The following is a 57,336-nucleotide window of genomic DNA, read 5'->3' on the forward strand; positions in this document are numbered from 1 at the left end:
GGGATATCTGCTGCGCACTGCACTGTAACCGGGGCAGGACTGCTTGCCGTTGGAAGTTGTGTATCGTCTATCGTAATAGTTTGCGTAACATTGATGCTGTTATTGGCATCATCCGTTACACTATAGGTTCTTGTGATGACCTCTGGATTGCTATTTCCATCACTGGTATCCTCTACAAAAGCGACGCTTGGATTTGTGATACAATTATCAGCCTCGTCGTTCACTACCGTAATGTCAGGGGCAGGGATATCAGCAGTACACTGCACGGTAACCGGGGAAGGATTACTTGCCGTTGGAAGCTGTGTATCGTCTATCGTAATAGTTTGCGTAACATTGATGCTGTTATTGGCATCATCCGTTACGCTATAGGTTCTTGTGATGACCTCTGGATTGCTATTTCCATCACTGGTATCCTCTACAAAAGCGACGTTTGGATTTGTGGTACAATTATCAGCTTCATCGGTCACTACCGTAATGTCAGGGGCAGGGATATCAGCAGTACACTGCACGGTAACCGGGGAAGGATTACTTGCCGTTGGAAGCTGCGTATCGTCTACCGTAATAGTTTGCGTAACATTGATGCTGTTATTGGCATCATCCGTTACGCTATAGATTCTTGTGATGACCTCTGGATTGCTATTTCCATCACTGGTATCCTCTACAAAAGCGACGTTTGGATTAGTGGTACAATTATCAGCCTCATCGTTCACTACCGTAATGTCAGGGGCAGGGATATCTGCTGCGCACTGTACTGTAACCGGGGCAGGATTACTTGCCGTAGGGTTCGTAATGTCTTCTGTACAATCGGCGTCAATGGTAGATGCGATTATCTCTGAAGCTTCCTTAGTCGAGGAATAAATGTAAAAACCTATAAAATAAGATTGCTGTTTATCAACTGTTATCGCTCTATTTGGGCCATAGCTAGTATTAGGAATTACGGCCTTCGCGGAGAGTAAAAACAATCCGCAAATTATGACCGCAAATAAAAACCGGGGAGTAATTTTACCCATAGGCAACCTGACAACTAATTAGTATAAGACTGTAAAATTACGTATAAAAAATATACTTTAACAAGAATTTAAACAGAAATTAATGTTTTAAGTATCTAAAAACCAGATAAAAGGCATTTTTTATAGTTGGGTTTTATATGAGTGTAGGAAAAAGCTTTCATTTAAATATATTTTTTGTTAAAATAGGTTTTCTAAAGAAGTCCTTAAGATTTCTGAGTTTCAATGACCAAGGGATGAGGGTATTGTGTTTTTATAGATGACCAAAGGTCATCTCTTTAAAATGAGTAACCACTGATCAGTTTTGAAACCGGACCCTACCAGGGTGGCACTGTTTTATTAAATGCTTAGGCCAAGCGCAGATTAAAATATTCCTTGTTTTCCTAAATTTGGTTCAACTTCTTTGAAACAGTATCCTCAATTCTTTCTAATGATCACCTTTTTCGCATAATCTCCTGCACTGGTGAATACCTTAACAATATATACCGCCGAACTCAAAGATTTTTTCTGGGGAATATGAATTTCCTTAATGTCCGGAATGCCATAATGTTGATCTACCAGCTGGCCCGCAATATTGTAAATATTGATATGGTCAATTATATGCAGTTCGGGATTGCTGATGATAAATTCCCTGTTTTCAAGGGAGTAAATATAATCGATCGGGCCTTCTCCTGGTTCTTTGTCTTCTCTGGCGGTAGTAACGTCATCAAAAACAATTTCATATAAATCCTGGTATTCTCCCACGGGCAGGCTTGCTTTAAATGCTTCTTTTCGCAGGTTATGATAAGTGCTATCGCTTTTATTAAGAAGGAAGATATCGGTATGGTCAGGAAGATTTTCTAATTCTGCAATCTCTATAATAAACTCTTTTTCCTCGGCGATGCTTATGCCTAAAGGAATTCGTTGATCCAGGTTAAAATTAGGTACTCCCTGGATCACGTATGTTCCTTTGTCGATTACCCAATACATATCTTCGGGAGCCTTGTCTAATAAAGGCGCATCGAAGCCCAAATCAAAGCCTTTGCTTGTTCTTGCGTCTACGCCTACCAAAATTTCCCGGTGGTAACCCGTGGGAGAGTGAAAGTTCAGTCGTATTTTGTACCGGGAATCTTTCTTTTCTTTGTACTGCTTTGCAGCTTTTATATTATCCCTGGCCTCCAGGAAGAAGGAAAAACTTTGACCTTTTTCCATCACAAATTCACGCTGGCTATTTTTAAAAACAATGTTTCCAGTATCGAAATCAGTCATATTTCCGGGAAGAGAATTATCCTGGGTGGTATTTACGAAAAATCCCTGCCCTACTGGGATATAAGCTCCGGCACGCTTGGTACTTTTGGCTCCTGTGGCGTTGATCCTGGAATCATTGGAAATAGCGGCCACCCCGGCCAATAGATTTCTTACGGCATAGCCCCCAACATATTCCGCCAGATAATGGGTTTTGCCCCCAAAATGATCCCAGAAATAAACCGCCCCGTTTAAAAGGTTCTTATCGTTACGGCCTTCTCCCTGACTGATATTATCCAAAATAAATTCTTCGATACTAATAGCGGAAGGGTAAGGATTGCCCAGAAGATAATTCTGACCGGGTTTAATCTGACTCACTTCTATGGTGCCATTATTTGGAAACCCGGAAAAGGTGTAATTTTGAAGATCTTTTATTTTGGCTTCTCCTGAGGTGCCTTTCATAGTATAACCTTCCCCCGGCTTTAACGGAGTATAGCTTCCAATTTGCTCCCAATGGCTATAAGCATTGGCTTTTCTGGCGCGGAAAGCATTAATCCAGTAATCACTTATTTTAATTGGATCTGCTTTTGCACCATCGGCATGGGTGTGGGGCCATTTAAAATTGATGGGCTTAAATACATTGGTGCCAGCGATGGAACCATCGTGCAGAACCTGGTTGACTTTGTAGGTCGAACTCGATGCAGTAGGCAAGACTGGAGAGCTCCAGTAATTATAATTATAACTGCTCGCAGTTCCCTGTTGATCACGTTCTATATTTCCGTTACCGGTGATCTGGCTTCCCTGGGTCTGAATTAGTTGTGACTCGCCGTTAAGGTCGATTGTCCCATCCAGATGGAGGTAATGGGTAATGATAAGGGCATTTCCTGTTCCGAAACCTACCTGGCTTTCCCCCATATGATTTTCACCCTTCATATTCAGGACCCCCTTTTCAGAAATTAATCCCAGTAACTTTATGCTGTTGGTGTTATTTGGGCTGCCGGGATTTTCAAGGTTCTTCGAGAGCTTTACGATATTCCAGTCTATTTTACTGTTATCGATTCCCAGGCTGTTTGGTGGATTCCAAACATCCCGGTAGTTTATGTTGCTGCCTTCGATTTGTGCGGGCAGTTCCCAGGTTGTTTTATCGAACCATTCTTTGCCATCGGTGTAGAGTATATAGGGCAGAGGAGCTGTGTTTTCCTGCATTTCCTGGATATTTTTAAGCAAGCCATTGGCTGGTGCCCCCAGACTACCCAGGTTATCGGTATAACCATCACTAATTAGGTTATTTTTGGCAAGAAGCTGGTAATAGCCTGCTAAATTGTTCCAAAGGCTGGTTTCCGGGGCATTGGGCAGGTTTAAGTTGTTTCCTAAAATAGTACCGCTTACCGCTCCGGCATCTTCCACCAGACGTTGATTCATAAAAAATCTGATGTGATCTGTTGAAATTGCAGTGTTCCAAATGCGCAATTCTTCAATAAAGCCCTGAAAGTGATCTTTGCTTGCAACGGGATTGGAAGGGGCATACACGGCTCCAATTAGTGCGGGGGTATTGGTTTCACCTACAGAGCCAGGAACCTTATTAGTATTGGTTTGAATTTCAATGCCATCTACATAGATTTTAAGGGCCGAGCCTGAAATATAAACTGCGGCAATATGGTACCAGCGGTCTGTACCGAGTTTTCTCCTGGCTATAACACTTACATCATTGACACGGAAGGTAGGTGCTCCTTTGTTCAAAAATAAATCAAAACCAGCATTAAGATGATCTGTAGGCCTTTTTGAGATTATAGTTTGAGTCCCGGAATCTGAATGTGGTTTTATCCAGGCTTCAATGGAAAAGCTGGAGCTCATATCATAATGATCCCCTAAGTCTACATAGTCATCCTGGCCATCAAAGTTTAACTGGCTGCAGGAGGGCGGAAATGTTACTTCTATAGTTTTAGAAACCACGCATTTTGGGTTGGCCACAGAGGCAACACTCCAGGTCAGGGTGTAGGTTTCTCCTGGCTCTCCGGTAAAACTGGTGCCAGGTAGGTTTGGATCGGCAAGCAAAGCAGTTTCCCCATTATTGTAGGACCAGGATCCACTGCCAATTTCCGGATCTATCGGGCTGGCCGAGAGCCAAATTGTTTTTACCCCACATTCTGAGATTTCCGGGACTTCTCCCGCATTTATTTCAGGGGGGCTAAGGGTAGTGAATGTCTTTACCTGCGCAGCACAGTTATCACTGGAACTTACCAAAAAGGTATACCCCGTTCCACCTTGCAATCCTGAAACTATAAAACCCTGTGTGGCAATTTCATAATTTACCTGGTCTGCTCCTAAACTAACTGGGTCTCCCTGGGAATCAAGTATTTCCAGGGAATAAGGAATATTTGCTGAATCAACAGTTTCCTGGGCATAAAGGCCGCCGTTTACGGGAATACCCACTACGGTACCAAAATCCCCAAAACAGGAGGCTTTCTGTATTTCAAAAGGGTTCCCCACTATTAATTCTTCGGGTTGCCTTATACTTATAGTATCAGAAACCACCGTACAGGATTTTGCGTCGGTAACCTTCACGAAATAATCCCCCTGTCTAAGGTTTTCTGCTATTCTCCCTGTTTGTCCATCACTCCACTGGTAGGTAAAGGGACTGCTGCCTGTGTTTTCAGCAATATTAATTTCTATTTGGCCATTACTCCCCTGGTGGCAGGTTACATCCTGGGCTATAAGGGCTAATTCAGGACTTATATTAAAGACGACGTTTATGGTATCGCTAACTGGTTCACAAACTGCGCTGCTATCCTGGTCTGCAGTGAGGATCAGATCTATTTCTCCCGCAGAAATCTCAGCCTGGCTGGGATTGTAAGTGGTATTAATACTACCGGGATCGGTGAACCTGGAATCATCTCCACCAGAGGTGGTCCAGAATCCTGAATTTATAGTGTTGTGGGTTATTGAAGCTGAGGAAAGATTTATTACCGGGTCATTGGAACATATTTGGAGATCGTCTCCCGCAAAGACAACGGCCTTTTCAATTACGGTTACGCTAGTTGTTTTTGATTCCAGGTTGCAACCATAGAAATCCGTTATTTTAAGGGAATATTCACCAGCCATTTCCGCTGTGGCATTGGATATGCTAAGTGTGTCTGCCGCGACCAACTCTTGTTGGTTTTTAGCCGTGGTGGAATAGCTGAATCCATCAGGGCCACTCCATTCGAAGCTTATTGGTAAACGTCCCCCTACCAGGTTTGCGCTTAACTTAATTGTTTCCCCTTCACAGACAGGACCATCATTCTCAGGGCTGAACTCAAAATCAAAGGACCTAAATGCGGCAAAAGATATGTCATCAATACCAAAATCATTTCCACCCGGGTCAGGGTTTTCGTTTATAATCCTTACTGTGGCCTGGGTAGTATTCCCTGAATTCCATAATTCAGGATTATAAAAGTTAATCCAACTTCCCACCGGTTCACCGGTAAGGTCTCCCAGGGTACTTTCAACTACCACACTATTATTGACAAGCACCTGGATTCTTAAACGGGCGGGACTTGCAGGGTTCACATTAGAGGTCCAGGCACTAAAGTAATAATCGGTATCCGGGATTATTTCAAGCGGATCTGATTCCCATACGATATTCCCTGTGGACCGGTCTCCGTTTACGATCATAAAATTACCTCGCCCCCCGTGTCCGAGTCCACTAAAATTATTATGATAGTTATAGGCATTCTCCCCGACAGCATACAGGCCTTCCGGGTACATTTCCAAACGGGAGCCCGGATCATTTTGAACATAATTGTAAACCGTGTTAAACCCAGTATTGCCATCTTCAAAATCCCCATTGGGAATTAAGTTTTCATTGGGGGTTATGGAAGTGGAGGCTTCACATCCGTCTTGGGTTACATACAGGGTGTAGGTCTGGGCCAGGCTTACCTCTAAGGATTCTTCCTGTGAAATAGTTTGTCCCGAGGCTACCCAGCGATAGGAATCGTAGGGACCATCTGCAGATAAAAGTACCTGGTTTGTTTGACCCAGGGAACAGTAATTGGCAATTATTTCAGGCTGTAAAGGTTCTTTCACGCTGACTTCAACTGTTCCTACCCCTGGACATTCTATATTTGGATCAGTATAGGTAGCGGTGAAGATGGTTGTTCTGGAAACTGAAATATTTGTTGGGTTAGGTTCATTTGAAGTCCAGTCAGGATTGGTAGAAGAGGTCCAGGTAACATCAGGAATACTGGATCCTTCTCCAGTTATCTTAACATTATCTATTGCCCACCAGTATCCCCAGTTGGCTCTGTATCTAAACCGAACATATAGGGTTTCCTGGCCTATATAACCGGATAAATCCACACTGACATTTTCATCACGATATCCTCCGCCATCTATCGTTTCAAGCGTCCTCCAGTTGGATTTATCGGTAGAAACCTCAACCAGGCCGTAATCCTCATTATTCCAGTTAGAAAAATCCTGCCAGAAAGTAAGCTCCAGGGAAGAATAACCAATGGTATTTAAAGCCTGGTTATATAATAAAATCGTTCTGGTTTTCCCATTTCGGCCCTGAGCGTCACTATCAGAAATGTAAAAGGTGCTGCCATCAGACCTTGTACTTCCATAGTTCATATTATAACTTCCATCTCTCTTGGTCCATGAAGCATCTTGCTGGTTTCCGCCTGTAGAGTTATTAATTGATTGCCAGTTGGGGGTAGCTCCATTGAAATTTTCATCCAGTAAGACCGGATTTACAGATTGCGCTCCTTCGAAAGTAGAATTCAGGTCAATGGTTTCCCCTGCACAAATATTATTCTTTGAAGCACTGGCTGTGACCTTTGGTCCGGATAATAAAGAAAAGCTTATACTTTCTTCTACCTTACAGCCTTTTGGGGAAGTTATAGTAATAAAGTAACTCACACCGATTTCGCGACCGGTGTCGTTATAAAGGATTTCACCAATAGTCCCAGAGCCTGATGCTGCAGGATTCCCTTCAAATGCATTTCTTTTCCAGGTTATGGTGGAGTTGGCAAGGGAGCTTTTAGGGGTATAGCTAATACTACTCCCATTACAAATCTCACTTATTGGTTCCTGGATCAACTGGGGTGCTGGAGAAATTTCAACTTCAACGATAAATTCATTGGAACAGGCGTTTTTTTCCAAGGTAAATATGTAGGTGGCAGTTATAGGCTTTCCGGTGTTGTTTACCAGGGATTCATTAGGGTTAATATTGTTTCTTACAGATGAATCTGTGGCCGGGTTTTCTCCCACGGCTGCCCTGGACCAACTAATGCTAGTTTCCTCCAGATTACTTTCGGGCAGGAAACTAAAGGCGGTCCCACTACAAATCTCAGAGGGAGCATCATCTAAGTTGGTTAAAACCGGTTTTATTTTTTCAACGCTGACCTCTTCTATATTCACGCAGCCGGCATTGCTCTGGCCTTTAATATAATAAGTCCCCAGGCGAACCTGGGTGGGATCCTCAACTTCTATTGTAGCTTCCGGGTCTTCCCAGTATGAATAGACCAAAGAGGTGTTTTTTTTAATTGCAGGATCTGTTAGGTCAATGGAAGTGACGCATTCGGGGAGATTTATTTCAAAATCAGGTGTTGGGTTTACGGTAATTTTTACCGGGATCGTGGTGCCGGTACATCCCTGGGCCTCAGGAGTGATATTATAAATCAAGGTTTGAGGCTCCGAGGTAGTATTGACAAGTTGCTGCGAGATCATTCCCTGGGAGTCAAAGCTACCTTCAGTAGCCCCTTCTATACCTGTTGGGGCGTCAATAGTCCAGTGAAAGGCTGTATTTGCAACAGGGCTGTTAAGAGCGATATCGGTTTGACCTCCTGAACAAATTTGATTTGAGTAAGTAGCATTTACTGTTGGACCAGGTTTTACCCTCACCGGAATTTCTATCGGCTCCCCGGTACATCCATTAGCTTTCGGGGTGATTTTTATCGTTTGGCTTAAGGTAGTCTGGGTGTTGTTGACAGGAGTGAAGCCTGGAATCTCAGAAACACCGGTTCTATCGGAGAGTCCAATGGCAGAGCCTCCCGAAATATCATAAGTAATTCCATCAAGATTTCCAGTTAGGGAAATGGCTGCAGTTGGGGTTCCATTACAAAGGTCATCAATAGAAGGGGGCTCCAACCGAGGTTTTGGTTGAACCTCTATATTGAAAGTCTGAGTTGGGCCAGTACAATTGTTTGCTGAAGCTGTCAAGGAGATCGTAGCACTTTGTAGCTGGTTTGAATCATTGGTTGCAATAAACGAAGCAATGTTCCCGGTTCCATTGGCACTAAGCCCGATCTCTGGGTTGTCGTTAGTCCATGCTACAGTGCTTCCTGTCACCGAAACACTGGAGAGATCAATGCTACTCAACGTCTCACCTTCACAGATTACAATATCGTTTGGGGTAGTAACTGACGGGGTGGGGTTAATACTTATAGTGAAATTTTGTTTAGCCCCCTGGCAGTTTCCTCCATAAGGGATGACGGTGAATTCTACCGTCACGGGCATACTGCTATTATTTTTGGCGGTGAATGCCGGGATGTTGCCGGTCCCGGTAGGAGCAAGGCCTATATCAATATTGGAGCTGGTTTCATAGGACCAGGTATAGGTTTTATCTGGTAAGGTGTTCCCGGTAAATGTTATGCTTGGAATTTCATCTGTGTTACAATAAGCATTCCCATGAACTGACGGGATTTCAACGCTTGGTTCAGGAATTGATATTTCCTGGATAGCGGTAAGGCTATTACCAGAGGGATCTGTAAATGTCCAGGTTATGGAATATTCCCCAGGATCCGAAAATTCGAGAGGATCATTAGTGGTTCCGGTGATTGAAGTAGTACAGTTGTCGGTAGTAGTAGGAAATTCATTGATTGCCGTGCCACAGGTCCATTCCAACTTTGCAAGGCTTGGTTTTGTAGGTGCAATAGTATCTTCCACGGTAACAATAGCTGTATTTGAGGCTGAGTTTCCAAGATTATCAGTAACACTAAGGATTACTGTATTGTCCCCAATATCCGTGCAATCGAAGGTAGTAATATCGGTATCAAAGCTAAGTCCCCCACAGGCATCAGATGAGCCGTTATTAACCGCGTCTTCTGCAATACTTGCATTTCCGCTGGCATCAAGCTGAACAGTAATGTTTTGAGTTAAAACGCTGGGGGCAACCTTGTCTTCAATGGTAACTATAGCAGTCTTTGAGGCTGAATTTCCGTAAGTGTCAGTTACGGTAAGGGTGACGGTATTTTCTCCAATATCCGTACAATCGAAGTTGGTGATAGCGGTATCAAAAGTAAGTCCCCCACAGGCATCAGATGAGCCGTTATTAACCGCGTCTTCCGCAATGCTTGCATTCCCGCTGGCATCAAGGCTAGCGGTGATATTTTGAGTGATAAGGCTGGGTGCAATATTATCCTGGACAGTGACCGTAGCGGTTCCTGTTGCGATATTTCCATTAATGTCAGTTACCTTTAGACTTACCTGGTTGGCACCCACATCAGCACAACTGAAATTTGTGTTGTTCAGAGCGATGGCTGCAATTCCACAATTATCAGAAGAACCGTTATCGATATCACCTGGCTCAATCACAGCGGTTCCACCGGTGTTTAAGGCTATGCTTATATTTTTGGTAAGCACAACAGGCAGCTCCGAGTCATCAAAGTTTACGGTAAAACTATCACTGACCGTATCTTCGTTAGCATCTGATACTGTCACGGCATAAGTGCCGGGAACAAGCTGGCTTATATTTGGGCTGTCTACTGAACTAACCTCACCAGGTCCTGTCCAGGAATAAGTATAGGGAGCTGTTCCTCCTGTTACCGTGATGCTTATCGATCCGTCATTGGCATCGCTACAACTTGCCGGTGAGATATCGACATCTGTAATGGCTGGTGCCACTTCCATTAGAAAGCCTACAAAGAAATTTTTAGTGGTGTGTTGGTGGATTAGCGCAGGTTCCATGGGGCCATAAGGATTATTAGCCAATGCGGTCATAGCGGAAAGTGAAAACAATCCGCAAATAATAACCGCAATTAAAAACCGGGGAGTAATTTTACTCATAGGCACCCTGACAACTAATTAGTATAAGGCTGTAAAATTACCTATAAAAAATCTATTTTAACCAGAATTCGGAGGTGAAAAGTCAGTTTAACGGATTAAAAACCAGTTAAAAGGCTTTTTTATATTTAAAAACACTTATTATTTGTAAGAAAAAACCTTCATTAAGAAATACCTTTCAAATTTCCATCTCTTTAGGTACGGTTATATTGTATTTCGGTATATAGACACCATCGTTTAAAAGTGACCGTTTTCCACTGCCCAAATCTATTTTTTTAGTTTTTATGTAATTGAACCAATTGTGATTCGCCTTTTCAGCCATATATAAAAACGATCGTTTTACCTTTACGGAATTACACTGCTCAAGTATGGTTTGTACATGGTTTGGCCTTAAGTTGTTCAACCCCTCCATAAGTTCATAACATTCTAAAAAGGAATGGATTTTTGGCGTTAAGTAAAGGCATTTCATGATGGCTCTTTCCGCATTTGATATTTTTATAGAAAACGATTTTTTATCAATAGGTGATAAATCTATATCAGGGGGAAGGAAAGAGGTGTTTATTTGTTCTATTTTATATCCCCAATCATAATCTAAAAACCAAGTTGGAAGCGTAGTGCCACTTTTACAGAACAGGAATATTTTTTTCACATTAAAGTCCAAATAATGTGCTCTTCCCAGTAGTGATAGGGCTGTTCTTCCTCCAAGATGCACGCTTATCCCTGATTGTTCCTGTAATACATATACAGCACCCTTGTATCCTACTTCTTCACCAGTTCTTATCATGGCTCCGGAACCTATAGAGGTGAACCAATTTCTGTTTTTGTACTTTCATAAAAGATCGTGGCTATAACCTTGCTCAACAAGCCTTGAGGATAGATATACTACTCCCGATGGTGGGGACTGTAATAATTGGTTTATTTTAAATTCTTTTTTAGTACTCATAGTACGAAAATAAGATTTTTTTTAAACCACAGATAAATTATATATCTATCTGTTCTGAGTAAAATCTACTCGGATTTTCTTATAAATGGTTACTTGAACATTTTGGTATCTTTGCTTTACCTTCTCTTTTTTCAACTATAATTATCAGTAAATAATCATTAGAATTTTTTAATTAATATTCGGGCTTCTAGCTTGAGGTATTCCCGGTAGGCTTAATTCTTTCTGATGATCACCTTTTTCGCATAATCTCCGGCACTGGTGTATACCTTAACAATATAAACCGCCGAACTTAAAGATTTTTTCTGGGGAATATGGATTTCCTTAATGTCGGGGATGCCAAAATGTTGATCTACCAGCTGGCCCGCAATATTGTAAATATTGATATGATCGATTTTATGAAGTTCAGGATTACTAATGATAAATTCACTGTTTTCAAGGGAATAAATATAATCGATCGGGCCTTCTCCTGGTTCTTTGTCTTCTCTTGCAGTAGTAACGTCATCAAAAACAATTTCATATAGATCCTGGTATTCTCCCACGGGCAGGCTTGCTTTATATGCTTCTTTCCTTAAATCGTGATACGTACTATCCCTTTTGTCAAGTAAATAGATATCGGTGATATCAGGAAGGTTTTCAAGGGCTCCGATGCCTATTGTGAATTCTTTTTCTTCAGAGATTTTAAGGCCTATTGGAAAATTTTGATCGAGATTAAAATGGGGAGCGCCCTGGATCACGAATTTCCCTTTTTGAATTAACCAGTACATATCCTCTGATAAATCATCCATTAATGGGGCGTCGTATCCTAAGTCAAAGCCTTTAGTAGTATTGGCATCGGCCGTTACCAGGATCTGGCGTAAATACCCCTGAGGGGATGTGAAATTCAGTCTTATCTTGTACCTGGTATCTTTAGTGCCCACCGTTTTCTGTTTTTTGCTGGGATAAATAGGTTTAAGAAAATAAGAGTCGTCTGGATCGGTTTCAGTAACAAAAGCACGCTGGGCGTTGTTAAATACTACTTCTCCTCCCGGAATGCTTATGCCGTTTTTTAAAGATTCATCCAGGACCGTATTGATGAAGAATCCCTGCCCAACAGGTACAAACTGTCCCGGCCTTTTGGAGCTACTGGCATTATTGTCATTTATTCGCTCATCACTGGAGGTTGCGGAAGCCACAGTTCCTGCAAGGTTTATAGTCGCATAGCCCCCTACATATTCTCTTAAAATATGGGTGTTTTCCTCTCCAAAGTGATCCCAGAAATATAAGGCTCCATTAAATATATTCCGAGTATTAGTGGCGCCTGAGACATCTGCCGAATTTAGATTATCTAAAATAAATTGCTTTGCATCCAGGGCCGAGGGGTATGGGTTCCCGGTTAAACGGTTTTGGTTTGCTCCAATACTTAAGCCATCAACAGGGCCATTATTAGGCAATCCCCTAAATACATAGTTTTGTCGTGTTGCAATAGGTACAGCCCCGGAAGTTCCTTTCATAGTGAATCCATCCCCGGTATTAAGCTGGCCGTTTTCCCCTATCCATTTCCATTCTCCATATACATTGGCAGTGCCAAAGAATTTAAAGAGCCAGTACCCACTTATCCTTTTGGCTCCTGTATTATAATCATAATTATCAGCATAGGTGTGGTCGTATCCAAAGGAGATATCTCCCGGAGCATTCGAATTGCTTCCGTCTTTGAGCAGGCCCCGAATACTTCCTCCGGCATTTGAAGCCCCACTGCTAACCGGGAAGCTCCAGTAATTATAGTTAAAACTGTTTGCCGTACCCTGCTGGTCCCGTTCCAGGTATCCTGAACTGGCTGGATCAACGATACTTCCTACATCCTGTAATAACTGGGATTCGCCGGTAAGGTCGATGATTCCGTTTAAAAGAAGGTAGTGACTAATGCTTAAAAACTGCCCGGTATTGCTTTGGTTATGGCTTCCTGATGGATTGAATATATCCAGCGTTCCGCTTTGGGAAAGCAAACCTAGGACCCTGATATTTTTATTTCCGGAATTAATATCATGAGCGGTCCTTACGATATTCCATTCAATGGCCTCTCCGTTAATGCCGGTACTATTTGGAAAATCCCATACTATAGGTTCGGTCCAGGTGGTTCTGGTTTCCCATTCTCCGCTCGCTACGGAGGTATAGGGCAGGGGCGCTGTGTTTTCCTGGAAAGTTTCTATATTTACCAGTCTTCCTGCAATAGCTGTGTTGGAAAGATCAGGGGTTGTTCCGCCAGAGAGCAGATCAGGGTCGGCAAGAAGTTGGTAATAGCCCTGAAGCTTATCAAAACTTAAACCGCCAGGTACATCCATAGGGATTTGCATTCCCATCTGAGTGCCGTTATTGTAGAGACGCTGGTTCATCATAAACCTTATTTGTTCTACAGTTATTGTGGTATTCCAAATTCGAACCTCTTCTATCCACCCGGTAAAATAGTTTTCAGCACTGGCATTTTCATTATTCCAGCGCGCACCGATTAAAGCTCTTTCACCACTATTGACCATGGGCAAACTACCGATGTCAATTCCATCTACGTAAAGCGTGTTATTAGAAACAGCAATATGATACCAACGTGTGTTCACGTTTATATTCCCAGGTAGGTCCTCCACATTGATTTCAAAAGAAGGTCCGCTAATAATGGTACCGCTTGAAGCCTCTGGTCGAACCCAGGCTTCCAGACTATAGTTGCCGGTATAGGTTTTTCCCAGGTCAACGTAATCATCAACACCATCGAAATCAAGAGCCTGGCAGTTTCTAATGCTTACGGGTATTTCAACTACTGATGCTGCGCAAGGGTTATCAGGTTGTCCCGATACATTTTTTGGGGTTATGGTCCAAAGCAATACATAATCTCCCTGGGTATCTGAACTAAAGATGGCTCCCGGTTTGGAAGGATCGTCAAAATAGGCATTGGATTCGGTTTCAGTCATGCCTTGAACAGTCCAACGCGCGGTAAAAGTATCATCGGGTGTAAATTCAGTTATTTCACCGTTGCCATCCTGCCCGGTCTGATAAGCAGAAATTACCTTTGCAGTTAGCTGGATGGCATTGTTCCCGCAAGCCGTACTTTGTCCTTCAGCTATAGCTGCCTCTGTAGTAAAGCTATCATAGGCAAAGACTTCCACTATTTCTGTTCCTTCTTCACCAAAACTTCTACAGCCGTTAATGTAGGAGGTCACACTATAGTAATTAATCCCTGGTGTTAGCGGGGTGACCGTAGCAGTTTCGGTAGTGCTTATTACTTCCCCTGTTTGTTCATCAACCCATTCCATGCGCTCGTCTACCGGTGCGTCAGGAATAGTCACATTATCAATTGCCCACGAACTATTGGTAGTTCCTTGGTAAACAAAACGAATTCTGAGATTACTTAGGCCCAGGTAGTTTGTAAGATCGATATCCATTTCGGTAGCCGAACTATTATGGAAATTCTGATGAGGCGTTAATTCTCCTGGTTCGCGTTGTTCCCATAAAACCTTAGAATAATTGGTTCCTCCGTCGGTGGATATTTCTACATAAATTTCAGCATCCCCAACCAACTTGTAGGAATGGCTGAATTCTAAAGAACCATCTGCTATGCCGATTAAATTGAAAACGGGGGTCTCCATAATACTGTTGTAATTCCCGTTGCTGATGGCGAATTTATTGTCAGAAGTATAATTGACCCCGGAATAAGTCCCTCCATTGGTGGCACTTAATCTAAAACCGGTCTCTTTGGTATTGCTACCCCCTGAGTTCAGGCAATTCCCACAACCATCGGCCAACCAGCCTTCCGGATTTGCATTATTAAAAGTGCCTCCGCTGGCAAGATCTCGCCCGGTGGCAAAACTGCTTTCTGAAAATAGTTCCACATCTTCCCCTAAACAAACCACAGCTGGCCTGGCTTCCACCGGACTTGGTTTCTGGTTTGGAATTACACTTATTATCGCCACGGCAGACGCCGCCTCGGAACAACTGCCGCTTTTAACAATAGCCCTGTATAACCGGGTTTCAGTGATCCCTTCGTAACCCTGAATATTGGGGGTTGCATCCAGCGCAATAGGGATCCAGTTTATTCCCGAATCGGAACTGTATTCCCAGCGTATAACATCTCCTGTGGCCCCTACCAGCTCTAAGGGGGTAATAGAGGCCTCATCTGCCTGGTGGCAGACCAATAGGGTTTTATTTGTAGTTCCCTGCACGAATACTTCACCTCCCACGCTGATAGGATCTACGCTAATGGTCGCTGCCTCTGATTCTACCGCCTCACATATGCCATTTTTTACAACCGCGCGATATGCTGTTGTGGCGGTAATATCAGTATAGGTTAACGAGGTCGTTGTGTTATCGATAACAAGCTCGGTTGCCCAGTTGTCGGTCGAAGATTCCCAGCGCAGGATTTCTCCCTTGTGATCCGTTAAATTCAGGGTACCAGTATTACTGCCCTGGCATACATTAGTGCTGCCAGAGACTGTGCCCCCTAAACTTTGCTCATCAACTTCAATGGTGATTTCAGAGGTATTGCTACACTGATTTCCATCAGTCCCTGTAACATAATATGTTGTAGTAGCTTCCGGGGATACGCTCAAGGAGGAACCGGAGCCCAGTGTCTCTGAATCTGTGTTCCAGGTGTATGTTAAGGCTCCATTCCCTGTCAATTCTATACTGCTACTAAGGCAAATTACCGGATTATCTTCATCAGATAAGACTATGGATTCATCAATGCTTATGGTCACTTGTGGTAATTCGTTAATGGTAACGGTAATTGGTGCACGGTCACTTTCACAACCAAAACCATCATTAGGGGTTTGGCTTACCCAATACGTTGTTTTCCCTGGATTTTCTGTATTGGGAATTGGAGCAGAAACCAAAGCCTCACCATCCTGGGAATCATACCAGGTTAAGGATGCATCTGTTGTCACGCTTGCTGAAAGCTCCTGGGCAGTCTGCCCCGAACAATAGGAAATATCTTCCACTCCTGGCAATCCCGGTTTCTCCTTAACAATCACTTTGACCTCGGCACGTGCACTTTCACAATTATCAGGAGTCTGGGAAACCCAGTAGGAGGTCTGACCAAAATTCTGGGTATCTGCAACAGGTACTGATTCCAGGGCTTGCTCGGCATCAATGCTTGAATACCATTTAAGGTTTGTACCAGAGACAACGCTAAGTGCTGCGGGAGTGTCGAATTGACAATAAATGATATCCTCTGTAACAGGTGGACTGGGATTGTCGTTAACGCTTAAAACAAAAGTTCTGGAATCTGCCTCCGGACAGGTAAAACTGCTCGACCCGGAAATTTTTGCCGCATAATTGCCATCATGGTTTAGCGCTACATTAGCAATATTTAATACACTGGTATAAACCCCATTGGTTTGGGTAGTGGTAACAGAGGTCTGGGCATCACTGATTACCGCTCCATCCTTAAACCACTCAAATACCAATTCGGACCCGTTGGCAGCGGCGCTTATATTAAAACTAACCCCCTGGCTTCCCTGGGAGACACACAGGGTTTTATCCTCTGATTGTGCTGTAATTTGAATATCTTCATCAACATTCAGGCTTACCTCATCGGAAATTACCGGTGCACAGGACTCAGCCCCACTAACTTCTACATAATAGCGCCCTGCATTGGTAGCGGTAGCCTGGTTTATAATTAAATCTTTAGAAGTTGCTCCCTCCAGGGGCTGATTATCTTTATACCATTGATAGCTGAGCTGATCTCCCGTTGCTACCACGTTAAATTCGGCGTATTCTGTGGAACAAACTCCCGTGTTAGAAGGCTGGGTGGTAATGACAGGTGCCTTGTGCACCGTAATAGATATTTCATCATATAGCACTGCGCAAGAGCCAGCAGGGTCATTTGAAGCTAACCTGAGAACAACAGTTTCGCTTAAATTGCCGGCAGCGGTATAAGTCACAGTTTCAGGAGTTGCAGTTTGTGAGCTAAGACTCAAGCTTCCCCCGCCTGAAATTATTTCCCAGGCAGCTGTGCTGGCACCGCCGCTAAGATTTGCACCTGAAAGCTCGATCGTTCCTCCTGAGCACACATTTAAATCTTCACCGGCTTCAATTTCAACAGCCGGATCAATAGCAATACTTATATCATCTGAGATGGCCCCACATTCCCCGGTTGGGTCATCGGAGGTAAAAGTTAATATAACATTCCCTGAATTTACGTCGGTTTCACTTGGCGTGTAAATAGTATTAAGAGCATTGGGATTTGAAAAAGAGCCGCCAGTGGCACTGGACCAAACGCCGGTATTTGTTCCCCCGCTTACTGTTGCCAGAAGGTTTGCAGTGGTGTCGGAACAAATTGAAAAATCCTCCCCGGCATCTACAAGTACTTCAGGTTCTATAGTTAATTCCATAGCGTCACTGGTAGCCTCGCATGGGCCATCGGGATCGTTACTGGTGAATGTTATTGTTGCAATGCCATTGGATTTATCATTTTCCCCGGGTGTATATGTCGCTGATGTGGAATTTACCGTATCAAAACTTCCATCCCCGGAAGTGCTCCAGGATCCTGATGTTGCACCGCCGCCAATAGTGGCTGTTAAATCGGCCGTACCATTGGAACAAATGGTTTTATCTTCTGCTACATCTACTGTGGGAAGTTCGTTTACGCTAATAATTACACGGTCAGTAGCATCGGGAGTACAGGGCCCACTGGAGGTCAGGATTAGCTCAATTTCCCCCGTAGTATTTGGGGTAAAGGTAGGGTTTAGGGAATTTGGATCTGAAAAGCTTCCTCCGGTCGAGGACCAAACGACATTATCAGCACTTCCGCCCATGGTACCCGATAGATCAATCGTTTCACCCTGGCAAATGGGACTGTATTCTCCTGCATCGGCAGTTGCATCCTGGTAGAAATAGATCGTCATTTCATCCCTACCGGCCTGGCAGGCTCCTTTTGGAGTGTCTGTTGATAAAATAAGGGTTACAGATCCATTTTGTTTTTGTGCACTAGTAGGAGTGAAGGTGGTGCTGAGCGCGGCGACATTACCAAAACTTCCCGTCCCGTCGGAGGTGGACCATCGGGGATTTAATTTACTGTTTCCGCTATTTCCGGGACCACCCCCAAAATTCACCTGGCCTGCAATAGGTATGGAATTTACATCTTTACAAAGATTGAGGTCTTCTCCTGCGTTTGTTTCCACGAAATCGTCTACAGCGACTACCAATTCTGAAACCAGGCTTGATCCACAGATATTTTCAGCTGTTACCTTCATAATCAAATCCCCTGTAGCGGAGTTGTTTCCGGCTGTAGCTACTATTTTATGCGTACCCTGTCCGGAGGTAATTGACCATCCAGATGGGGGAACCCAGTTATAGGTGATATTAGGATCGTTTGCATTGGTCACCTGGTATGTTAATCCTGTGGCCACGGGACAAACGGCAATTGGACCGGCTAAGTCTAAAGGCTTGGACGGCACATTGGAAAGCACCTCTACGGGTATGCTATTACTTGTTGCAGTAGCCGGTTGGGCACAATTATCGGTTGGAATTACTTTGGCCCACACCTCTTGACCATCGGACAGGTTCGAAACAGAAAATATATTGTTCGTGGAGGGGGTACCCTGGGAAAAACCATTTATAAACCATTCATAGGTTGGGTTGGCACCGGCATCAAGTGCGGTAGCTGTAAAAGTTACCCCAGTGCCTGCACAAATTAAAGTCTTCGAGGCACTAATGCTCACCTCCGGGTTAAGAATGGGCTTAACCTCCATGGTGAGAAGTTCGCTTGTGGCCGGGTTGGCAGCTTCGTCCACACATTCGATATTAGAGGTCATCACTACCGAAATTCGGTCCCCGTTGCTCAAGGAACTAGTGGTGAAAGCACTACTATTGGTACCGGCATTATTACCATTTACCTTCCACTGGTAGGAGGGAGAGGTGCCACCATTAGTTGGTGTGGCATCAAAGGTAACCGCCTCGCCCTGGCAAATACTTTGCTCAGGATTATCCCTGGCCTGGATACTTACCCCGGGTGTGATTAAGGGGTTTACAATTATACTTATCACATTGCTACTTGCCGGATTTACAGCAGCATCAACACACTGGGCATTGGAGGTCATTTCCAGGCTTACCTGGTCATTATTGCTAAGATTTGTCGTCGTAAAGACGGTATTATTGGAACCGGCATTTACACCGTTAACCTTCCATTGGAAATTAGGATTGCTTCCCTCATTTATCAGGTTTATCGCTTCAAAACGTATTTCTTCTCCCTGGCATATTTCGGAGTCGGAAACCTGTATTTCCACCCCAGGTGCAAGTAAATCGTTTACGGTAATTGAAATCTGGTTACTGGTCACTGTACTTGGTTGGGCACAGGTAGCATTTGATAGCATTTGGGCGCTTACCACATCATTATTGCTAAGGCCTGAAGTTGAGAAAGTGTTATTTGAGGATGCTGCGCCCTGCGAAGCTCCATTGATAAACCACTGATAACTGGGACTGGTCCCGCCATTGGTATTTGTAGCCGAAAAAGTTACTGCCTCGCCCTGGCAGATCGTGCTGGTGGAGGCAGAAATTGATACAGTGGGGGTGCTCAAGTCATTCACAGTAACTGTAATAACATTACTGTTGGCAGTTATTTTTGGATCACAATCTGAAACTACACTGGCACTTACTTTATCTCCATTGGAAAGGGAGGAGGTGGTAAAAACAAGGCCGCTTTGCCCATTGGCATTTCCGTTTATTTTCCAAACAATAGCGGGGTTTGTACCGGCATTGTTAAGGGCTGCAGTAAAGCTTATTTCTTCATTCTTACAAAAGGTAGTCGGATCTGAAGTTGAGATGGAAATCGATGTTGATTGGTTTTCACCAGGGCATTGTCCAAAGACCAGGGCAGGCATTAGAAACAAGAAAATAAAAAGATAGCATATTGAAAGTAATTTTTTTCCCATAATTATAGTTGCTTAAAAAAGGAATTAAGTAGGGATATGTAGTCAAATGGCTCGAGAGGGTAAGTCTCTGGGGAAGGGACACTTAACGATTAAAAATACTACTTTTATGGATTGATTTGTTGGAAAGTCGTTAAAGCGAATCTTTATTCGATTAAAGTCTTCTTTTGGGATTTTTCCTACAAAATTATTGTAAGATTCTTAGATTCAATATACTAAGTCGTAGGTCCCTGGTGGGCAAGAAGGGGGTAAATAAAAAAAACCGCAGCTTTCACTACGGTTTTCAGTTTGGGGTATATCGTTATAAAATTACTCTCCCAAAAATGGGTATCTGTAATCTTTAGCGGGTACAAAGGTTTCTTTGATGAGTCTCACTGAGGCCCATCTAAGAAGGTTCATTTTAGAACCAGCCTTATCGTTAGTACCACTGGAGCGGGCACCACCAAAGGGTTGTTGTCCCACTACAGCTCCTGTAGGTTTATCATTTATATAGAAGTTACCTGCAGCGTTCTGGAGTACATCAGTCGCTACTGCAGCCATATAACGATCTCCAGAGAAAACTCCTCCTGTAAGTCCGTAAATACTGGTATTATCTACAGTCTTAAGAAGATCTCTCCATTTTTCTTCGCTGTAATTTTTATCGTCATACACGTAAATTGTTACCACAGGCCCGAATAATTCGGTTTCCATAGTCGTGTAATGAGGATCTGAGGTTAAAATAACGGTGGGTTCGATAAAGTAACCTTTAGACTTGTCATAATTTCCTCCAATGACAACTTCGGCATCTTTATCCTTTTTAGCCCTGTCAATATAACCGGCAAGTTTATCGAAAGCCCCTTCGTGGATCACTGCATTGATAAAATTGGTCATATCCTCAGGAGATCCCATTTTAAAGGAGTCTAAATCGGTTTGTACAAATTCCTTGATCTCGGGCCAAAGGCTTTTGGGAAGATAAACCCTGGAAGCCGCACTACATTTTTGTCCCTGGTATTCAAAGGCGCCACGTGAAATTGCCGTAGCTACTTCTTTAGGGTTGGAAGTTGGGTGGGCAACGATGAAGTCCTTACCTCCTGTTTCCCCGACAATTCTTGGATAGGTTTTGTATTTATTGATATTGGCACCAATTTTACCCCAAATTCCTTTAAATACGTTTGTACTTCCGGTAAAATGGATTCCGGCAAAATCAGGGCTGTCCAGTACCGTGTTGGTGATCATTTCAGGATCTCCCATCACCATATTGATTACCCCATCAGGTAAACCAGCTTCTTTAAAAACTTCCATAATTACCTGTGCAGAAAAGATCTGGCTGTCACTGGGTTTCCAAACGGCAACATTACCCATAAGGGCAGCACTGGAAGGAAGGTTACCAGAAATCGCGGTAAAGTTAAATGGCGTAATTGCGTATACGAAACCTTCTAATGGCCGGTACTCAACGCGGTTCCAGTTTCCATCTGAAGATTCTGGCTGCTCATTGTACATATCTGACATATATTCTACGTTAAAACGCAGAAAGTCACATAGCTCACAAGCTGAATCAATTTCTGCCTGGTATATGTTTTTAGACTGCCCGATCATCGTGGCAGCATTTATTCTGGATCGGTATGGACCTGCAATAAGATCGGCTGCCTTTAAAAAAACCGCAGCGCGTTGTTCCCATTCCAGTTTAGCCCATTTTTCCCTGGCTTTTAAGGCTTCATCGATTGCCTGGGTGACATGTTTTTTCTTTGCAAGATGATAAGTTCCTACTTTATGCTGGTGATCGTGAGGAGGACGAATATCTGCTGTATCACCGGTTTTTATCTCCTGAGATCCAATATAAAGAGGTACTTCCATATTGGAGTTATATAAATCTTTATAAGTGAGTAAAACTTCTTCCCTTTCCGGAGTTCCCGGCGCATAAGATTTTACTGGCTCGTTAACCGCCTGTGGAACGTGAAAAAATCCTTTTCCCATAGTTATTCTGTATTTTTTTGGTTTTTAAATTATTGCGAGCATAAAGGTAAAAAAATTAGGCTATTTTGAATCCTTTTGAAAGCGCATTCACTAAAGCTTAACTATTTTTGTAAATTCAGCCTTATTATTAAGAAAATTTTATGTGCACCATAAGTCTCACGCCTGTTCTGGGGAATTCCAATGGATTTATATTAACATCTAACCGGGATGAGGCCAGTCAAAGACAAACCTTTCCGCCTGATTTTAAACTCGTAAATGGCACCAGACTGCTTTTTCCCGAAGATGCAGTGGCCGGGGGAAGCTGGATCGGGCTTAGTGAAAAGAAAAGGGTTTTATGCTTGATGAATGGGGGTTTTATAGCTCACAAACGCAGGGAAAATTACCGTAAAAGTAGGGGTGTTGTTTTAAAAGACTGGCTGGTGGCCGATACTATCAAAAGCGAAATTGAAAATTATAATCTGGATAATATTGAACCCTTCACTCTTATTATCGCAGACTGGTCATCCGGTTTATTTTTTGCCGAATTTGTCTGGGACGGGGAAGTAAAGCACTTTAAGGAATTACCACCTGAGCCCCACATCTGGTCTTCATCTCCTTTATATACCTCGGCGATGAAAAAGTTGCGGGAAAAATGGTTTTCTGAGTTAAAGCATAAAAAAAGTCTTTCCGCTGAAAATTTATGGGAATTTCATCATAAGGCTGGACAAGGGGATAAGGAGGTCGATTTAATTATCGATCGTGGGTTTTTAAAGACCAAAAGTATTTCCCAGGTGGAATTCTTAGCCGGTAAATTAAAATTTATATATGAGGATCTTGAGAAAGGTAAAATCACCCGGACCGAATTCCCGGCTTCCTTAATTTAAGGCAAAAGGAGCGCTTAATTTAAAAGTAGGAATTTTGACTCTGAACTTTCGGGTAGAGCTAAAACTAACCATATTGTAATAACCGCTCATAGAACCAAAAGGTGAACTTAACAAACAGCCGCTTTGGTAGTTATGTGATTCCCCGGGTTTTAAAACCGGCTTCTGACCAATTACCCCTTCCCCCTGTACAATTTCAGTATGGTTTAAAGCATCCTTGATTTTCCAAAAACGGGAGGTTAACTGCACGGAATCGTTGCTTTGGTTCTCTATGGTGATATAGTAAGAGAAGGCAAAACGAGAGCCCAGGTGCTTTAGGAAAGTACCTTCAAAATTGGTTTTTACCGAAATTTTTATGCCTCGAGTAACTTGTTGAATCATATATTAGTAAATGGCGAAAGACGCTAAAATAGAAATTATTGCAGCGACTCCTGCTAAAATAAAAAATATAAAGTTTAAGAGTATAAACTTTACAATCGTTTTAACACGTCGCTGTGCGTAAAATCCTCGTAATGCTTTGTACAAATAAAAGGCGAATAAAAAAATAAAAGCGGTAAAGGCCCAGTTTCCCGGAAGTATATAATCCAGCAATAGTGCCAGGCCCAGGAGAATAAAAAAGGTGGTTTGCACGTGAAAAGTAAAAATCAAATGCTCCATATAATTAAATGGTCTTCTTAAGTAAAGCAACCAGATAAATAATGCGAATACCGGTAAATAGAAAAAGATAATAAAAGGTAGTTTATTGATGAAATAATTTAAAAATATCCCAGGATTTTCTTTTAAGGTATTCCAGTCTACCGCCTTTTTATAGAGCCAGTGGTTATAAGCGCTTTGGCGATGAGATAGGCTGTCCATTGCAGTCTCGGCATTTTTGATGGTGGTTTCCTTGTAAAACCTTGAATAAATATTGAATTTTTTACTCCCGGCATCCAGGTAACTCATCGTGTCAAGTTCCTGGGTAGGAACGTAGAATTCACGGTAAGAGCGCTTTGCGCTTAGCTGTTGATTTATGATCAAAGAATCAAGGTTGATTTCCCCGCCGCCCGGGCCTTGCAAAACATTTGGCTGGACCAGGCTATCCTGGTTTAAGGCCTCGATGGCCTCTTCATCTACTATGGGTTCTACGTTTTCAAATGAATTTCCGAAGCCCCAGATTATAAAGAATATAATGGAGGCGCTTAAATAAAACTTAAACGGGTTGGCATACCGCATTCTTTTCCCCTGGATATAATCTTTGGAAATTTTGCCTGGTGCAAAGAGCAATACCCTCAGGGTACGATGGAACCTGGAATCATATGCGAAAATTCCTGAGAAAAATTCTGAAAAGAAATCGTCGAACTTTAATTTTTTTACGCTGTTGAGTTGCCCGCAGCTGGGACAGTATGCATCACTTTTATCCAGCGGAAACTCACAGTTCAGGCATTTTGTGCCCCTGTATTTGAGATCAAATCTACTGCCTGCCATTTGTATAAGGAGTTGGTTAGCCTTTTAGTTAGTGATCGTGGTGGAATTTGCGGTTCCAAAGCCAATTAATCGGTCATACCTGGCGCCAATAGCCCTGTAATAAACCAAAACATCGTAGGAGTTTTCGGTTTCGTCAAAATTTCCGCTGAAGAAACCTTCATCGATGGTTCCGTCAGGACGTTTGAGTACATACTTGTAATTATAGTATCCCTGTTTGAAAAGCCTTGCGCCTTCATAAAGATCAGAGGCCTCATTATAGTTAAGTTTTGTCGTTTCATCTAATGCGAAATTATTGAAGGTACCATAAATATGTACTTCCCCGCCGTTTAACTGGGAATAATTAAATAGTTTGAAATGTACCCAGACATATTCGGCTTCTATTGTGGGGTTCTGCGCAGATAAACTGTTTATTAGAAATTTCCCGTTTATATCAGGATTGTAGGTATAGGGCTGGTTTGCGCGGGTTGGATCCGGAAATAGGTAGTGATGATACAGATCTGTAAGAGAAACCGAGCTAATGTCTACGGTGGTGGCCCTGAGTTCTTTATTGTCGAACTGCAGATACTCGTTGCCCCCCCAAAATGCGGCCTCAGAATCATAACGGTAGATTAATTCATTAGCAATGGTATACTGGGGCTGAAGATTTTTAATGGCGGTTCTTAGATTTTGGTTTTGCATAACCAGGACCTTCACGGTTTTGTTGGGGTTTTTAAGCAATAGATCGGGCGAATCCACGGTAAAGTTCACGACTTGCTTTTCATCGATATACTCCAGGTCCCTGGAACGTCTTATATTGATCTTTACCTGGGCAATATTTTCGTAAACCATAAATTTTCTGGAGAAAACCAGTTCTTCATTTCCATTGAAGATATTAATCATATAGTTCCCGCTAACTTTAAAACCACCGGTATCCTCGTTTGGGATCTGAAGCTCATAATGGGAAAAAGGCTGAAGGGTATTGTAAGAATTTTTGTAATTAAAGAGCCTGATGTCATCAAAACCAATCAGAAATTCAGATTTTACAAGCTTAGTAGGGGTCCAGTCGTAATTATAATGTTCTATGGTATAATAGTAATCGGCCTCGTCACCAATAATATCATCAAATTTTAAAATTAAAGGCTCGCCTAATTGTAAAACAGGATTCACGTTGGTGTTTTGGGAAACTCCGGAGAGCTGAATGCTTCTGATATAATTCGGGGGACGTTTTTCCTTTGCAACCTGAGCTGCCAGTTTAATTGATAAAATTGATAGCAGGAAGATTAAAAAATAGTGTTTCATTGAAATAAATTATATACAAATGTAATTACAAATCTTATTCCGCAATTTTTAACATTTCATTTTAACAGTTTTAGATGCTTAAAAATGTTTGATTTGTTGGGAGAAGTGCGGTTAAAATTCATAAATTTGCACGACTCAAAACAAAAAAATTAACATACACTCCATCCTATGTCAAAAGACATTCGAATTAAAAGAGGATTATCTCTAAAATTAGAAGGGGAGGCGGAAAAGGAGCTGGTAAAGGCTCCAAGGTCTAAAACCTACGCAATCAAACCGCCGGATTTTCACGCATTGGTACCTAAAATGGTCATAAAAGAAGGAGCTAAAGTCCTTGCCGGTGATGAACTTTTCTTTTCAAAATACACTGATGAATTACGTTTTACCAGCCCTGTAAGTGGCACCCTTAAGATGATTAAGCGCGGTGAAAAACGTAAAATCATGGAAGTGATTATAGAGGCCGATCCAGAAGATGCTTACAAAGATTTTGGTAAAATGGACGCCGCTGGTGCTGAAGCAGAAGCGGTTAAGCAACGCATTTTAGAAAGTGGTTGTGGTGCCTTTATCAACCAGCGACCTTACGACATTGTAGCTGATCCTAAAGATACGCCAAAAGCGATCTTTATTTCTGCGGTAAGTACGGCGCCTCTTGCTCCGGACTGGGGTTTTATTCTAAAGGAAAAGCAGGCTGCTTTCCAGGAAGGAATAAATGCACTTAAAAAGCTTACTCCCGGAGAAGTACACCTGTCAGTAGATGCGAGCTCCGCACAATACCTAAAGGATATTAAAGGAGTTGAGCTTCATCATGTAAAGGGACCACACCCTGCTGGAAATGTTGGTGTTCAAATCCATAAGATTGATCCTATAAACCAGGGAGATCGCGTTTGGACAGTAAACCCTGAGGATGTGACCATTATTGGTAATCTTTTCCTTACCGGGAATTATATAGCCGACAAAACCGTTGCGGTAACAGGAAGTGAGGCTAAGGATCGCAAGTATTTCTCAACTAAGATTGGAGCGGAGATCGCAGATCTTGTCCATAAAGTGGATGATGATGTTCGAATCGTCTCCGGAAATGTGCTTACGGGGCTTAAGGTCGCCTACGACCAGCACGTAAGTTTCTTTTCCAACGAAGTAACCCTTCTTCCGGAAGGGAATAACTATAGAGCCTTTGGTTGGTTGCCATTTACTTATAATAATATTCACTCCAACTCAAGAACTTCCTTGTCCTTCTTATTTCCAAACAGGAAATTTAAACCTACTACCAATTTAAACGGTGAAGAGCGAGCCCTTGTGGTTACCGGTGAGATGGAAGAGGTTTTACCTATGGATATCTACCCAATGCAGCTGATTAAAGCCTGTATGGCCGGTGATATTGAGAAGATGGAGAATCTAGGGATCTATGAAGTAGCTCCAGAAGATTTTGCTTTGGTAGAATATGTGAATACATCTAAAATTGAAATTCAGGATGTTATTCGCCTTGGTTTGGATTTAATGATTACTGAAGTAGGTTAAAAAGCAGTAGAATTATGGAATGGATTAGACAAAGATTAGATAAAATAAAAGAGCCCTTTGCACCGGGGAAAAAATTTGAAAAGTATGCCCCTGCGGTAAACGCTATAGATACTTTCTTATTTACTCCGAATCACACCACGCAAAAAGGAGCTCATATTCGTGACGCGGTAGATTTAAAGCGTACGATGATCACAGTAGTACTGGCCCTTATTCCGGCTTTGATTTTTGGAATGTGGAATACCGGGTACCAGTATTTTGTTCAACTGGGTGAAGCTTTTACCTTTTGGGATGCTATTGGTCACGGAGCCTTGAAGATTATCCCTATGATCGTGGTTTCTTACGCGGTCGGATTGGGGATTGAATTTGCTTTTGCGATCTTCAGGGGACACGAGGTAAATGAAGGCTACCTGGTGACAGGATTGCTGATACCGATGATCATGCCGGTTGGTCTTCCACTTTGGATGCTTGCTTTATCGGTAGTATTTGCAGTGCTTGTTGGAAAAGAAGCTTTTGGGGGTACGGGAATGAATATTCTAAACCCCGCGCTTACAGCAAGGGCATTTGCGTTTTTTGCCTATCCTACCTATATGTCCGGAAACCAGGTTTGGGTTAGTGAAGCAAGTAATGTCGATGCGATTTCCGGGGAGACAATTCTTGGTTCACTGGCAGCAGGAGAATCTGTAGACTACAGTTCTATGAATATGTTCTTTGGAGTTATTCCCGGATCTATAGCAGAAACCTCTACACTATTTATTCTCCTTGGAGCTTTACTTTTGGTACTGACCAAGGTTGGAAGCTGGAGGATCATGCTTAGTGCATTTATGGGTGCAGCAGCAATGGCACTTATTTTTAACGCTTTACCTGCAATGGGACTGACCGGGAACGCACTGACCAATTTTGAATGGTATCGTCACCTTATTGTTGGTGGTCTTGCTTTTGGAATTGTATTTATGGCGACGGATCCCGTTTCTGCATCGCAAACCATGAAAGGAAAATGGATCTACGGATTTCTAATAGGTTTCTTTTCAATTATGATCAGGGTGTTTAACCCGGCTTATCCTGAAGGGGTAATGCTTGCGATCTTGCTTATGAACGTATTTGCGCCAACCATCGATCACTACGTGATCCAGGCTAATATTAAGCGTAGAAAGAAAAGAATTAAATCCGCACCTACCCAGGTGAAAACAGCAGTTTAGTTATGGAAGAGAAATCAGTAAATAAAACAAATAGTAACGGGTATACGTTTCTTTTTGCGGTGATTTTGGTGTTAGTGGTAGCTTCAGTATTGGCATTTACCGCGACCTCACTTCAGCCTATTCAAAGAGAGAACATGCGCCAGGAGAAAATGCAGAGTATTCTTGCCACCATCGGGGTAGAAACCGACAGGGCGGGCGCTCAGGAACTTTATAGCAAGTATATTTCTAAAGAAATCACCCTTAACGAAAACGGCGAGGTGGTGGAAAGCAGGAATGCCTTTGATGTGGACCTGGCTAAAGAACTTAAAAAACCCGTAGAAGATCAGGTGTTCCCATTATATATAGCCGATTATGATGGTGAGAAGTATTACATAGTTCCGCTTCGTGGAAACGGTTTATGGAATGCTATTTTTGGGTATATCTCCCTGAAAGATGATATTAACACCATTAAGGGGGCTACATTTGGTCACCTGGGAGAAACGCCAGGACTTGGTGCAGAGATCACTAAAAACTGGTTTAGAAAAAGATTTGAAGAAGAAAAAATCTTTGATAGTAATGGTAATTTGGTAGGAGTATCTGTTGTAAAAGGAGATATAGATCCTTCTGACAAAGACGATAATAAGGTAGATGCAATTTCAGGAGCTACAATTACCGGAGACGGGGTTTCTGATATGATTTCTGAAAGACTTAAACGTTATCTGCCTTACTTCGAAAAGCAAACGGAAATTAAAGTTGCAACAAAGTAATTATGGCTACAGAGAAAAATAATATTTCACAAGAGAAAGAAGCCAAAAAGAAAGAGATGATCCTTTTTCTATCTAGTTCAGAAGAAAAAGAACATTTCCTTTCTAAAGGCAATAGAAAATTATTGTCAGATCCCCTGAACGATAATAACCCGATCACCGTACAGGTACTGGGGATATGTTCGGCTCTGGCAATTACCGTACAGTTGGAACCGGCCATTGTAATGGCTCTGGCCGTTACAGCGGTTATGGCTTTTAGTAATATGATCATTTCGATGATGCGTAACCTGATTCCAAGTAGAATCAGGATTATCGTTCAACTGGTGGTGGTTGCTTCCCTGGTGGTTTTAGTGGACCAGATCCTTAAAGCTTATGCCTATGATGTAAGTAAACAGCTTTCGGTATTTATTGGACTGATTATTACCAACTGTATTGTAATGGGACGTTTAGAGGCCTTTGCACTTGGCAACGGGGTCTATAAATCTTTCCTGGATGGAATTGGTAATGCGGCCGGTTATGGTTTAATTCTTATCATCGTGGCATTTTTCCGTGAGCTTTTGGGTTCCGGAAAATTATTCGGATTTGAAGTCTTGGGACATCAGGGTGCCACTTTGGCGGAGTCTACAGGCTTGTATGCCCTGGGCTATGTAAATAACGGTTTGATGTTACTCTCCCCGATGGCGCTGATTGTAGTTGGTTTGCTTATTTGGGTGCAACGTGCCAGGAACCGTAAACTGATCGAAGAGAACTAAAAGCACAACAGCTTAAATAAAATTAAATTATGGAATTAATAAATTTATTTGTTAGAAGTATTTTCATAGAAAATATGATTTTTGCCTACTTCTTGGGAATGTGTTCCTACTTAGCAGTGTCAAAAACCGTTAAAACAGCTGTTGGACTGGGTGCTGCGGTAATTTTTGTACTTGCCATTACAGTGCCTATTAACTACTTGCTGGATACTTACTTATTAAGACCCGGAGCCTTGCAATGGCTAGGGGCAGAGTATGCAGATATTGATCTTAGCTTTTTAAGCTTTATCATGTTTATCGCGGTGATTGCTTCTATGGTACAATTAGTAGAGATGATCGTTGAAAAGTTTGCTCCGGCCCTGTATGGTGCCCTGGGTATATTCTTACCGCTGATCGCTGTAAACTGTGCTATTCTTGGAGGATCACTTTTTATGCAACAAAAGGATTTTGGAACCATTACAGAGGCGATAACTTACGGCTTTGGTAGTGGAATTGGATGGTTCCTTGCAATATTGGGGATTGCTGCTATTCGTGAAAAAATAGCGTATTCAAACGTTCCTGCCCCCTTAAAAGGTTTAGGAATAACATTTATTATTACCGGACTTATGGCCTTAGGCTTTATGAGTTTTATGGGAATTAAATTATAATCGCAAAAGAAAGATTATGACAGTTATTATAGCAAGTGTAGTTGTATTTTTAGCATTGATCCTCATACTGGTTGCCGTTTTGCTGGGAGCAAAGGCAAAACTAGCTCCTTCAGGACCGGTTACCATTAATGTCAATGGGGAAAGAGATATGGAAGTTGGTTCCGGTGGAACCCTGCTTTCAACCCTGGGTGACAATAAATTGTTTTTACCATCTGCCTGTGGTGGTGGTGGAACCTGCATACAGTGTAAATGTATCGTAGAGAAGGGTGGTGGTGCCATTCTTCCTACAGAGGAACCTCACTTTACCCGTAAGGAAATTGCACAAGGCTGGCGCCTGGGTTGCCAGGTGAAGGTAAAAGAGGATATGAAAATCACCATTCCGGAAGAGATTTTTGGAATTAAGAAATGGGAGGCCACTGTGGTAAGAAATTACAACGTAGCTTCATTTATCAAGGAATTTGTTGTGCAAATTCCTGAAGATATGGATTATAAAGCCGGAGGCTATATCCAGATCGAGATACCTAAGTGTGAAATTAAGTTCAGTGATATGGATATTACTGCGCACCCTGAAGAGCATGATACTCCTGATAAATTTAAAGACGAATGGGACAAGTTTAAACTTTGGCCATTGATCATGAAAAATCCCGAGACCGTGGAGAGAGCATATTCTATGGCCTCCTACCCGGCTGAAGGACGAGAGATTATGTTGAACGTTCGTATTGCTACTCCCCCATGGGACAGGGCAAAAGATGGTTGGATGGATGTAAACCCCGGTATTGCTTCTTCTTATATTTTCTCACGTAAAGAAGGAGATAAGGTAATTATTTCAGGTCCTTATGGAGAATTTTTCATCAACCACAGTGAATCGGAAATGCTTTACGTTGGTGGTGGAGCAGGAATGGCACCGATGCGTTCTCACCTTTACCATTTGTTCCGTACCCTGAAAACAGGTAGAAAAGTGACCTACTGGTATGGTGGTCGTTCAAAAAGAGAGTTGTTTTATATAGAGCACTTTAGAGCTTTGGAGAGAGATTTCCCTAATTTTAAATTCTACTTAGCGCTCTCAGAACCAATGGAGGAAGATAACTGGAAAGTGAAAGAGAGCCTTGATGATGAGGGAGACGGATTCGTTGGGTTTATTCACCAGGTAGTAATTGATAATTATTTAAGTCATCACGAGGAGCCGGAGGATATTGAATTATATTTCTGTGGACCACCACTAATGAACAAAGCAGTTCAAAAAATGGGTGAAGACTTTGGAATGCCGCCCGAAAACATCAGGTTTGATGACTTTGGAGGTTAATAAAAATAAAATCCCGCTTGTTATGGCGGGATTTTTTATTTTATACTAACTGATCAAATATTTCTTGTGTTCAAAGAAAGCCTGTTCTAACAAGGGGAAGAATGATGCAAGGCCAAGTAGGTCACCCTTAGCTTTGGGTTGCAAGCCACAACATTTTCTAGGTCAGTTTTAAGTATAATATTCACTAGTTATGACATAATGTAGGTAAAGGGTGAAGGATAATAAATGCGTTAATATTTACAATCTTCAGCTTACTTGATTATTTTTGCACTATGGCGAAATTAAACGATCAGGAATTGCATAACCTTGCAATGAATATTGTAGGGGAGGAGCTTGAAAAACAGGGCTATGAATTTCTAGGGGTCAACAGCGAGCTTAAGAAAGACCCACAGTTTGTGGCCTTAAAGGACAAAAAACTCCATTTTGTCATTGTACGCGCCATCGAGTACCCACATAATCCTAAAGATTATGATATGACTTTTTTAAGGTCCATTAAAGACCATGCCCTTAAATTCAAAGCGCGTACTTTTTATGCAGGGGTAGGACTGGCCAATTCTACTGATTATGAAAAGCCGGTAATGCATGGCCAGCAATACGTGGTGAATTATGAAGGCTGGCAGGAAATTTAAATTTACCTGGAAGGAAATGCCTTTGAATAACCTATCCTTTACTAATAGCCACCAATATTTTATTCTAATGAAAAAACTATCCGTACTCTTATTTTTTATTTTTCTAAGTGTTTCCTGTAAAGATGAGGGTCTGCAAGGTTATACAAAGACAGGGGAGGCTTTAGGAACAACCTATCAGGTAAAGTATTTTTCTTCGGAAAACATCAATGCTGAGAAAGCCCTGGATTCGATTTTCGAGGTGATCAATTCTTCCATGAGTACTTATCAGGATGATTCCGATATTTCCAGAATTAACGCAGGGGCAGAAAATGTAAAAGTTGATATGCATTTCCGGCGGGTGTTCGAGGCTTCTAAACAGGTTTTTGAGGAGAGTAACGGGTATTTTGATCCTACTGTGGGTAATTTAGTCAACCTGTATGGCTTCGGTCCTGAACAGCCCTTATATGAAATAGACAGCATTAAGCTGGATTCTCTAAAACAACTGGTAGGTTTTAAAAAGGTAAAACTTACCCAGGACAATGTCATAGAGAAAGAAGATCCAGATATTTACCTGGATTTTAATGCAATTGCTAAAGGCTATACTATAGATGTTATCGCCCAATACCTGGATACCAAGGACATTGATAATTACCTGATTGAATTGGGTGGGGAACTGGTAGCAAAAGGCAAAAATTTAGAACGGGATTCCAACTGGCTGGTGGCTATAGACAACCCCTTGCAAACGCAGGAAAAGCGTACGTTACAAACTGTCCTGGCTTTAAACAACAGGGCGATGGCAACCTCGGGGAATTACCGAAAATTCAGGGTGGACAGCAGTACTGGGAAACGTTTCGTGCATACGATCAATCCATTGACTGGCAAGGCTGAAAAAAGCAATTTGCTTAGCGCTTCCGTACTTGCTACAAACTGTACACTAGCCGATGGATACGCCACTGCATTTATGGCCTTGGGTTATGATAAATCCCTGGAAATGCTTGAAAAGCTCGAAAATGTGGATGTGTATTTTATCTATGGGGATGAAAAGGAAAGCATTCAGGTATTTACCACCGAAGGTTTTGGAAAAGTCCTGCGAGATTAAGTTTTATAACAAACCGGAATAACCTCTGCTTTTGCTAGGCGGTATTTATCGATTTCTTCTGGAGATAATTGCTCAGTATAAGCTTCCTGGACTACTTTGAACCCGATGCTGCGTAGTTTTTCAAAATAATCTCTCCCGTAGATCCTTACATGATCGTATTGTCCGAAAATGCGTTCTCGCTCTTTTCTGTCGGTTATGGAATCATCTTCAAAGGTATGCTCCCTGTTTAAGTCTTGTGGAATTTGAAGGATGGCTGTACCTCCGGGCTTTAATATGCGGTAAAGCTCCTGCATGGCCCTGGTATCATCTTCAATATGTTCTAATACGTGGTTGCAGAGGATAAAATCGAATTCATTTTCCTTAAAAGGCAGGTTACAAATATCAGCCTCTACATCAGCCAGGGGGGAATTAAGATCAGTGGTGGTATAATCCAGGTTTTGCAACTTCCTGAAGCGTTTATAAAATGCCTGTTCCGGTGCAAAGTGTAGGACTTTCAGCTTTTTACTGAAAAACTGGGTTTCATTTTTAAGATATAACCATAAAAGTCGATGGCGTTCCAGGGAAAGCGTTGAAGGGGAGAGCACATTTTCTCGCTGGTTGATATAGCCATAAGGCAAAAACCTTGAAAAGCTTTTTCCGTCTATGGGGTCAGTGTATTTATTACCAGACAGCGCATATTTAAAGAATGGTTTAACCCAATAGCTCAGCCTGATCAACAAAGGTCTTGGAACGGTATTTAAAACTACTTTAAAAAGCTTTCCCATTAAAAAACAGCTAACTTTGGGTTTATACTTTTATATCGCCCCAGTTTTCACCGGATTTAATACGATAAAGCTGCATTTCTGAAACTCCAAACTGCTTGGCCAAAACCTTGATCCTGGTTTTCCTTTTAGGATCTAGCAGTTTCTTTTTTAATATCACGGCCTGGGCATAGGTAAGTTTGGAATATGTAACTACCCGTCGAAGCTTTCGCTTTCGTTTGTTTTCTTTAACTCCCGGACTGTTATGCTGGTGTTTAACCCATTCCTCCTGGGTGGTCCAGGCAAGGTTTACGACCCGATTATCGTCTTTTTTAAAATTCTTATGGATTACGAATTTATCATCCTTTTTTTTATCAAGGAAAAGTTCGGCAACGATACGGTGGACGTAATAGGCTTTATGCTTTCCATTTTCAAGCCTTGGCGAAAAACTGGTATAGCCATTGGTACGGCCACCATTTATTATTTCGCCATCAGGATATTGAACATAGCTGATTAACCTGCCATAGCTGGAAACCTCATATACAAAACGATCCTGCCACTCTTCCTTATGCAGTCTTTTCCAAACTTCGCCCCTAAAGTTCTTTATCATAGACCTGGGCTTTAAACTCATTTTCTTCATCACTTTCTATTCCTAAAGCTTCATATATATACTCGAACGTAGAAAGTAATTGGGGTTTACCGTCTATAAGTGCCACATCATGCTCAAAATGTGCACTTGGTTTGTTATCTGCGGTTAAAATAGTCCAACCGTCAGGCATTTGTTTTATTCTTTTGGTTCCAAGGTTGATCATAGGCTCTATGGCGACCACCATTCCTTCGATAAATTTTTTACCCCGTCCTCGTTTTCCATAATTAGGCATTTCAGGGTCTTCGTGCATCTTGGCACCCAACCCGTGACCTACCAGTTCTCTTACCACACCATAACCACGGTCTTCGGTATATTTTTGAATGGCATAGCCAACATCCCCAACACGATTTCCGGCTTTAAATTCCCGAATCCCGACGTAAAGCGATTCTTTTGTAGCATCCAAAAGTTTTTTTACCTCAGGTTTTACCTGTCCCACTTCAAAAGTATAGGCGTGGTCACCGTAAAACCCGTTTTTTAAGGCCCCGCAATCTATAGAGATGATATCCCCCTCCACCAGGGCTTTATTGTTAGGAATCCCATGGACAACCTGTGCATTAGGACTCATGCAAAGCGAATTGGGAAAATCATACATTCCCAAAAAGCCTGGCTCGGCGCCATGGTCGCGAATGAATTCTTCGGCCATTTTATCCAACTCCAAAGTAGTTACTCCGGGTTTAATATGCGGTGCAAGCATTCCCAGGGTTTTCGAGACGATTTGTGCGCTTTCGCGCATCAATTCAATTTCTTCTGGGTTTTTGGTAATGATCATATATTGAATTTAAAATCGGCCTAAAAATCCGAATTTTTTCTTTTGTTTTTTCTCCTCCTTTATTATCGTTCTATCCTTTAATCGCTGGTAAATTTCACCCCATCCCCACATTCCGCCGATGTTGCGGTCATCTATAAAAATATCGGCCAGGATTTTACGACTTATGCTCTTGTCATAAACTTCCTCAGGATAGCTTTTATTCACGGTGTAAAATTCAATGCCCCGTTGTTCACAAAACTGTACCGCTTCCTCAAGTTTGTCTCCGGTACGATAGGTCCACAGGATCAGCCTATGGCCATCTTCCTGGAGCTTTTTAAGGGTTTCAACAGCGAAGAGTTTTGGTTTTCCTATTTCCGGATATTTATTATCTACAATAGTTCCGTCAAAATCGACTGCTATTACTAACGAATTGGGCATAAGCAAAATTAGCAAGATTTACCGAATATCCCTTCGGGAAATCCCTATTTATTGTGCATAGGGATTTGTATAAGCTTTCTCTGAAACGATTTTAGCGATATCTTCTTCCAGGCTCTCTAAAGAATACTCTACAAAACGATTTACTTCCTTCCCATCTTTTAGAAAAATAATGGTTGGTACGCGTTTTATATTATATTTTTCTTCCAGCTCCCCGGGTGCTTTTTTAGAGTAATTCACCGCGATATTTGTAAGGTTTTCTCTATTGAAATCAACCTGGTCCAGAAGTTTAAAGAACTTTGGAACGGTATATCGACTATCACCACACCAGGTTCCCATAAACATAATAATCTCATATTCCCCAATATGTTTCTTTATGGTATTTAAGGCTTCTTTTTTAGGGGTATAGTTTTTATATCCGGGAACAAACCAACTGGAGTAAGGAGGCTGCTCTAAATCGGCTTGCGTAAATTCCCCTAAAAGCATTTTTGCTGGGTTATTTTCCTTTAAAATTTCTTTTTCACTGGGGGCTTCTCCTGAGAATAAAGAAACACTCAAAAAAAGTAATAATATTTTATGTATCATGAAATTTAAATTAGTGGATCTTCAGTCATTAATTCCGGCTGATCGATACCCATTAGTTTCAATATAGTCGGTGCAATGTTTCCAAGCTTACCGCTTTTAATCGTTTTTATGTCCTTATCCAATAAAATTAGAGGAACCGGGCTGGTGGTATGTGCGGTATTTGGGCTTCCGTCTGCGTTGATCATGATCTCACTGTTCCCGTGATCTGCAATTATAATTACCGAATAATCACTTTCCAGAGCGGCCGTGGCTACATCCTTAGCGCAGCTATCAACCGTTTCGCAGGCCTTGACAGCGGCATCAAATACCCCGGTGTGTCCGACCATATCAGGGTTTGCGAAATTCAGGCAAATAAAATCAGCCGATTCATCCTTGAGTTCCGGAATAATCTTATCCCGAATTTCATAGGCGCTCATTTCAGGCTGCAGATCATAGGTCGCTACCTTGGGCGAATTACACATTAAACGCTTCTCTCCTTTAAATGGTTTTTCTCTACCACCACTAAAGAAGAAAGTAACATGGGGGTATTTCTCGGTTTCAGCGATCCTAATTTGCTTTTTACCCATATATTCCAGTACTTCCCCGAGGGTAGATTTAATATTATCTTTTTTGAAGACGACATTTATGCCTTCAAAACTGTCGTCATATTTGGTTAAGGTGACATAGTAAAGGGGCATTTTTTTCATCTCGTACTGCGGAAAATCTTCCTGGGTTAACGCCTGGGTTAGCTGTCTTCCACGGTCTGTTCTGAAATTGAAAAAGATCACCACCTCTTTCTCTTTTAATGTAGCAACCGGTTCCCCGGCCTCATTGGTCATTACTATGGGTTCTATAAACTCATCGCTGACATCGTTTTTGTAGCTTTCAGCAATGGTTTGTGCTGCATTAGTGGTCTTGGTGCCTACCCCCTTGGTAATAAGATCGTAGGCTTTTTTCACTCGCTCCCAGCGTTTATCACGGTCCATCGCGAAATAACGTCCTATAACCGAAGCCAGTTTGCCATTGGTTTTTGCCAGGTGTTCTTCAATTTCTTCTATAAAAGCTTTTCCTGAATGCGGATCTACATCCCGGCCATCGGTAAAGGCGTGCACGTATTTTTCTTTTACACCAAATGATTCCGCTGCCGAAAGCAATCCTTTTAAATGATTAATGTGCGAATGTACGCCGCCATCACTCAATAGGCCCATAAAATGGATTGGCTTATTATGTTTTTTTGCATAATTGAAAGCTTCTTCCAATACCGGTTCATCTATGAGGGTGTTTTTTTCTACTGCCATATTGATTTTTACCAAGTCCTGGTATACAATACGGCCCGCACCAAGGTTCATATGTCCTACCTCACTATTTCCCATTTGTCCTTCCGGAAGACCAACCTGCAGCCCATCGGTGCGTAGCTGTGCGTGTGGGTATTTTTCCAGGATACTATCCATAAAAGGAGTTTTTGCTTTGGCAATAGCCGATACCTCTGGGTTTTGCGTAATTCCCCAGCCATCTAAAATCATTAGTAGAACTTTCTTATTCATAATATGAGTTAATTTGGGCATAAAGATAAAAACAAATTGGCGTTATGCTAAATCCCCGCTCGCTAATGTTTTATTAAATCTGGCAGGTTTTTCCCGGCTCTAAGCGGGATTTCTGTCCTGATTTTTAATTCTAAATTTTTTGAGGTTCTCTAGGTTCTAATAAATTTTAAAATTTTAACATTGAAAACCGGGACTTGGAATACTTTTTTAAATAAATCCACGTTCTTGAATTAGCTAAATAGGAAGTGTTAAGGTGTTGAAATTTAGTCTTATAAGCCTTATAATGTTAAAATTTATGATCTCTGTGCTTAAAAATTCAATTAACCAGAATATTTTGTATGTTGGCATCACCTTTGGAGTAGATTAACAAAAAATTAATTTAAAACAGACCTTTATGATTTACAGATTACTGACTGTAATGGCCGTATTAACCTTTTCTTTCGCCTTTACAACCACTGAAGAATTGGATACGAATCTTAAAAGTACCTCTTTAGAGCGTCTTCCTGCGCCCATTGCTGAAATCACTTCCAAGACTTCCTTTGAAATAAAAGTCGCTAATCTTTATAAAGCATTTTCTCATAATAATAGCAGTATTCCTACAATGCCGGTTTTCGAAAAGGCCATCAAAGGCTACGAGCAATTAAATGAAGAAGGTAAAGTAGGAAAGCAGGTACTTACCATAATTGATTTCGGACTTTCTTCTACCAAAAAACGTATGTGGGTGATGGATATGGAGACAAAAGAAGTGCTCTTCAATACTTATGTATCCCACGGAAAAAATACGGGAGGCGAGTTCGCTACCAATTTTTCAAATACTGTGAATTCCCTGCAAAGTTCTCTTGGGTTCTATGTGACGGCTGAAACTTACTATGGGAAAAACGGGTTGTCCCTATTTATAGATGGCATGGAAAAGGGTTTTAACAGTAATGCGCGTAAGCGATACGTGGTAATTCATGGAGCGGATTATGCCGAACCTTCTTTTATAAAAAGAATTGGCAGACTAGGAAGAAGCTATGGTTGCCCGGCGGTACCCAATACAATAGCAAAGGATGTGATCGCTACTATTAAAGAAGAATCCGTACTATATATTCACAAAAACAATAAAAATTACCTGAATAATTCTCCGATGCTGAATTAATTTTCAGTGAGCAGTTTATAGACGGCAGCATCTCTGTTGTAGATATCTTCTGCAAAACGGGTGCTGCCGTTTTCATTCCAGGCGGTCCAGTAAAGATGGTGAACTTCTACCGGCTGGGTTACTTTAACAGTGGTGGTTTTACCGGAATCAAGGATGCTCTTTATTTTTTCATCATCATATTCAGGCTGGTCGCTTAAGAGTTCCCTGGCCAAATCAAGGACATCCTGAACCCTTACACAACCGGAACTTTGTGCCCTGATATTTTTATTAAATAGAGATTTTGAAGGGGTATCGTGCAGGTAAATCATATACTGGTTGGGGTAGATGATCTTTACTAAACCCAGGGGATTTGTCGGCCCTGCTTCCTGTCTAAAGGTATAGCCTCTCACTTTTGAAGAGGACCAGTTTACCTGACTGGGATCCAGTAACTCTCCACTTTGATTAAATATACTAAAGTTTTTCCTGTTGATATAATCGGGATCATTCGAGGCCGAAGGGATCACATCATTAGCCCTAATAGTGGGAGGAATGGTCCAGGTGGGGTTATATACGATATGTTCCACATGGTCAGAAAAAACTGGGGTTTTCCTTGCTTCAGTGCCAACCATGGTGCGATGAGTGGAAATAGTATCCCCATTTTTTACCAGGTGCAACCGGAAATTTGCAATATTGACAATAATATATTGCCGTCCCAGGTCCTTGGGATACCATCGCCATCGTTCCAGGTTCACCAGGATTTGTTCCAGGCGATCCTGATAGGTTTTATTCAGGGTTTTAATTGTACCCCTGCCAATTACCCCATCGGTTTCTATACCATAATTTTCCTGGAATTTTTTAATAGCCTCCTGGAGGTTTTCGTCGTAAGTGTAGGCGGAATCCGAAATTTCCCTTTCCCAATAGCCTAATTCTTTTAGGCGCCTTTTAATGCCGGGAATTCTCTCATTTTTTTCTTCTGCCTTAATACTTTCTTCTAAATCGGGAATGTGGGTTGGATTCTCCTCGTTAGCCGCAAGCTTGCGATAGGTTTCCAGAGAACGTTTTAATCCCTTATAAACTTCATGCTTTGGGGTTACAGAGTCTATAGCAGCCAGGATATTTTGCTGCTCAAGACCGTAATTCAAAAGACCGGAAAGGTCTATTTTATTACGCTCTACACCCCAGATATCATATATTTCAGCCGGGTCTAATTTACCCGAATTGTAGTCGGAAGCCAGGCCGAGAAAAGCATCGGTTAGCATGATTTCCGTTAAACTACGCTGCTGATCATCTAATTGAGCTAAATTTGCCAGGTTCCTTTTTAAATAACTTGAATGGTAATCTTCAGGTTCCAGGCCGTCCTGGCTAGCATTTATGATGCTCCGGTAAAGATCCTCCCGCATACTTCTTTCCGTCCAGATAGGCTTATAATTCCGCTTGGAATAAATAGAATCAAGCAAACTGGCATCATGCAACTTATGATCCCCAACTGAACTTGAGATTCCCGGAAATTTTTTGGCAATCAATTCAGCGGAAGCCAGTTTTTCAATAACTTCTGCCTCCTTATCTTTAGCAGTTTCAATTCCCGGCTTCCTGTTTTGATCCTGGCAGGAAATAAAAACCAATAGCATAAAGAACATTAAAAACTTGAAAAACTTCATATAAAATAGCAGGTTAAAACTTTTGGAAGCCTGGGCTTATGCTCTTACATCTTTAAAAGATTCATTGCGGTCAAACTGAACTTCAGCAAAAGGGCATAACGGATCTATTTTGTACTTATTTTCTCTTGCAAAAGCTACGCTATGTGCCAGCAATTTTGTGGCGATACCCTGACCTTCCAGTTCTTGTCGCACCTCGGTGTGATCAATGGTGATAATATTACCTGCTTTTTTGGTATAGGTAAGTTCAGCGTAAATGCCTTTTTCGTCCTCCACGAAAAACATTCCGCGAGTATCGTTTTCGCGATGTTTAATATCCATAACTTATTTTTTGAAAATACCATCTACAATTCCATACTCCAGGGATTCCTCAGCGTCCATCCAATAATCACGATTAAAATCCTTAAGAACCTTTTCCTTGGTTTGTCCGCAGTTCTCAGCAAGAATTTTTGCGCTTAGTTCCCTTGTTTTTAGAATCTCGTTAGCTTGGATTTCAATATTTGATGCCTGACCTCTTGCACCACCCATAGGTTGATGAATCATAACTTTTCCGTGAGTCTGAATAAACCTTCTGCCTTTGGTTCCTCCCGAAAGTAATATCGATCCCATGGAAGCCGCTAGGCCACTACAAATTGTGGAGACTGGACTATTTAAGCTTTGCATAGTGTCATAAATTGCAAATCCGTCGGTTACAAACCCGCCGGGGCTATTGATGAAAAACTGGATCTCCTCCTTACTTTCCATATCAAGATAAAGAAGCCTGTCTATAACGTGTTTTGCAGAATCGTCGTTTACTTCTCCCCAAAGGAAAACTTTGCGTTCTTTAAGGAATTTTGCGTCTATTAGATCCTGGGTTTTACCGGGTTTATTTTTCATAAGAAAATTAATTTATAATGTATTCTGTTAGGCATTAAAAATAAGATTTATTTGTCGGAACACTTGATTTTTCATTACCCATTTAACAAGATTTTATCGCTTGGTTTTAGTTTTCTGCTGAAAAATAAGCCAATAGAGATTCCTGACTAAAAAGTTTAATTTTATTTTGGATTATGAAAGCTTTAAACTTTATATTTGCAGGGCAGGCGGGAGTAGCTCAGTTGGTAGAGCGTCAGCCTTCCAAGCTGAATGTCGCCGGTTCGAACCCGGTCTCCCGCTCTATAAACCTTCACGATTTGTGAGGGTTTTTTTTATACCTGGAATTCAAGGAGAAGGTAGCATGCTACCGTATGACTCTAAATTTATTATTTCAAGAATAGCGCTATAAAAAAATCCGGAAGCCTGTAGGGATCCGGATTTTTTGATTTATAACAAAAGAAGGTTTTATCCATTCATGGAGATCAAAAACTCTTCGTTGTTTTTTGTCTGTTTAATCCTGTCGTTAATAAACTCCATGGCTTCAATAGGATTCATATCGGCAAGATATTTTCGCAAGACCCACATTCTTTGAAGTGCAGCTTCGTCTAGTAAAAGATCGTCGCGACGTGTACTTGATGAGGTAAGGTCTATTGCTGGGAAAATTCTGCGGTTCGCAATTTTTCTGTCTAATTGCAGTTCCATATTTCCTGTTCCTTTAAATTCTTCAAATATCACTTCATCCATTTTAGAACCGGTATCGGTAAGGGCAGTAGCGATAATTGAAAGTGAACCTCCGTTTTCAATATTACGGGCAGCTCCAAAGAAACGTTTTGGTTTGTGCAAGGCGTTGGCGTCCACACCACCACTTAAAACCTTACCGCTGGCAGGTTGTACGGTGTTGTAAGCACGTGCTAAACGAGTGATAGAATCCAGAAGTATGACTACATCGTGACCACACTCTACCAAACGTTTGGCTTTTTCCAATACGATATTGGCAACCCTCACGTGTTCGTGGGCCTCCTTATCGAAAGTAGAAGCCACAACTTCCCCGCGGACATTGCGTTGCATATCGGTCACTTCTTCCGGGCGTTCATCAATGAGTAAAACGATTTGATAAACTTCTGGATGGTTTGCCGCAATTGCATTGGCAATATCCTTAAGCAACATGGTCTTACCAGTTTTAGGCTGGGAAACAATCATACCACGCTGGCCTTTTCCGATAGGGGAAAAGAGGTCCATAATTCGGGTAGACATGCTGCTTTGCTTTTCAGCAATATTGAATTTTTCTTTTGGGAAAAGTGGGGTTAAGTGTTCAAAAGAAACCCGGTCTCTAACCACCTGGGGATCTAACCCGTTAATTTTGTTGATTTTGATCAGGGGGAAATATTTCTCCCCTTCTTTTGGCGGTCTTATCTGTCCTAAAACAGTATCTCCGGTTTTTAAACCGAATAACCGAATTTGTGACTGTGATACGTAAATGTCATCTGGAGAGGTAAGGTAATTGTAATCTGAAGATCTAAGGAAACCATAGTTATCCTGCATAATATCCAGTACGCCTTCACTCTCTATAATCGCGTCAAATTCGTAATCTGGCTCCCGGTATCGGTTTCGCCCGTCACGGTTACCGGCATCGCGGCCTCCGTTACCTTTATTATTGCGGGGATCCTTCTTGTTGTCGCGGGGATTATTTTTATGACCTTTAGAAGAATTATTGTCTTCTTTATTTTCCCTGTTTTCTCTAGGCTTCTGCTCCTGCTTTTTAGGTTCCCTGGATTGAGCAGGTGCGTCTTCTTTTTTAGGAGACTGATTTTCCTTTTTGACAGGTTGCTGCTCTTTGGTATCTGAAGCAGCAGCTCCAGGCGGTTTTTTATTGCTTCCAATTTTACCACCTTTTTTGGGTTGTGGTTTTTCTGAAGCTTTATTACGCTGGTCACTTTTAGGGGTTTCCTCCTTTTTAGTGTCATCGGTAAGTGCTTCTTTAGCCTTTTTAGGGTTGGCAGCCTGATAGTCCAGGATTTGATATACGAGATCTAATTTTTTTAAGGTCCTAAATTTTGGGACGTTTAAAGATTTAGCGATATCCTGTAACTCAGGAAGCTTTTTAGCTTTTAATTCTGAAATTTCAAACATGAATAATTAAGAATAAATTTGTGTTTGGATTGATTGTTAAACTTCTCGAGGAAGAATCGAAAAAAATTTGGAGACTTAAGTAACCCGTTTTGAATTGGTTACGAAATGTTCCTGCAAGTATACAACTTTATTTTAATATTTTAAATAGCATTTCTAAAAAGAATCTTTATTTTTGCTTGCGAATTCCATCAGAGGTTATGCTACAAAGAATACAAACAGTATATTTACTTATTGCTGCTATTATTAGCGGCGGTCTTATTTTCGTTTTTTCACTTTGGGAAAATACGGAGGGAGTGCCGATGTTTGCTCAGGATTATATTACAGTTTTTATTGCATTTCTGGCTTCAGCTTTGTTATCTTTGGTGAGTATTTTTATGTTTAAAAACAGAAAGCTTCAATTCGTATTGGGGCGTCTAAATATCTTATTAAATTTTTTTTTACTAGGAGTGTTTGTTTATTGGTCGCTAAGTTTACCTGGAGAAATTGATATTTCAGAGAAGGGTATTGGGATGTTTCTTCCAATCATTTCTATCGTTTTTCTTGTTTTGGCCAATAAGGCCATTAAAAAGGACGAAGATCTCGTAAAATCTGTAGATCGATTACGATAAGCCTATCATCTTAGTAGTATTAGTGCGTGAAAACCCGAAGTGAAAGCTTCGGGTTTTTTAGTTATTTTTTTAAATTGCTGAAAACGATTTTTCGAGGTTTAAGGTAAGATAATGTGCATCCAACAATTCGCTTATTATTTGCCTTTTAGTTCTATGACTTCCAGTTCCTGGATCTTATCGCCTTCTATTTGGAAGCGAAGCATGGTCCGCTTCTTATGAAATCCCTGTTTGCCTGCCGCACCGGGGTTCATATGCAGTAAGCCCAAATTTTTATCGTTCATTACTTTTAAAATATGAGAATGCCCACTGATAAATAATTTTGGGGGCTCCTCTTTAATCTGTTCCCTTATTGCTGGAGAATATTTTCCGGGGTAACCTCCAATATGGGTAATCCATACGTCTACATCTTCACATTTAAAACGCTGGTGGAGCGGAAATTCCTTCCTGATTTCTGCATCGTCAATATTGCCATAGACCGCTCTTAGGGGGCCAATTTTTTTTAATTCATCTGAGACATCCGTGGTGCCTATGTCCCCGGCGTGCCATATTTCATCGGCTTCCCCAGCATAATACAGTATCCTGTCGTCTAGATGGCTATGGGTATCGCTTAACAAAAGTATTTTTTTCAAACCTGGAATATTTTATTTGGATAAATCATTTTAAAACCTGTGCTTTCAAAGGATTTAAGCTTCTAATAAATGCCTTATCTTTGCAGTTCGCAAATATAAAATAAAGAACTCAGTTGAGGTATTTTTTAGAACTGGCATATTTTGGAAAAGCTTATCATGGTTGGCAAAATCAACCTAATGCGATTTCAGTTCAGCAGGAAATTGAGAAATCCCTTGCGATAGTTTTTCAGCATAAAATTGATATTGTGGGAGCCGGAAGGACAGATGCTGGGGTTCATGCAAAACAGATCTTTGCACATTTCGATGTGGATAAGGAAATTGAAAGGGAAGCTTTTGCCTTTAAATTAAATTCCCTGCTTCCGGCAGATATCGCCTTAAAAAGTATTTTTAAAGTAAAACCCGATGCTCACGCTCGTTTTGATGCTTCAAGCCGGAGTTATCAATATGTTATTGTTCAGCAGAAGGATCCATTTTTGGAAGATAGAAGTTACTTTTTAAAGAATAAGCTGGATGTTGAAAAAATGAACAGGGCTGCAGAAATACTAAAGGATTATACTAATTTTAAGTGTTTTTCAAAGTCTAAAACCGATGTAAAAACTTATAATTGCAAGATTTCTGAAGCAATTTGGAAATCTGAAAATCAAGTGTTGGTTTTTCATATCTCAGCCGACAGATTTCTAAGAAATATGGTGCGAGCTATAGTTGGAACCTTACTGGAAATCGGTTTTGGGAAACGACCTATTGAAAGTATGCACGAAATTATAAAAAGTAAAGATAGGAGTAGGGCAGGGACATCGGTGCCGGCAAAAGCACTTTACCTAACCCGCGTCACATATCCTGAAATAGCAATAGAATAAATGGCATCTAAAACAGGTAATGCATTCGATTTTAACCTATTTAAGCGTTTGCTTAGATATACTAATCCTTACAAGGTAACCTTCTATTTTGTAGCGGTTGCAGCAATTCTGCTTTCCTTTTTTGCTGTTTTAAGACCCTATTTATTGAAAGTTACCGTAGATGATGCAATTATTCCGCAGGATTATGACAGCCTTGTTTTTTATGTAGGTCTTATGGCCGGTGTATTACTGCTGGAAGTTATTTTTCAGTTTCTTTTTGTGTATTTCGCCAACTGGCTTGGCCAGGAAGTGGTACGCGATCTTAGGGTTAACCTGTTTAAGCACATGCTGAACTTTAAGATGACTTATTTTGATAAGTCGGCGGTTGGTCGTTTGGTAACACGGGCGGTGAGTGATATTGAAACCATTGCCAGTATCTTTAGCCAGGGGCTTTTTATGATTATCAGTGATCTTTTGAAAATGCTGGTGGTCATTGCCTTTATGTTTTACCAGAGCTGGCAGTTAACTTTGCTGGTATTAACGGTACTTCCTCTAATTATGTATGCTACGCGTGTTTTTCAGAAGAAAATGAAAATCGCTTTTGAAGAAGTTAGAACTCAGGTGGCTAACCTCAATACCTTTGTCCAGGAACGGATTACAGGAATGAAGATCGTTCAACTTTTTACCCGCGAAAAAGCGGAATACAGCAACTTTAAGGAAATAAACGGAAAACACCGGGATGCCTGGGTGAAAACGGTTTGGTATAACTCGATTTTCTTCCCTATTGCAGAAATGGCGACTTCCATAACCATCGGTTTAATTGTTTGGTATGGCGGACTCAGAGCTGCGGTGGATGACGGAATTACCCTTGGTGTTATTATCGCCTTTATTGAATTGTCTCAATTGCTTTTTAGGCCGCTTCGCCAGATTGCCGATAAATTCAATACCCTACAAATGGGGATGGTAGCTGCAAACCGTGTTTTTGCAATTCTTGATACAGAGTCATCCATTAGCAATGAGGGTAAAATTGAAGTAAGTGATCTTAAAGGGGAAATAGAATTTAAGGATGTGCACTTTAGTTATACTAATGATGAAGAAGTGCTCAAAGGCGTTTCTTTTAAGGCAAATCCCGGAGAAACCATAGCCATTGTTGGCGCCACTGGGGCGGGAAAATCTACCGTTATTAATTTGCTGAATCGTTTCTATGAAATTAACAGCGGCCAAATTCTGGTGGATGGTATTGATATTAAAGATATTAAACTCGAATCCTTACGTTCAGAAATTGCCGTGGTTTTACAAAATGTTTTCCTTTTTGCCGATACGATCCTGAATAATATCAATCTTAACCATCCCGAAATTACAGAAGAAGAAGTCATTACAGCGGCTAAACAAATCGGTATTCATGAATTTATCAATACCCTGCCCAATGGCTATCATTATAATGTAAAAGAGCGTGGTGCCATGTTATCTTCAGGTCAGCGCCAGCTCATATCTTTTTTAAGGGCTTATATGAGTAATCCCAGTATTTTGGTTTTAGATGAAGCCACCTCTTCGGTAGATACTTATAGCGAACTGCTTATCCAGCAGGCTACCGATAAAATTACCAAAGGCCGTACCTCTATTGTAATCGCCCACAGGCTTGCCACCATTAAAAAAGCCGATAAAATTATGGTTATGGATGCCGGTAAAATTGTTGAGATTGGGACGCACGATGAATTGCTTCGAAAAAAAGAGGGATATTATAAAAACTTATACGAAGTTCAGTTTTTGGCAGAGGAATCCCTGTAGGGCTTATAAAAGATCTTCCTTAAGCCGGTCAATAAGTTCCTCATTGCTTTCAAACATGACAAATTCCCCATCCCTGACATAGGAAATTTGCCCAGTCTCTTCACTTACAACAAGGGCTAAAGCATTGGTTTTTTCAGTAATGCCAACTGCTGCACGATGACGTAACCCAAATCTTAGCGGAATTGACCTATCGTTAGAAACCGGTAAAATAACCCGGGTAGCGGTAATTTTATTGTCCTCTATTACCATCGCCCCATCGTGAAGCGGTGAGTTCTTATAGAAAATGGATTCTATAATTGGTTGGTTGAGTTCAATATTCATATCGTCTCCGGAATTTTTCACAAAATCCAGGTTCGTGTTTTTTTGAATGATAATAAGCGCCCCGGTGTAACTTTGACCCATCGCCTCACAGGCAGAAATAATAGCTTCTACGTCTGTGCTGGTTTCCAGATCGCCTTTTAAAAAACGCAGTTGTGTAAAGAATTTCCCTTTCTGGGTAAAATTTGTAGAGCCAATCATTAATAAAAATTTCCTTATTTCCTGCTGAAAAACAACGATTAAGGCAAACATTCCCACACCAATGAACTCCCCAAGAACACTGCTTAAAAGCTCCATCTGGAGTAATTGTGTCAGGCTTCCCATCAGGTAAATAATCACTATCCCGATAAAGATATTTACAGCAACGGTTCCTCTTACCAACTTGTATAAATAATACAATAGTAAGGCTACAAATACAATATCCAGGGCATCGAGAAAACGAAGATTTATTATATCCAAACTAGCGTGGTTTTGTGTAAAAATAGAAAATATGCTGCTACTTATTAAGCTCTGCGAATAATTTCGTGCATTCAACCGCTTCTTTTACATCATGAACCCTTAAAATAGCTGCACCTTTACTAAGGGCAACAGTATTTAAAAAAGTAGTACCGTTCAAGGCCTGCTCGGCAGAAATATTTAGTGTTTTATAAATAAGAGATTTTCTTGAGAGCCCGGCTAAAACAGGAAGTTCTAAAATTTTTAAGAGTTCCATCTTAGAGAGTAACTCAAAATTCTGACTGATGTTTTTGGCAAACCCAAAGCCGGGATCAATCACAATGTCATTGATTCCCAAAGCTCTTGCGTTATTTACTTTCTGTGAAAAATAAAAAAGGATTTCCTGCAAAAGGTCCTCATATTGATTGAGGTCTTTCATGGTTTGCGGGGTTCCCCGCATATGCATCATAATATAGGGTACCTGGTGTTTTGCTACGATTTTCATCATATTAGGATCTAGGTCTCCCGCAGAGATATCGTTAATTATCGCAGCCCCGGCTTCAATGCTTTTCTCCGCTACCTGTGCTCTAAAGGTGTCTGTAGAAATTAATGTATCTGGAAAATGTTTCAGAATGTGTTCTATCGCCGGGAGCACACGCTTTAGTTCTTCTGATTCTTCAACCCTGGGAGCTCCCGGGGGTGTACTGTAGCCTCCAACATCTATAAAGTCTGCGCCCTCATCTAGCATTTTTTCTACCTGTTTTAACAGGTCTTTTTCCGAAATTTTTCTGCTTTCTGCATAAAAGGAGTTGGGGGTTGTATTAATAATTCCCATCACCTTTGGAGTATTAAGATCTACAAGCTCTCCTTTACAATTTATGGTCATTTTCCTGGATTTTCACTAAAGTTTATAATGTGCAAAGGCACTGTATTTTTAACTTCCCCTTAGAATTTATAAAATGCGGTTTTAGTATCTGAAATATTTGCACGAAATTTACGGAAATTAGATCTCTTTTATGCAGCATACCTCAAAACAGTATGACGCGGTGGTTAATACCTGCCGCAGCCTGTTTATCAATAAGATGAAAGATTACGGAAGTGCCTGGAGGATTCTTAGGCTACCGTCTCTTACCGACCAGATTTTTATTAAAGCCCAGCGAATAAGGAAACTTCAGGAAAATGAAGTTAGAAAAATAGATGAAGATGAAAAATCTGAATTTATAGGAATTATCAATTATTCTGTAATGGCTTTGATCCAGTTGGAAAAAGGTGTGGTCTCTCAACCAGATCTTGGTGTGGAGCAGGCAATAGAGCTGTACGACGAAAAAATTGCCCAGACCAAAGCTCTGATGATGAATAAAAATCACGATTACGGTGAAGCCTGGCGCGATATGAGGGTTAGTTCCTTAACCGATCTTATTATTCAGAAATTACTGAGGGTAAAGCAAATCGAAGACAATATGGGGAAGACCCTGGTGAGTGAAGGCATTGATGCCAATTACCAGGATATGATTAACTATTCCATTTTTGCGATGGTGCTCATAAAAGAAGGTGAAGAATAGTTTTTCATAACTTGTTAGAAAATAAAAAGCACTTTTAAACAAAGCAGCATGAAATTATTAGTAGGAATTTCCAGGGTACTGGTTGGCGTATTATTTATTTTCTCAGGATTTATAAAACTCAATGATCCGCTTGGATTTTCTTATAAACTCCAGGAATATTTCAGCCCTGAAGTTCTGGGCCTTGATTTTCTGGTTCCTTTTTCACTAGTCATTGCTATTATTTTAGTGGTCTTTGAACTAGTGGTGGGGATTATGTTATTAATAGGATACCTGCCTAAATTCACAGTATGGAGCCTGCTTTTAATGATTGTTTTCTTTACATTTCTTACGTTTTATTCGGCTTACTTCAATAAGGTTACCGATTGCGGGTGTTTTGGTGATGCGATTCCCTTAACCCCCTGGCAGTCTTTTATAAAGGACGTGATCCTGTTAATTTTAATATTAATACTTTTCTTTAATCGTAAGTATATTACTCCTGTTTTAAATCCTATTTCACATCGCTGGATCATTTTTCTATCCTTTATGCTTTCATTCTGGTTTTGCTATCACGTGCTAATGCATTTGCCGGTTTTCGATTTTAGAGCTTATAAAATTGGCAATAACATTAAAGAACTCATGGAGGTACCTGAAGGGGCCCAGAAAGGCGTTTATGAATATCAGTGGACCTTTAATGATAATGGCAAGAAAGTTACCGTAATCACAAATGGAGCCTATCCTGACCAAAAAGGGGAGTTTATCGGCGTGGAAACTTCGGTTATTGAGGAGGGATATGTGCCTCCAATTCAGGATTTTCAAATAGAAGTAAATGGCGAAAATATTACCCAGAAAATTCTTGACTATAAAAAACTTTTTATGGTAGTGGCTTACGATCTTCCCCATACCGAAGAGGAAGGCTTTAAAGCTATTGAGAAACTTGCCAAAGAAGCTAAGAATAAAGGCTATGAAGTGATCGGTTTAACAGCTTCAAATAATGAGGACCAGGAAAAAATCATCAATAATTTCAAGCTTGATTTCCCATTTTACCAGGTAGATAAAAAAACTTTGCAGACCATTGTTCGGGCTAACCCAGGGCTCTTGGTTTTAAAGGATGCAACAATTACCCAGAAAAAGCATTGGTTTGATGCTGAAGATATAAAATTATAAATCATCTTTAGGTTTTTTTAAAATATTGGTAAAAAGCCAATCTTCACATGGCTTAGGCGCAGCTATGTTTATTCTAATCGATATATTTGTAGAGGAGCGGATTTTTCCGTGAAATAATTAAAATTAACTAAGAATTATGAGAAAAAAGATAGTAGCCGGAAACTGGAAAATGAATAATGATCTTTCGGAAACCCAGGAATTGCTTTCACATCTGAAAATGCAATTGGTAAAAGAACCCCAAGCAGAAGTTATGGTTGCGCCTTCCTTTACTAATTTATATTCAGCTTTTCAGGGTTTAAAAGATACACCGGTACAGGTTATAGCACAAAATATGCACCAGGCGGAGAACGGAGCTTACACAGGAGAGGTTTCGGCAAAAATGCTGAAGAGTATCGGGGTGGATACGGTAATTCTAGGGCATAGTGAACGCCGTGCGCATTTTGGAGAAACCAATGATATACTTGCCGAGAAAGTCAACGCAGCTCTTAAAAATGAGATGAGAATTATCTTTTGTTTCGGGGAAGAATTAGCCGATCGCAAGAGTGATAAGCATTTTGATCTTGTGGCCAAACAACTACAGGAAAGCTTGTACCAGATTTCAGATGCAGATTGGAAAAACGTGGTATTAGCCTATGAGCCGGTTTGGGCTATCGGAACCGGAGAAACTGCTTCCCCTGAGCAGGCGCAGGAAATGCATGCATTTATTAGAAAGAATATTTCGGATAAATTCAATGAAGAAATCGCGCAGAATGTTTCCATACTTTACGGAGGTAGCGTAAAACCAGCCAACGCTAAAGAGATCTTCGCCAAAGAAGATGTAGATGGGGGACTTATTGGGGGTGCCAGCCTTAAAGCAGTAGATTTTGTTGAAATTATAAATGCTTTTTAGATATGTCTTCTAATTATCTTGAATTCAAGTTTAAAATAACGCCACTTCAGCCTGCTTCGGAAATCCTTATAGCAGAGCTTGGCTACTTGGGTTTTGAGAGTTTTGTTGAAGAAGAAGATGGCATTACAGCTTATATCCCTGCCGAGGAATATGAAGATGATCTTCTGGCAGGGGTACATATTTTGCAATCGGAAGATTTTCAGATTACCTATTCCAAAGGAGAAATAGAGCAGGTGAACTGGAATGAAGAATGGGAAAAGAATTTTAGCCCTATTTTGGTAGATGACATCTGTAGTGTTCGTGCACCCTTTCATCCCGAGCCCGATACGGAATTTGATATTGTCATTGAGCCGAAAATGTCATTTGGGACTGGCCACCATGCGACTACCCATATGATGATTCAGCATATTCTTAAAAATGATTGGAAGGATAAGTCTGTACTGGATATGGGGTGTGGAACCGGAGTTTTAGCAATTCTGACAAGTCTTAAAGGGGCGAAGTTCGTGGATGCCATTGATATTGATAATTGGTGTTACCAGAATACTCTTGAAAACGTAGGGAGAAATGATTGCGACAACATTAACGTTGAAGAAGGTGGTGCTGAATTATTACAGGACAGAAAGTATGATATGATCCTGGCAAATATTAACCGAAATATTTTGCTCAGGGACCTTCCAATTTATAGAGATTGTCTTAATGATGGCGGAAACTTATTTTTAAGCGGATTTTATGAAGAGGATATACCGGTAATAAAAGAAGCTTGTAAATCCATTGGTCTTAAATATATTAACCACCTGGAAAGAAGTAACTGGGTTGCCATAAAGTTTTCAGCATAAGCAATTTATAGATAATTTGTATCTTTGAAGCTTTAAAATTATAATTCAAGATGAGTACACAAGAAGAAGTATTAGAAGAGGTTAAAACTACCACGCAGAAAGAAAATGAGATCGTACTTTATAATGATGATTATAATACTTTTGATCATGTTATAGAAACACTTATTTATGCATGTGAACATACTCCTGTTCAAGCTGAGCAATGTGCTATTTTGGTACACTACAAGGGAAAATGCACAGTAAAAACCGGTTCTTTTGATGAATTAAAGCCAAGATGCTCGAAATTGCTGGAAGAAGGATTAAGTGCAGAGATTGTTTAGGGTAAAAAAGTAAAAGATTCTTTTTTTCATTTTAAAAATAGTAATATATTTGCAGCCGCTTAACCACCTAGGAAAAGCAATATTAAAAAGGCCTTGTGGCGCAACTGAATAGCGCACCTGATTACGGCTCAGGAGGTTCCAGGTTTGAATCCTGGCAAGGTCACTTTTAGAGAATTCAAATGATATCAAAACCCTGTAAATACTATGATTTACAGGGTTTTATGTTTTTTAGAGCTTTTGTTTGAAAGACTTTTATTATATTTATTTTCTAACAAATCGTCAACATAAAAATTTATCCTGTCAACTTGTTGACAGTTTGATTACCAGTAGCTTAAATTTTTTTGTGGATTTGACTTTCGTCTTTTAACCGAATATTAATTTAAAGACGATACCTATGCGTACTTCTAAAACATTTTCCATCTTATTCTGGGTGAATGCTTCCAGAGTGAAAAATAATAAAACAAATCTCTAAGTTCGAATTTCTATAGATAGCCGTAGAGTAAACATTAGTTTAAAATCTAAAGTTCCATTTGATCTTTGGGATTCTTCTACACAACGTGTCGATGGTTATTCTAAACAAGCGAGGGAGGCTAATAATCTCATTTCGGAGACCAGAACAAAGATTTCAATTTTCATAATGATCGTTTGGATAGGGTGAGGGATTTATTTGTTTTTAGCTGTTATACAGGAATCAGTTTTACAGATATGAATGATTTAACCAAGGATAATGTTTGGAATGGTCTGGACGGCCAGAAGTGGCTTTTCACTTCAAAAAATAAGACTAAAGCCAAAGTCAAGATACCTTTATTAGATAAAGCCCTAGAGATACTCGAGAAGTATGACAAACATCCAATGACTGAAATAACCCAAAGTCTTTTGCCAGTTATAACCAATGTTAAGGTTAATCTTTATTTAAAGGAAGTCGCTGATCTCTGTGATATCAAGAAGAATTTAACCTTCCATATGGCCAGACATACTTTTGCTACTACTGTAACTCTTTCTAACGGGGTGCCAATTGAAACTGTCTCTAAACTTTTGGGGCATACGAAAATAGCAACAACCCAAATATATGCGCGAGTTCTTGAAGATAAATTAAGTCAAGATATGTCTGAACTCAGCAGAAAGCTTAGGAATTGGAAGCCTAATGTTTAATTATAGATTAAATGAAATCTGATAGTAGGCATTTAACCAATCCTGTTCTTAAGGCTTTTGTATATTGAAAAATGGGGGTAATGAAAGTTATGGTGTTTTTAAAATTCCATGAACAGATATGGTTTAAATGGCCAGTACAAGATCAAATACTTAAAAGCCTTGTTAATCGGAGGATTTTCAAGGTTTTTTGTTTATAATATTCTTTGTTTCTCCGTATTTTAATATCCTTTTAAAATTATGGAATAATTTATTTCCAGTTTATTCCGTGATTTAATTGACAAATTTTTTTGAATTCAGGTTTTGTAGGCAAAAAGGTTTGTTTCCAGTTTAAAGGTAGATTTGAAAGACAAATTGTTTTGAATTCAACTTCTGTAAACAAAGTTATTTGTTTACAGGTTTTTGAAGAATCTGATTAACAAATTTTATCACTCTAAATTTACTTTTTGTAAACAGATAGGGTAATTCGCCTTCCAGCATTTTCAATTTGACATTTCTCTTTATTTCAAAGGATATCATTTTATAGTAAGAAATAGTATTGATGAACTATTTTAATGTTTAAATGTTACCGGAAAACAAATATGTACGGTTTTCGGCAATTAAGGATGTAGTAAAAATGGAAAATAAGGATGTATGATTTTGAGTCTAATTTAGGTTAATTTTCTTTATTAGCAAATATGGTTTTTCGGTGTTCCATGCGATAGCTTTTACCGCTTAATTTTATGATCTCACAGCGATGTAAAATTCGGTCCAACAATGCTGTGGTAAGCACATCATCTTTAAGCACATCAGCCCATTGCTGCGGGGATTTATTGCTGGTAATGATTAGTGAGGTTCTATCGTGGAGCTCATTGATGAGATTAAAAAATGCTACCCCATCCTGCTGTGTCACTGGGAACATCATAATATCATCAATGACCAGCAAGTGTGCCTTGAGAATACGTTTGTATTGAGCTGCAGCAGTTCTTGTAACATCCTTTAGCTTCAATATTTTGGTGAGCTCCTCCATGGTCTTAAAATAGGCCCTGTAGCCTTTATCCACCGCATCAAAGCACATTCCGGCCGCAAGGTATGTTTTCCCAACCCCGGATGGTCCCAATAGGATGATATTAAAATTTTGCTCCAGCCATTGAAGTTCCCTTAGCTGATTAAGCTGCTGTTTTTCCAGGCCATTGGAAACACTGAAGTCATACAAGTCCAGGTTGAAGCTCGATGGCAAGCGTGCTTGTACAATGCGTCTGTCCAGATCCTTTTTCTTTCGATGTGTAACTTCCTTTTCCATCAGCCTGTTGATGAGTTCTAAATAGCTGGTCTTTTCTTTTTCAGCCTCTGCTATGGTAGTCTCCAGCTGGGATGCCAGGGCAGTTAACTTTAAGTGTTTACAATGTTGCTTGATTTGTTCTGTTTTAGTCATAGTTACATTATTATTGGTTAATAATATTTTTATAGTCCTGCAGATCACTTTTCTCCGGAACCTGATTGGCTTTTTCTAAGTTATTCTTATCCAGGAGCCGTATTCCCTTTTGTAACAAGGGAACCTGGGGAGCCTCAACAAAGAGTACCTGTTCAAAATCATAGCCATTTAGAATTTCATTTTTTAAACAAAAATCCAGGGCCTTATCAGCAGCTTGTTTTTCACTGCCTTCCAGTGCCTTTAAAATTACCTGCAGGTGATCCCTGAGGTACCTGGGAAGCTTCTGGTTGATCATTTCCAGGTATTGGGCTGCCCTGGCTTCATCAGTAAAATAGGCGGTTACCAGAAGGATCATTTGATCCAGGCTTTTGGAAGTATCCCGTTTATGGTTGGTATTAGCGATGAATTGTCCTTTTTTGGAAGAGATCTTATGGCTGCAGATTAATTCCTGATCGACACTGTAGATCTCCAGGGTATCAGCTACTTCTTTTATAATCACCTGGGTGCCCGTGCCCTTATATGTTCCCATAGGAACACTGTAGAAGTTGCTTTTATAGGCAATGGCATTGGTTTTTCTCACATGATAGGTCTTGGTTTGTTTATTCTCAATGATGATGGGAGTATAGGGCCTCAGGTATCCTTTTTCTATATCATATTCCTGTTGTGGTACCTTTTTGGTGAAGTTATGGGCAAGCGCATTAGCCGTTCTCCCCAACCACGAGGAAGCCTCAGTGTTAAGGGTGTCGATATCCCAATAGGACCTGTTATAGAGGAAGTTCTTTTTTACATATTGTACGACATTTTCTACCTTTCCCTTCGATTCTGGATCTGCTTTTCGGCAGAAATGTAATTTAAAGCTCCTGGATTTGGTATACTGTTTAAAAGTAGCTGTAAGAATAACATCGCCAATATTCTCGTCCACCACCATGGTCCTGTCCTGATCATATACTATAGTTTCTGGAATACCTCCATAGAAAGCAAAGGCCTTTTCGTGAGCCTGGCACACATCCAGGGCGGTATAAGGCCTATCCCAAAACCATATGTATTTCATTCGGCTTCTGGAGAGAACAATGGCAAAGAAGCTAATCTTCTTTCTTTTTCCATTAACCAGACGCATGTTGTAATGTCCAAAATCAATCTGTGCCTGCTCCCCGTAAGGGAGCTCCTGGATGGGGAAGTATTCCCGCGATACCTTGACCACAGGGATATTATGTTTCTGGCGGACAAACATCACAAAGTTATATACCGTACGGGGATTGGTATCAGGGAACTCCGGATGGTGTTCCTTTAACCAGTCATGTATCTGTGCGGATGAAGTCTCCGGAAACTGGTCCAGTTTATCTTTGACAAAGGATTCATAGGGTGGACTTGCAACAAAAAACGGGACAAAAAGTTAAGCTACATTTTTAAATTTCATTAATTCTTCAAATTCTAATATGGTTTTGTTGCCCAAAGCCG

43 protein-coding genes, 2 tRNA genes and 2 pseudogenes are annotated in these 57,336 nt (G+C 40.8%); 22 read left to right on the forward strand and 25 right to left on the reverse strand.

Translation table 11 applies throughout. From position 1 onward, the window contains the following. From DET49_RS15615 to pruA, 7 genes and pseudogenes are all read right to left on the reverse strand, one after another. Positions 1-1,010 (reverse strand): annotated as a pseudogene (locus DET49_RS15615) (hypothetical protein); the annotation flags it as partial. Between the two features lie 414 nt (positions 1,011-1,424). After that, the gene (locus DET49_RS15620) at positions 1,425-10,274 is read right to left on the reverse strand and encodes a LamG-like jellyroll fold domain-containing protein (protein ID WP_133549371.1); all 8,850 of its coding nucleotides are present in this window, start codon (positions 10,272-10,274) and stop codon (positions 1,425-1,427) included. Between the two features lie 175 nt (positions 10,275-10,449). Beyond that, entirely contained in the window at positions 10,450-10,920 is a 471-nt protein-coding gene (locus DET49_RS15625) for a type IV toxin-antitoxin system AbiEi family antitoxin domain-containing protein (protein WP_262707998.1), read from the reverse strand. A gap of 18 nt (positions 10,921-10,938) precedes the next feature. Further along, positions 10,939-11,088: pseudogene (locus DET49_RS18845) on the reverse strand (AbiEi antitoxin N-terminal domain-containing protein); the annotation flags it as partial. A gap of 12 nt (positions 11,089-11,100) precedes the next feature. Next, positions 11,101-11,214 (reverse strand): AbiEi antitoxin N-terminal domain-containing protein, encoded by a 114-nt coding sequence (locus DET49_RS18955; RefSeq protein ID WP_410527964.1) that lies wholly within the window; start codon positions 11,212-11,214, stop codon positions 11,101-11,103. A gap of 212 nt (positions 11,215-11,426) precedes the next feature. Further along, positions 11,427-20,105, reverse strand: coding sequence for a LamG-like jellyroll fold domain-containing protein (locus DET49_RS15630; RefSeq protein ID WP_133549373.1), 8,679 nt, complete (start codon positions 20,103-20,105; stop codon positions 11,427-11,429). Positions 20,106-20,411: 306 nt separating this feature from the next. Then, complete coding sequence (gene pruA, locus DET49_RS15635; protein WP_133549375.1) at positions 20,412-22,055, reverse strand: L-glutamate gamma-semialdehyde dehydrogenase; 1,644 nt, start codon at positions 22,053-22,055, stop codon at positions 20,412-20,414. A gap of 140 nt (positions 22,056-22,195) precedes the next feature. On the opposite strand from pruA, the gene DET49_RS15640 reads away from it, so the two are divergent. Beyond that, positions 22,196-22,918: an NRDE family protein gene (locus DET49_RS15640; RefSeq protein ID WP_133549377.1), complete on the forward strand. Its 723-nt coding sequence runs from the start codon at positions 22,196-22,198 to the stop codon at positions 22,916-22,918. Here DET49_RS15640 and apaG read toward each other — a convergent pair. From apaG to DET49_RS15655, 3 genes are read right to left on the reverse strand one after another with little or no spacing between them, the layout of a single operon-like run. Beyond that, complete coding sequence (gene apaG / locus DET49_RS15645) at positions 22,910-23,296, reverse strand: Co2+/Mg2+ efflux protein ApaG (RefSeq protein ID WP_133549379.1); 387 nt, start codon at positions 23,294-23,296, stop codon at positions 22,910-22,912. The two genes, DET49_RS15640 and apaG, sit on opposite strands and share 9 nt — an antisense overlap. A 3-nt stretch (positions 23,297-23,299) precedes the next feature. After that, positions 23,300-24,379 carry a DUF3667 domain-containing protein gene (locus DET49_RS15650; protein ID WP_133549381.1) on the reverse strand — a complete coding sequence of 360 codons (1,080 nt, stop codon included), beginning with the start codon at positions 24,377-24,379 and terminating at the stop codon, positions 23,300-23,302. A 24-nt stretch (positions 24,380-24,403) separates the two neighbouring features. Further along, the gene (locus tag DET49_RS15655) at positions 24,404-25,657 is read right to left on the reverse strand and encodes a DUF5103 domain-containing protein (RefSeq protein WP_133549383.1); all 1,254 of its coding nucleotides are present in this window, start codon (positions 25,655-25,657) and stop codon (positions 24,404-24,406) included. 168 nt (positions 25,658-25,825) lie between these two features. On the opposite strand from DET49_RS15655, the gene DET49_RS15660 reads away from it, so the two are divergent. From DET49_RS15660 to DET49_RS15695, 8 genes are all read left to right on the forward strand, one after another. Further along, entirely contained in the window at positions 25,826-27,169 is a 1,344-nt protein-coding gene (locus DET49_RS15660; protein WP_133549385.1) for a Na(+)-translocating NADH-quinone reductase subunit A, read from the forward strand. A gap of 14 nt (positions 27,170-27,183) precedes the next feature. Beyond that, positions 27,184-28,365, forward strand: a complete 1,182-nt coding sequence (locus tag DET49_RS15665; RefSeq protein ID WP_133549387.1) for an NADH:ubiquinone reductase (Na(+)-transporting) subunit B — start codon at positions 27,184-27,186, stop codon at positions 28,363-28,365. 2 nt (positions 28,366-28,367) lie between these two features. Beyond that, a complete protein-coding gene (locus DET49_RS15670) occupies positions 28,368-29,111 on the forward strand; it encodes a Na(+)-translocating NADH-quinone reductase subunit C (RefSeq protein WP_133549389.1) in 744 nt (247 codons plus the stop codon). Between the two features lie 2 nt (positions 29,112-29,113). Further along, positions 29,114-29,860, forward strand: coding sequence for an NADH:ubiquinone reductase (Na(+)-transporting) subunit D (locus DET49_RS15675; protein ID WP_133549391.1), 747 nt, complete (start codon positions 29,114-29,116; stop codon positions 29,858-29,860). A gap of 29 nt (positions 29,861-29,889) precedes the next feature. Further along, positions 29,890-30,504, forward strand: coding sequence for an NADH:ubiquinone reductase (Na(+)-transporting) subunit E (gene nqrE / locus DET49_RS15680; protein WP_133549393.1), 615 nt, complete (start codon positions 29,890-29,892; stop codon positions 30,502-30,504). 16 nt (positions 30,505-30,520) lie between these two features. Further along, positions 30,521-31,807 carry an NADH:ubiquinone reductase (Na(+)-transporting) subunit F gene (nqrF, locus tag DET49_RS15685; RefSeq protein WP_133549395.1) on the forward strand — a complete coding sequence of 429 codons (1,287 nt, stop codon included), beginning with the start codon at positions 30,521-30,523 and terminating at the stop codon, positions 31,805-31,807. 272 nt (positions 31,808-32,079) lie between these two features. Beyond that, on the forward strand, positions 32,080-32,436 hold the full coding sequence (locus DET49_RS15690) for a Na(+)-translocating NADH-quinone reductase subunit F (RefSeq protein ID WP_133549397.1): 357 nt from the start codon (positions 32,080-32,082) through the stop codon (positions 32,434-32,436). Between the two features lie 67 nt (positions 32,437-32,503). Next, complete coding sequence (locus DET49_RS15695) at positions 32,504-33,514, forward strand: FAD:protein FMN transferase (RefSeq protein WP_133549399.1); 1,011 nt, start codon at positions 32,504-32,506, stop codon at positions 33,512-33,514. Here DET49_RS15695 and DET49_RS15700 read toward each other — a convergent pair. Genes DET49_RS15700 through gpmI form a run of 6 tightly spaced genes read right to left on the reverse strand, consistent with a single transcriptional unit; the run spans position 33,511 to position 38,194 of the window. Further along, positions 33,511-34,278 (reverse strand): class I SAM-dependent methyltransferase, encoded by a 768-nt coding sequence (locus tag DET49_RS15700; RefSeq protein WP_133549400.1) that lies wholly within the window; start codon positions 34,276-34,278, stop codon positions 33,511-33,513. The genes DET49_RS15695 and DET49_RS15700 overlap by 4 nt on opposite strands. Positions 34,279-34,300: 22 nt before the next feature. Continuing rightward, a complete protein-coding gene (locus DET49_RS15705) occupies positions 34,301-34,864 on the reverse strand; it encodes an HNH endonuclease (protein WP_133549402.1) in 564 nt (187 codons plus the stop codon). Further along, a complete protein-coding gene (gene map / locus DET49_RS15710; protein WP_133549408.1) occupies positions 34,848-35,672 on the reverse strand; it encodes a type I methionyl aminopeptidase in 825 nt (274 codons plus the stop codon). The genes DET49_RS15705 and map overlap by 17 nt, the downstream gene beginning before the upstream one ends. Before the next feature lie 9 nt (positions 35,673-35,681). Further along, a complete protein-coding gene (locus DET49_RS15715) occupies positions 35,682-36,089 on the reverse strand; it encodes a BT0820 family HAD-type phosphatase (RefSeq protein WP_133549410.1) in 408 nt (135 codons plus the stop codon). 48 nt (positions 36,090-36,137) lie between these two features. After that, the gene (locus tag DET49_RS15720) at positions 36,138-36,671 is read right to left on the reverse strand and encodes a TlpA family protein disulfide reductase (RefSeq protein WP_133549412.1); all 534 of its coding nucleotides are present in this window, start codon (positions 36,669-36,671) and stop codon (positions 36,138-36,140) included. Positions 36,672-36,676: 5 nt separating this feature from the next. Further along, a complete protein-coding gene (gene gpmI, locus DET49_RS15725) occupies positions 36,677-38,194 on the reverse strand; it encodes a 2,3-bisphosphoglycerate-independent phosphoglycerate mutase (RefSeq protein ID WP_133549414.1) in 1,518 nt (505 codons plus the stop codon). A 394-nt stretch (positions 38,195-38,588) separates the two neighbouring features. On the opposite strand from gpmI, the gene DET49_RS15730 reads away from it, so the two are divergent. Then, positions 38,589-39,332 carry a murein L,D-transpeptidase catalytic domain family protein gene (locus tag DET49_RS15730; protein WP_133549416.1) on the forward strand — a complete coding sequence of 248 codons (744 nt, stop codon included), beginning with the start codon at positions 38,589-38,591 and terminating at the stop codon, positions 39,330-39,332. Here DET49_RS15730 and DET49_RS15735 read toward each other — a convergent pair. The 3 genes from DET49_RS15735 to DET49_RS15745 are packed head-to-tail and all read right to left on the reverse strand — an operon-like array spanning position 39,329 to position 41,842. Then, positions 39,329-40,969 carry a murein L,D-transpeptidase gene (locus DET49_RS15735; RefSeq protein WP_133549418.1) on the reverse strand — a complete coding sequence of 547 codons (1,641 nt, stop codon included), beginning with the start codon at positions 40,967-40,969 and terminating at the stop codon, positions 39,329-39,331. The two genes, DET49_RS15730 and DET49_RS15735, sit on opposite strands and share 4 nt — an antisense overlap. Positions 40,970-41,005: 36 nt before the next feature. Continuing rightward, positions 41,006-41,287, reverse strand: coding sequence for a GNAT family N-acetyltransferase (locus DET49_RS15740; RefSeq protein ID WP_133549420.1), 282 nt, complete (start codon positions 41,285-41,287; stop codon positions 41,006-41,008). A gap of 3 nt (positions 41,288-41,290) precedes the next feature. Next, on the reverse strand, positions 41,291-41,842 hold the full coding sequence (locus tag DET49_RS15745) for a ClpP family protease (protein WP_133549422.1): 552 nt from the start codon (positions 41,840-41,842) through the stop codon (positions 41,291-41,293). 206 nt (positions 41,843-42,048) lie between these two features. On the opposite strand from DET49_RS15745, the gene DET49_RS15750 reads away from it, so the two are divergent. Then, positions 42,049-42,121, forward strand: a tRNA-Gly gene (locus DET49_RS15750). Between the two features lie 165 nt (positions 42,122-42,286). Here the strand turns inward: DET49_RS15750 and rho are convergent. Next, positions 42,287-43,951 carry a transcription termination factor Rho gene (rho, locus tag DET49_RS15755; RefSeq protein ID WP_133549424.1) on the reverse strand — a complete coding sequence of 555 codons (1,665 nt, stop codon included), beginning with the start codon at positions 43,949-43,951 and terminating at the stop codon, positions 42,287-42,289. Between the two features lie 197 nt (positions 43,952-44,148). Between rho and DET49_RS15760 the strand changes: the two genes are divergently transcribed. Continuing rightward, the gene (locus DET49_RS15760; RefSeq protein ID WP_133549426.1) at positions 44,149-44,559 is read left to right on the forward strand and encodes a DUF4293 domain-containing protein; all 411 of its coding nucleotides are present in this window, start codon (positions 44,149-44,151) and stop codon (positions 44,557-44,559) included. A gap of 134 nt (positions 44,560-44,693) precedes the next feature. On the opposite strand, the gene DET49_RS15765 is transcribed toward DET49_RS15760, so the two are convergent. Beyond that, complete coding sequence (locus DET49_RS15765) at positions 44,694-45,188, reverse strand: metallophosphoesterase family protein (protein ID WP_133549428.1); 495 nt, start codon at positions 45,186-45,188, stop codon at positions 44,694-44,696. A 113-nt stretch (positions 45,189-45,301) separates the two neighbouring features. Between DET49_RS15765 and truA the strand changes: the two genes are divergently transcribed. Further along, on the forward strand, positions 45,302-46,045 hold the full coding sequence (gene truA / locus DET49_RS15770; protein ID WP_133549430.1) for a tRNA pseudouridine(38-40) synthase TruA: 744 nt from the start codon (positions 45,302-45,304) through the stop codon (positions 46,043-46,045). Continuing rightward, positions 46,046-47,812 (forward strand): ABC transporter ATP-binding protein, encoded by a 1,767-nt coding sequence (locus tag DET49_RS15775; RefSeq protein WP_133549432.1) that lies wholly within the window; start codon positions 46,046-46,048, stop codon positions 47,810-47,812. It abuts the gene before it with no gap. Between the two features lie 3 nt (positions 47,813-47,815). On the opposite strand, the gene cdaA is transcribed toward DET49_RS15775, so the two are convergent. Together cdaA and folP are read right to left on the reverse strand one after the other, a co-directional pair. After that, positions 47,816-48,589, reverse strand: a complete 774-nt coding sequence (gene cdaA / locus DET49_RS15780) for a diadenylate cyclase CdaA (protein ID WP_133549433.1) — start codon at positions 48,587-48,589, stop codon at positions 47,816-47,818. Between the two features lie 37 nt (positions 48,590-48,626). Next, positions 48,627-49,451, reverse strand: coding sequence for a dihydropteroate synthase (gene folP / locus DET49_RS15785; RefSeq protein WP_133549435.1), 825 nt, complete (start codon positions 49,449-49,451; stop codon positions 48,627-48,629). 130 nt (positions 49,452-49,581) lie between these two features. Here folP and DET49_RS15790 point away from each other — a divergent pair, with 130 nt between their 5' ends. From DET49_RS15790 to DET49_RS18765, 8 genes are all read left to right on the forward strand, one after another. Beyond that, the gene (locus DET49_RS15790; RefSeq protein ID WP_133549437.1) at positions 49,582-50,127 is read left to right on the forward strand and encodes a DUF1599 domain-containing protein; all 546 of its coding nucleotides are present in this window, start codon (positions 49,582-49,584) and stop codon (positions 50,125-50,127) included. A gap of 48 nt (positions 50,128-50,175) precedes the next feature. Beyond that, positions 50,176-51,270 (forward strand): BT_3928 family protein, encoded by a 1,095-nt coding sequence (locus tag DET49_RS15795; protein ID WP_133549439.1) that lies wholly within the window; start codon positions 50,176-50,178, stop codon positions 51,268-51,270. A gap of 136 nt (positions 51,271-51,406) precedes the next feature. Next, a complete protein-coding gene (gene tpiA / locus DET49_RS15800; protein ID WP_133549441.1) occupies positions 51,407-52,159 on the forward strand; it encodes a triose-phosphate isomerase in 753 nt (250 codons plus the stop codon). A 2-nt stretch (positions 52,160-52,161) separates the two neighbouring features. Next, complete coding sequence (gene prmA / locus DET49_RS15805; protein ID WP_133549443.1) at positions 52,162-52,995, forward strand: 50S ribosomal protein L11 methyltransferase; 834 nt, start codon at positions 52,162-52,164, stop codon at positions 52,993-52,995. 50 nt (positions 52,996-53,045) lie between these two features. After that, positions 53,046-53,315, forward strand: a complete 270-nt coding sequence (locus DET49_RS15810) for an ATP-dependent Clp protease adaptor ClpS (protein WP_133549445.1) — start codon at positions 53,046-53,048, stop codon at positions 53,313-53,315. An 89-nt stretch (positions 53,316-53,404) separates the two neighbouring features. After that, positions 53,405-53,478, forward strand: a tRNA-Arg gene (locus DET49_RS15815). 342 nt (positions 53,479-53,820) lie between these two features. After that, entirely contained in the window at positions 53,821-53,973 is a 153-nt protein-coding gene (locus DET49_RS18960) for a hypothetical protein (protein ID WP_410527965.1), read from the forward strand. A 47-nt stretch (positions 53,974-54,020) separates the two neighbouring features. After that, positions 54,021-54,467, forward strand: coding sequence for a site-specific integrase (locus tag DET49_RS18765; protein ID WP_133549447.1), 447 nt, complete (start codon positions 54,021-54,023; stop codon positions 54,465-54,467). Between the two features lie 652 nt (positions 54,468-55,119). Here the strand turns inward: DET49_RS18765 and istB are convergent. Together istB and DET49_RS15830 are read right to left on the reverse strand one after the other, a co-directional pair. After that, positions 55,120-55,878: an IS21-like element helper ATPase IstB gene (istB, locus tag DET49_RS15825; RefSeq protein ID WP_133549449.1), complete on the reverse strand. Its 759-nt coding sequence runs from the start codon at positions 55,876-55,878 to the stop codon at positions 55,120-55,122. A 10-nt stretch (positions 55,879-55,888) separates the two neighbouring features. After that, the gene (locus DET49_RS15830) at positions 55,889-57,109 is read right to left on the reverse strand and encodes a DDE-type integrase/transposase/recombinase (protein WP_133549451.1); all 1,221 of its coding nucleotides are present in this window, start codon (positions 57,107-57,109) and stop codon (positions 55,889-55,891) included. Positions 57,110-57,336: the final 227 nt, after the last annotated feature.

Origin of the sequence: Salegentibacter sp. 24, from assembly GCF_004362395.1 — a bacterium.
GTDB lineage: Bacteria > Bacteroidota > Bacteroidia > Flavobacteriales > Flavobacteriaceae > Salegentibacter.

What these genes read in the sequence shown, in the direction of transcription:
- DET49_RS15620 (WP_133549371.1), bottom strand. Translation starts at nt 10,274, where the DNA reads ATGAGTAAAATTACTCCCCGGTTTTTAATTGCGGTTATTATTTGCGGA.
- DET49_RS18955 (WP_410527964.1), bottom strand. Translation starts at nt 11,214, where the DNA reads ATGAGTACTAAAAAAGAATTTAAAATAAACCAATTATTACAGTCCCCA.
- DET49_RS15630 (WP_133549373.1), bottom strand. Translation starts at nt 20,105, where the DNA reads ATGGGAAAAAAATTACTTTCAATATGCTATCTTTTTATTTTCTTGTTT.
- pruA (WP_133549375.1), bottom strand. Translation starts at nt 22,055, where the DNA reads ATGGGAAAAGGATTTTTTCACGTTCCACAGGCGGTTAACGAGCCAGTA.
- DET49_RS15640 (WP_133549377.1), top strand. Translation starts at nt 22,196, where the DNA reads ATGTGCACCATAAGTCTCACGCCTGTTCTGGGGAATTCCAATGGATTT.
- apaG (WP_133549379.1), bottom strand. Translation starts at nt 23,296, where the DNA reads ATGATTCAACAAGTTACTCGAGGCATAAAAATTTCGGTAAAAACCAAT.
- DET49_RS15650 (WP_133549381.1), bottom strand. Translation starts at nt 24,379, where the DNA reads ATGGCAGGCAGTAGATTTGATCTCAAATACAGGGGCACAAAATGCCTG.
- DET49_RS15655 (WP_133549383.1), bottom strand. Translation starts at nt 25,657, where the DNA reads ATGAAACACTATTTTTTAATCTTCCTGCTATCAATTTTATCAATTAAA.
- DET49_RS15660 (WP_133549385.1), top strand. Translation starts at nt 25,826, where the DNA reads ATGTCAAAAGACATTCGAATTAAAAGAGGATTATCTCTAAAATTAGAA.
- DET49_RS15665 (WP_133549387.1), top strand. Translation starts at nt 27,184, where the DNA reads ATGGAATGGATTAGACAAAGATTAGATAAAATAAAAGAGCCCTTTGCA.
- DET49_RS15670 (WP_133549389.1), top strand. Translation starts at nt 28,368, where the DNA reads ATGGAAGAGAAATCAGTAAATAAAACAAATAGTAACGGGTATACGTTT.
- DET49_RS15675 (WP_133549391.1), top strand. Translation starts at nt 29,114, where the DNA reads ATGGCTACAGAGAAAAATAATATTTCACAAGAGAAAGAAGCCAAAAAG.
- nqrE (WP_133549393.1), top strand. Translation starts at nt 29,890, where the DNA reads ATGGAATTAATAAATTTATTTGTTAGAAGTATTTTCATAGAAAATATG.
- nqrF (WP_133549395.1), top strand. Translation starts at nt 30,521, where the DNA reads ATGACAGTTATTATAGCAAGTGTAGTTGTATTTTTAGCATTGATCCTC.
- DET49_RS15690 (WP_133549397.1), top strand. Translation starts at nt 32,080, where the DNA reads ATGGCGAAATTAAACGATCAGGAATTGCATAACCTTGCAATGAATATT.
- DET49_RS15695 (WP_133549399.1), top strand. Translation starts at nt 32,504, where the DNA reads ATGAAAAAACTATCCGTACTCTTATTTTTTATTTTTCTAAGTGTTTCC.
- DET49_RS15700 (WP_133549400.1), bottom strand. Translation starts at nt 34,278, where the DNA reads ATGGGAAAGCTTTTTAAAGTAGTTTTAAATACCGTTCCAAGACCTTTG.
- DET49_RS15705 (WP_133549402.1), bottom strand. Translation starts at nt 34,864, where the DNA reads ATGATAAAGAACTTTAGGGGCGAAGTTTGGAAAAGACTGCATAAGGAA.
- map (WP_133549408.1), bottom strand. Translation starts at nt 35,672, where the DNA reads ATGATCATTACCAAAAACCCAGAAGAAATTGAATTGATGCGCGAAAGC.
- DET49_RS15715 (WP_133549410.1), bottom strand. Translation starts at nt 36,089, where the DNA reads ATGCCCAATTCGTTAGTAATAGCAGTCGATTTTGACGGAACTATTGTA.
- DET49_RS15720 (WP_133549412.1), bottom strand. Translation starts at nt 36,671, where the DNA reads ATGATACATAAAATATTATTACTTTTTTTGAGTGTTTCTTTATTCTCA.
- gpmI (WP_133549414.1), bottom strand. Translation starts at nt 38,194, where the DNA reads ATGAATAAGAAAGTTCTACTAATGATTTTAGATGGCTGGGGAATTACG.
- DET49_RS15730 (WP_133549416.1), top strand. Translation starts at nt 38,589, where the DNA reads ATGATTTACAGATTACTGACTGTAATGGCCGTATTAACCTTTTCTTTC.
- DET49_RS15735 (WP_133549418.1), bottom strand. Translation starts at nt 40,969, where the DNA reads ATGAAGTTTTTCAAGTTTTTAATGTTCTTTATGCTATTGGTTTTTATT.
- DET49_RS15740 (WP_133549420.1), bottom strand. Translation starts at nt 41,287, where the DNA reads ATGGATATTAAACATCGCGAAAACGATACTCGCGGAATGTTTTTCGTG.
- DET49_RS15745 (WP_133549422.1), bottom strand. Translation starts at nt 41,842, where the DNA reads ATGAAAAATAAACCCGGTAAAACCCAGGATCTAATAGACGCAAAATTC.
- rho (WP_133549424.1), bottom strand. Translation starts at nt 43,951, where the DNA reads ATGTTTGAAATTTCAGAATTAAAAGCTAAAAAGCTTCCTGAGTTACAG.
- DET49_RS15760 (WP_133549426.1), top strand. Translation starts at nt 44,149, where the DNA reads ATGCTACAAAGAATACAAACAGTATATTTACTTATTGCTGCTATTATT.
- DET49_RS15775 (WP_133549432.1), top strand. Translation starts at nt 46,046, where the DNA reads ATGGCATCTAAAACAGGTAATGCATTCGATTTTAACCTATTTAAGCGT.
- folP (WP_133549435.1), bottom strand. Translation starts at nt 49,451, where the DNA reads ATGACCATAAATTGTAAAGGAGAGCTTGTAGATCTTAATACTCCAAAG.
- DET49_RS15790 (WP_133549437.1), top strand. Translation starts at nt 49,582, where the DNA reads ATGCAGCATACCTCAAAACAGTATGACGCGGTGGTTAATACCTGCCGC.
- DET49_RS15795 (WP_133549439.1), top strand. Translation starts at nt 50,176, where the DNA reads ATGAAATTATTAGTAGGAATTTCCAGGGTACTGGTTGGCGTATTATTT.
- tpiA (WP_133549441.1), top strand. Translation starts at nt 51,407, where the DNA reads ATGAGAAAAAAGATAGTAGCCGGAAACTGGAAAATGAATAATGATCTT.
- prmA (WP_133549443.1), top strand. Translation starts at nt 52,162, where the DNA reads ATGTCTTCTAATTATCTTGAATTCAAGTTTAAAATAACGCCACTTCAG.
- DET49_RS15810 (WP_133549445.1), top strand. Translation starts at nt 53,046, where the DNA reads ATGAGTACACAAGAAGAAGTATTAGAAGAGGTTAAAACTACCACGCAG.
- DET49_RS18765 (WP_133549447.1), top strand. Translation starts at nt 54,021, where the DNA reads ATGAATGATTTAACCAAGGATAATGTTTGGAATGGTCTGGACGGCCAG.
- istB (WP_133549449.1), bottom strand. Translation starts at nt 55,878, where the DNA reads ATGACTAAAACAGAACAAATCAAGCAACATTGTAAACACTTAAAGTTA.
- DET49_RS15830 (WP_133549451.1), bottom strand. Translation starts at nt 57,109, where the DNA reads ATGTTTGTCCGCCAGAAACATAATATCCCTGTGGTCAAGGTATCGCGG.